The organism is Arcicella lustrica, assembly GCF_034930985.1.
Taxonomy (GTDB): Bacteria; Bacteroidota; Bacteroidia; order Cytophagales; family Spirosomataceae; genus Arcicella; species Arcicella lustrica.
The window spans coordinates 1-57,671 of record NZ_JAYGIM010000023.1 but is presented as its reverse complement, the minus strand read 5'-3'; the positions used below and the strand labels follow the sequence as shown (position 1 = coordinate 57,671).

At 34.1% G+C, this 57,671-nt stretch carries 50 protein-coding genes (1 of these 50 running past the window's edge); 20 read left to right on the top strand and 30 right to left on the bottom strand.

Annotated elements, in window-relative coordinates; all coding sequences use genetic code 11:
- Positions 1-239, bottom strand: partial view of a DUF4494 domain-containing protein gene (locus VB798_RS23450; RefSeq protein WP_323689674.1) — the 5' end (the start) only. The gene continues 277 nt to the left of window position 1, outside the view; the window shows 239 of its 516 coding nt (coding positions 1-239); its start codon is at positions 237-239; its stop codon lies off the left edge, out of view.
- A 343-nt stretch (positions 240-582) separates the two neighbouring features.
- On the opposite strand from VB798_RS23450, the gene VB798_RS23445 reads away from it, so the two are divergent.
- The 4 genes from VB798_RS23445 to VB798_RS23430 all read left to right on the top strand — a co-directional run bounded on the left by VB798_RS23445 (position 583) and on the right by VB798_RS23430 (position 7,820).
- Positions 583-1,815, top strand: a complete 1,233-nt coding sequence (locus VB798_RS23445; protein WP_323689673.1) for a hypothetical protein — start codon at positions 583-585, stop codon at positions 1,813-1,815.
- A 60-nt stretch (positions 1,816-1,875) separates the two neighbouring features.
- The gene (locus VB798_RS23440) at positions 1,876-3,501 is read left to right on the top strand and encodes a hypothetical protein (protein ID WP_323689672.1); all 1,626 of its coding nucleotides are present in this window, start codon (positions 1,876-1,878) and stop codon (positions 3,499-3,501) included.
- Between the two features lie 299 nt (positions 3,502-3,800).
- The gene (gene fumC / locus VB798_RS23435; protein WP_323689671.1) at positions 3,801-5,204 is read left to right on the top strand and encodes a class II fumarate hydratase; all 1,404 of its coding nucleotides are present in this window, start codon (positions 3,801-3,803) and stop codon (positions 5,202-5,204) included.
- Between the two features lie 744 nt (positions 5,205-5,948).
- Positions 5,949-7,820, top strand: coding sequence for a hypothetical protein (locus VB798_RS23430; RefSeq protein ID WP_323689670.1), 1,872 nt, complete (start codon positions 5,949-5,951; stop codon positions 7,818-7,820).
- A gap of 428 nt (positions 7,821-8,248) precedes the next feature.
- On the opposite strand, the gene VB798_RS23425 is transcribed toward VB798_RS23430, so the two are convergent.
- The 5 genes from VB798_RS23425 to VB798_RS23405 all read right to left on the bottom strand — a co-directional run bounded on the left by VB798_RS23425 (position 8,249) and on the right by VB798_RS23405 (position 15,262).
- Complete coding sequence (locus VB798_RS23425) at positions 8,249-9,010, bottom strand: LytR/AlgR family response regulator transcription factor (RefSeq protein ID WP_323689669.1); 762 nt, start codon at positions 9,008-9,010, stop codon at positions 8,249-8,251.
- 74 nt (positions 9,011-9,084) lie between these two features.
- Positions 9,085-11,238 (bottom strand): histidine kinase, encoded by a 2,154-nt coding sequence (locus VB798_RS23420; protein WP_323689668.1) that lies wholly within the window; start codon positions 11,236-11,238, stop codon positions 9,085-9,087.
- 286 nt (positions 11,239-11,524) lie between these two features.
- Positions 11,525-11,791 (bottom strand): VF530 family protein, encoded by a 267-nt coding sequence (locus tag VB798_RS23415; RefSeq protein ID WP_323689667.1) that lies wholly within the window; start codon positions 11,789-11,791, stop codon positions 11,525-11,527.
- Positions 11,792-11,904: 113 nt separating this feature from the next.
- On the bottom strand, positions 11,905-12,828 hold the full coding sequence (locus VB798_RS23410) for a DUF4249 domain-containing protein (RefSeq protein WP_323689666.1): 924 nt from the start codon (positions 12,826-12,828) through the stop codon (positions 11,905-11,907).
- A gap of 25 nt (positions 12,829-12,853) precedes the next feature.
- Entirely contained in the window at positions 12,854-15,262 is a 2,409-nt protein-coding gene (locus VB798_RS23405) for a TonB-dependent receptor (RefSeq protein ID WP_323689665.1), read from the bottom strand.
- Positions 15,263-15,819: 557 nt separating this feature from the next.
- Between VB798_RS23405 and VB798_RS23400 the strand changes: the two genes are divergently transcribed.
- From VB798_RS23400 to VB798_RS23385, 4 genes are all read left to right on the top strand, one after another.
- Positions 15,820-16,026, top strand: a complete 207-nt coding sequence (locus VB798_RS23400; protein ID WP_323296909.1) for a helix-turn-helix transcriptional regulator — start codon at positions 15,820-15,822, stop codon at positions 16,024-16,026.
- 83 nt (positions 16,027-16,109) lie between these two features.
- Positions 16,110-18,011: a glucosamine-6-phosphate deaminase gene (gene nagB / locus VB798_RS23395; RefSeq protein WP_323689664.1), complete on the top strand. Its 1,902-nt coding sequence runs from the start codon at positions 16,110-16,112 to the stop codon at positions 18,009-18,011.
- A 108-nt stretch (positions 18,012-18,119) separates the two neighbouring features.
- On the top strand, positions 18,120-18,959 hold the full coding sequence (locus VB798_RS23390; RefSeq protein WP_323689663.1) for a maleylpyruvate isomerase N-terminal domain-containing protein: 840 nt from the start codon (positions 18,120-18,122) through the stop codon (positions 18,957-18,959).
- A 1-nt stretch (position 18,960) separates the two neighbouring features.
- Positions 18,961-19,491: a DUF4269 domain-containing protein gene (locus VB798_RS23385; RefSeq protein WP_323689662.1), complete on the top strand. Its 531-nt coding sequence runs from the start codon at positions 18,961-18,963 to the stop codon at positions 19,489-19,491.
- A gap of 52 nt (positions 19,492-19,543) precedes the next feature.
- On the opposite strand, the gene VB798_RS23380 is transcribed toward VB798_RS23385, so the two are convergent.
- The 6 genes from VB798_RS23380 to amaB form a co-directional block, all read right to left on the bottom strand.
- Positions 19,544-20,878, bottom strand: a complete 1,335-nt coding sequence (locus VB798_RS23380) for a S8 family peptidase (RefSeq protein ID WP_323689661.1) — start codon at positions 20,876-20,878, stop codon at positions 19,544-19,546.
- A 98-nt stretch (positions 20,879-20,976) separates the two neighbouring features.
- A complete protein-coding gene (locus tag VB798_RS23375; RefSeq protein WP_323689660.1) occupies positions 20,977-21,690 on the bottom strand; it encodes a hypothetical protein in 714 nt (237 codons plus the stop codon).
- 79 nt (positions 21,691-21,769) lie between these two features.
- Positions 21,770-22,360 (bottom strand): RNA polymerase sigma factor, encoded by a 591-nt coding sequence (locus tag VB798_RS23370; RefSeq protein ID WP_323689659.1) that lies wholly within the window; start codon positions 22,358-22,360, stop codon positions 21,770-21,772.
- Positions 22,361-22,592: 232 nt separating this feature from the next.
- Positions 22,593-23,648: a saccharopine dehydrogenase family protein gene (locus VB798_RS23365; RefSeq protein WP_323689658.1), complete on the bottom strand. Its 1,056-nt coding sequence runs from the start codon at positions 23,646-23,648 to the stop codon at positions 22,593-22,595.
- A 173-nt stretch (positions 23,649-23,821) separates the two neighbouring features.
- Entirely contained in the window at positions 23,822-24,742 is a 921-nt protein-coding gene (locus VB798_RS23360) for a DUF1338 domain-containing protein (RefSeq protein ID WP_323689657.1), read from the bottom strand.
- 146 nt (positions 24,743-24,888) lie between these two features.
- Complete coding sequence (amaB, locus tag VB798_RS23355; RefSeq protein ID WP_323689656.1) at positions 24,889-26,415, bottom strand: L-piperidine-6-carboxylate dehydrogenase; 1,527 nt, start codon at positions 26,413-26,415, stop codon at positions 24,889-24,891.
- A gap of 470 nt (positions 26,416-26,885) precedes the next feature.
- Here amaB and VB798_RS23350 point away from each other — a divergent pair, with 470 nt between their 5' ends.
- Positions 26,886-27,119 carry a hypothetical protein gene (locus VB798_RS23350; protein ID WP_323689655.1) on the top strand — a complete coding sequence of 78 codons (234 nt, stop codon included), beginning with the start codon at positions 26,886-26,888 and terminating at the stop codon, positions 27,117-27,119.
- A 112-nt stretch (positions 27,120-27,231) separates the two neighbouring features.
- Here VB798_RS23350 and miaA read toward each other — a convergent pair whose 3' ends face one another.
- From miaA to moaC, 3 genes are all read right to left on the bottom strand, one after another.
- The gene (gene miaA / locus VB798_RS23345) at positions 27,232-28,179 is read right to left on the bottom strand and encodes a tRNA (adenosine(37)-N6)-dimethylallyltransferase MiaA (protein WP_323689654.1); all 948 of its coding nucleotides are present in this window, start codon (positions 28,177-28,179) and stop codon (positions 27,232-27,234) included.
- A gap of 145 nt (positions 28,180-28,324) precedes the next feature.
- Positions 28,325-28,969 (bottom strand): NTP transferase domain-containing protein, encoded by a 645-nt coding sequence (locus tag VB798_RS23340; protein ID WP_323689653.1) that lies wholly within the window; start codon positions 28,967-28,969, stop codon positions 28,325-28,327.
- A 65-nt stretch (positions 28,970-29,034) separates the two neighbouring features.
- Complete coding sequence (moaC, locus tag VB798_RS23335) at positions 29,035-29,505, bottom strand: cyclic pyranopterin monophosphate synthase MoaC (protein ID WP_323689652.1); 471 nt, start codon at positions 29,503-29,505, stop codon at positions 29,035-29,037.
- 150 nt (positions 29,506-29,655) lie between these two features.
- On the opposite strand from moaC, the gene VB798_RS23330 reads away from it, so the two are divergent.
- Positions 29,656-30,846, top strand: a complete 1,191-nt coding sequence (locus tag VB798_RS23330) for a molybdopterin molybdotransferase MoeA (protein WP_323689651.1) — start codon at positions 29,656-29,658, stop codon at positions 30,844-30,846.
- Positions 30,847-30,914: 68 nt separating this feature from the next.
- Here VB798_RS23330 and VB798_RS23325 read toward each other — a convergent pair whose 3' ends face one another.
- The 6 genes from VB798_RS23325 to VB798_RS23300 all read right to left on the bottom strand — a co-directional run bounded on the left by VB798_RS23325 (position 30,915) and on the right by VB798_RS23300 (position 35,941).
- The gene (locus tag VB798_RS23325) at positions 30,915-31,943 is read right to left on the bottom strand and encodes a YheT family hydrolase (RefSeq protein WP_323689650.1); all 1,029 of its coding nucleotides are present in this window, start codon (positions 31,941-31,943) and stop codon (positions 30,915-30,917) included.
- Between the two features lie 11 nt (positions 31,944-31,954).
- On the bottom strand, positions 31,955-33,124 hold the full coding sequence (locus VB798_RS23320) for a glutathionylspermidine synthase family protein (protein WP_323689649.1): 1,170 nt from the start codon (positions 33,122-33,124) through the stop codon (positions 31,955-31,957).
- A gap of 111 nt (positions 33,125-33,235) precedes the next feature.
- Positions 33,236-33,928, bottom strand: coding sequence for a hypothetical protein (locus VB798_RS23315; protein ID WP_323689648.1), 693 nt, complete (start codon positions 33,926-33,928; stop codon positions 33,236-33,238).
- Between the two features lie 215 nt (positions 33,929-34,143).
- Positions 34,144-35,187, bottom strand: coding sequence for a M56 family metallopeptidase (locus VB798_RS23310; RefSeq protein WP_323689647.1), 1,044 nt, complete (start codon positions 35,185-35,187; stop codon positions 34,144-34,146).
- 75 nt (positions 35,188-35,262) lie between these two features.
- A complete protein-coding gene (locus tag VB798_RS23305) occupies positions 35,263-35,547 on the bottom strand; it encodes a hypothetical protein (protein ID WP_323689646.1) in 285 nt (94 codons plus the stop codon).
- A 31-nt stretch (positions 35,548-35,578) separates the two neighbouring features.
- Positions 35,579-35,941: a BlaI/MecI/CopY family transcriptional regulator gene (locus VB798_RS23300; protein ID WP_323689645.1), complete on the bottom strand. Its 363-nt coding sequence runs from the start codon at positions 35,939-35,941 to the stop codon at positions 35,579-35,581.
- 137 nt (positions 35,942-36,078) lie between these two features.
- Here VB798_RS23300 and VB798_RS23295 point away from each other — a divergent pair, with 137 nt between their 5' ends.
- The 3 genes from VB798_RS23295 to VB798_RS23285 all read left to right on the top strand — a co-directional run bounded on the left by VB798_RS23295 (position 36,079) and on the right by VB798_RS23285 (position 40,450).
- On the top strand, positions 36,079-37,632 hold the full coding sequence (locus VB798_RS23295; protein ID WP_323689644.1) for an NFACT RNA binding domain-containing protein: 1,554 nt from the start codon (positions 36,079-36,081) through the stop codon (positions 37,630-37,632).
- A gap of 341 nt (positions 37,633-37,973) precedes the next feature.
- Positions 37,974-39,647, top strand: a complete 1,674-nt coding sequence (locus tag VB798_RS23290; protein ID WP_323689643.1) for a sodium/sugar symporter — start codon at positions 37,974-37,976, stop codon at positions 39,645-39,647.
- An 89-nt stretch (positions 39,648-39,736) separates the two neighbouring features.
- The gene (locus tag VB798_RS23285; protein WP_323689642.1) at positions 39,737-40,450 is read left to right on the top strand and encodes a thiamine diphosphokinase; all 714 of its coding nucleotides are present in this window, start codon (positions 39,737-39,739) and stop codon (positions 40,448-40,450) included.
- Here the strand turns inward: VB798_RS23285 and VB798_RS23280 are convergent.
- From VB798_RS23280 to rsfS, 4 genes are all read right to left on the bottom strand, one after another.
- The gene (locus tag VB798_RS23280) at positions 40,447-41,022 is read right to left on the bottom strand and encodes a GH32 C-terminal domain-containing protein (protein WP_323689641.1); all 576 of its coding nucleotides are present in this window, start codon (positions 41,020-41,022) and stop codon (positions 40,447-40,449) included. The genes VB798_RS23285 and VB798_RS23280 overlap by 4 nt on opposite strands.
- On the bottom strand, positions 41,019-41,810 hold the full coding sequence (locus VB798_RS23275) for a UDP-2,3-diacylglucosamine diphosphatase (RefSeq protein ID WP_323689640.1): 792 nt from the start codon (positions 41,808-41,810) through the stop codon (positions 41,019-41,021). Before VB798_RS23275 ends, VB798_RS23280 begins: the two co-directional genes overlap by 4 nt.
- A 134-nt stretch (positions 41,811-41,944) precedes the next feature.
- On the bottom strand, positions 41,945-44,008 hold the full coding sequence (gene ftsH, locus VB798_RS23270) for an ATP-dependent zinc metalloprotease FtsH (RefSeq protein ID WP_323689639.1): 2,064 nt from the start codon (positions 44,006-44,008) through the stop codon (positions 41,945-41,947).
- Between the two features lie 180 nt (positions 44,009-44,188).
- Entirely contained in the window at positions 44,189-44,575 is a 387-nt protein-coding gene (gene rsfS / locus VB798_RS23265; protein WP_323689638.1) for a ribosome silencing factor, read from the bottom strand.
- Positions 44,576-44,689: 114 nt separating this feature from the next.
- On the opposite strand from rsfS, the gene VB798_RS23260 reads away from it, so the two are divergent.
- Positions 44,690-45,457 (top strand): biotin--[acetyl-CoA-carboxylase] ligase, encoded by a 768-nt coding sequence (locus tag VB798_RS23260; protein WP_323689637.1) that lies wholly within the window; start codon positions 44,690-44,692, stop codon positions 45,455-45,457.
- 347 nt (positions 45,458-45,804) lie between these two features.
- On the opposite strand, the gene VB798_RS23255 is transcribed toward VB798_RS23260, so the two are convergent.
- Entirely contained in the window at positions 45,805-46,947 is a 1,143-nt protein-coding gene (locus VB798_RS23255) for a DEAD/DEAH box helicase (RefSeq protein ID WP_323689636.1), read from the bottom strand.
- Between the two features lie 117 nt (positions 46,948-47,064).
- Here VB798_RS23255 and VB798_RS23250 point away from each other — a divergent pair, with 117 nt between their 5' ends.
- Positions 47,065-48,339, top strand: a complete 1,275-nt coding sequence (locus tag VB798_RS23250; RefSeq protein WP_323689635.1) for a replication-associated recombination protein A — start codon at positions 47,065-47,067, stop codon at positions 48,337-48,339.
- A 99-nt stretch (positions 48,340-48,438) separates the two neighbouring features.
- Here VB798_RS23250 and VB798_RS23245 read toward each other — a convergent pair whose 3' ends face one another.
- On the bottom strand, positions 48,439-49,671 hold the full coding sequence (locus tag VB798_RS23245) for an S-adenosylmethionine:tRNA ribosyltransferase-isomerase (protein WP_323689634.1): 1,233 nt from the start codon (positions 49,669-49,671) through the stop codon (positions 48,439-48,441).
- Positions 49,672-49,674: 3 nt separating this feature from the next.
- A complete protein-coding gene (locus tag VB798_RS23240) occupies positions 49,675-50,187 on the bottom strand; it encodes a DUF1648 domain-containing protein (RefSeq protein WP_323689633.1) in 513 nt (170 codons plus the stop codon).
- A gap of 259 nt (positions 50,188-50,446) precedes the next feature.
- Here VB798_RS23240 and VB798_RS23235 point away from each other — a divergent pair, with 259 nt between their 5' ends.
- Positions 50,447-50,995 (top strand): cob(I)yrinic acid a,c-diamide adenosyltransferase, encoded by a 549-nt coding sequence (locus tag VB798_RS23235; RefSeq protein ID WP_323689632.1) that lies wholly within the window; start codon positions 50,447-50,449, stop codon positions 50,993-50,995.
- Positions 50,996-51,191: 196 nt separating this feature from the next.
- A complete protein-coding gene (locus tag VB798_RS23230) occupies positions 51,192-52,256 on the top strand; it encodes a branched-chain amino acid aminotransferase (protein ID WP_323689631.1) in 1,065 nt (354 codons plus the stop codon).
- A gap of 65 nt (positions 52,257-52,321) precedes the next feature.
- On the opposite strand, the gene VB798_RS23225 is transcribed toward VB798_RS23230, so the two are convergent.
- Positions 52,322-52,894, bottom strand: coding sequence for a hypothetical protein (locus VB798_RS23225; protein ID WP_323689630.1), 573 nt, complete (start codon positions 52,892-52,894; stop codon positions 52,322-52,324).
- Between the two features lie 209 nt (positions 52,895-53,103).
- On the opposite strand from VB798_RS23225, the gene VB798_RS23220 reads away from it, so the two are divergent.
- Together VB798_RS23220 and VB798_RS23215 are read left to right on the top strand one after the other, a co-directional pair.
- Positions 53,104-53,775, top strand: coding sequence for a response regulator transcription factor (locus VB798_RS23220; RefSeq protein WP_323689629.1), 672 nt, complete (start codon positions 53,104-53,106; stop codon positions 53,773-53,775).
- A gap of 113 nt (positions 53,776-53,888) precedes the next feature.
- The gene (locus VB798_RS23215) at positions 53,889-54,329 is read left to right on the top strand and encodes a LytR/AlgR family response regulator transcription factor (RefSeq protein ID WP_323689628.1); all 441 of its coding nucleotides are present in this window, start codon (positions 53,889-53,891) and stop codon (positions 54,327-54,329) included.
- 160 nt (positions 54,330-54,489) lie between these two features.
- Here VB798_RS23215 and VB798_RS23210 read toward each other — a convergent pair whose 3' ends face one another.
- Positions 54,490-55,875 carry a BamA/TamA family outer membrane protein gene (locus tag VB798_RS23210; RefSeq protein ID WP_323689627.1) on the bottom strand — a complete coding sequence of 462 codons (1,386 nt, stop codon included), beginning with the start codon at positions 55,873-55,875 and terminating at the stop codon, positions 54,490-54,492.
- A 214-nt stretch (positions 55,876-56,089) separates the two neighbouring features.
- Here VB798_RS23210 and VB798_RS23205 point away from each other — a divergent pair, with 214 nt between their 5' ends.
- The gene (locus tag VB798_RS23205; RefSeq protein ID WP_323689626.1) at positions 56,090-57,427 is read left to right on the top strand and encodes an MFS transporter; all 1,338 of its coding nucleotides are present in this window, start codon (positions 56,090-56,092) and stop codon (positions 57,425-57,427) included.
- The last annotated feature ends 244 nt before the right edge of the window (positions 57,428-57,671 follow it).

The following is a 57,671-nucleotide window of genomic DNA, read 5'->3' as shown; positions in this document are numbered from 1 at the left end:
ACCTTGGCTTTATACCAAATCTCCGAGCCATTTTCTTCAAAGAAAACTTCACTGAGTTTCATTTTAGCTAAATTAATCAACTGAAAATCAGGTGTATTACTTGCTACTACTTCAAACATTCTTGCTTCTGCTTCTGTATAAGAAACTGCATCAACTAAGTATGCTTCATTAATTGTTTTTAAAGAACCCGCTTCGTCTTCACGTTGGTAACGTATTTTACCTAAATACCAAGTTGCCATGTTTTGTTGTTTTAATATGAACAACCTCACCCCTAACCCCTCTCCTGTTGAGAGGGGAACTTTAATTTTGAAAAGCCCCCTCTCAACAGGAGAGGGGGTTGGGGGTGAGGTTTACTTCGCCAAATTTTATTTAAGACCTTTTCCTTGTATTTTTTACAATTACACAAAACTATCAAGACTTATGGAGGAATACAATTTGTGAGGGATAAGTTCTTGCAACCCTTGAATAGTTTTTAGCATCTATGCTTTCAAACTAAAATCTCTATAGGCTGATTATCTTGATTTTATTCCTTAATTTTAATTACAGAATTCAATAAATCCTCTTCTAAAATTATTTAACAAAATGGAATCAACAAGCACATTAAGTCATCCATTACACACTCATCAAAGTAAAACAAGTTTCGCCAGTCTTCTTTTAGGCATTCCAATGTATGTTTATGTTGTTGCTATTTGTTCATGTTTAGTTATCAGTGGTATTCTGTGGGATATTGCTTGGCACATGACGATTGGCAGAGATGGGCTTTTCTCTGCGCCACACAATTTAATTTATATTGGTGCGGCTTTCGCAGGAATTATTTCAGGATTTCAAGTATTAAAAACTTCTTTTTGGGGAAATGCTACAGAAAAAGGCAAAATGGTAAATTTCTGGGGGATTTTCTATAGCTCATTGGGCGGAATGTTTTGTATTTGGGGAGGTTTTGCCGCAGGAACTTCCGCTCCTTTTGATGATTGGTGGCATAATACTTATGGCTTAGATGTTCAAATTTTTTCGCCTCCGCATACAGTTTTACTTTTGGGATTAATTTCTATTCAGATTGGAGCGATGATTATGGTTTTAGCCATTTTGAATAGAAAAGAAAAAATAGCAAGTTTAACGAAGGAACAAAACGAAGCAAGAAATATCCGTTTACGTTGGATTTTTATCTTTACCGCAGGCATGGTATTAGCAACTGCTTATACTTTTATGTTTGAATTTTTGGGAAGATGGAATATGCACGGTGCATTATTTTACCAAATAGGTTCTGCATTGTTTCCTTTATTAATTATTCCTTTTTCAAGGGCATCTGGCAGTAAATGGGGCGCTACTTATTCCGCTTTAATTTACATGATTTATTACATTGCTATCAATGCAACGCTTAGAATGTTCCCCGCAGAACCTTTATTGGGTCCAATTGCCAATCCTGTTACTTTTTATCAGACGACGGCTTTCCCTTTATTATTAGTTTTCCCAGCAATGGTGATTGATATTTTGACTACAAAATTCGGTGCAAAAAATGATTGGTTTTTAGCAATACTAATGGGCTTTGGTTTCTTAGCTACTTTCTTGATTATTCAATATCCAGCAGGAAATTTCTTGCTTGAATCACCTTATGCACGTAACTGGTTCTTCCAGTCAGACGCATGGTCGTATAGTAGCAGTGCTGATTGGGAATATCGTTACAAATTTGCTCCTTGGGATGTTACTGAAGGCATAGAAGCTTGGGCAAAAGGCGGAGGAATTGCATTGTTACTTGGTATTTTATCGGCAAGAGTTGGTTTGCTTTGGGGGAAATGGATGCAGAAGGTTCAGCGATAGAGATGAGCTTTAGATTACGAGCTTTTAAATTCTTTACAAGCCTTAAAAGAAAATTATACTATGAAAAATATATTGTTAAACAGTTTTTTATTACTCCTAAGCCTTTGTTTTACTTATCCAATTCAAGCTCATATTGGTAGTTCGGGTGTTGTTTTTGAAGGAAATGCTGGTAAATATGCTTTGCAAGTATATGTTCAACCGCCTGATGTTATTCCGGGAACAGCGAAAGTAACGGTAATTGCAGATGCTAACGATATTCAGAAAGTAAATATTAAACCTATTTATTATTGGTTTGGTGATGAAGGTTCTCCTCGTTCAGATGAAGCTTTTCCTGTAGCAAACCAAGCTGGACGTTACGAAGGACAAATCTGGTTGATGAATTCTGGTGCTGCCAGTGTACAAGTAGAAATCATCGGTAGTCGTGGAAAAGGAAGTTTGATAGTTCCTTTAGTTGCCATTGCTACTGCCAAACGTGCGATGTCACCATCTTTAGGTTGGGTTTTAGCAGGTTTAGGTTTATTGTTAGTTGGCTTGCTAACAACCATTATTGGTGCAAGTACAAGCGATAGTTTACAAACTGTTGGTGAACCAATTAGTGGAACTACCATGAAAAAGAGAATCAGAGGTTCTGTGATTGGAGCAAGCTTTTGTGGTGTTTTACTTTTTGTAGGTAATAATTGGTGGAATGGTCTGACGGATGATTATCAAAGAAATCTCTATAAACCTTATACTGCCAACACAAAAGTGATAGAAGAAAATGGTGTATCAGTTTTAAAATTACAAATTGATAGTAATTCTGTACAAAGACGTTGGCTAAGTTATGCCATTCCTGATCATGGAAAATTAATGCACTTGTTTTTAATTCGTCAAGGTACGATGGATGTTTTTGCTCATTTACATCCTTCCAGAAAAGATACTTTAAATTTTGAAGCACAATTACCTGATTTACCTGCGGGCAAGTATTTATTATATGCCGATGTCATGCGTTATCAAGGCGCACAATATACCATTGCTGATACTGTAGAAATCAACAAGCAAATTAGTAATGGTATTAATTCAAGTACTTTAAAAGACCCTTACGATGCCTACGCCATCACGAATCCGTTAAATACCAAAGAGGCAAGTATCAAAAGCGATTTGATTACAATTTGTGGAACGCCCGGTGTTAAAACCAAATTACAAGATGGCTCAAGTATTGTTTGGGAAGAAGACCCCAATAAACCTTTAATGATGGGAAAAGTCTATGATTTAAAGTTTAGTATTCTCAGTCCAGATGGAACAAAAGCTAAACTTGAACCTTATTTAGGAATGATGGGACATGCTGCTATTGTAAAAGATGATGGCTCAGTTTATATACATTTACATCCAACTGGAACAGTTTCAAGTACTTCTGTTTCTGTCATGCAAAAAAGACTGGACGAAACATCAAAGAAACCTAATATTTTACCTGCTACTGCTTTCAAAGATAGTGTAGATAAAATCATGTCAAAATTAAGTATGATGACAGAAGCAGAAAGAGACAATTTCTTGATGCCAAATATGTTACATACAAACGACAAAGCAGAACATCACAATACGGTAAATTTCCCTTACGTCTTCCCACAAGCAGGAAAATATAGAATTTGGTTACAAGTAAAAAGAAACGGCAAAATCCTGACTGGAACATTTGATGCGAAAGTGATGTAGGACTTGGGGATTTCGGATTTCGGTCATCGGGTTTTGTTTATAAATTATAAAGTACAACTCATGGCATGAATGAAGTCATGCCATGAGTAAAGACCGAATTCAAAAATTCGAAATCCGACTACCGAAAGCTGAAAGCCGACAACTAAAAACTGACCTTCATCATTTTACCACAAAAAAATCAAAAAAACGTCCTACGTTTCCTTTTCGTTTCTACCTTTGCATTCAAGTTTAATCGGAGGATAATCTTGTTCAATAGAAGCAAGCTTATTCGCTAATTCTCATATTTTCAAAAGGTAGAAATGGAATACAGAATAGAAAAAGACACGATGGGCAAGGTACAAGTGCCTGCGAATGTTTACTGGGGAGCGCAAACGCAACGTTCAATCTTGAACTTTCCTATTGCTCAAGACATCAACAAGATGCCAAAAGAAATTATCCGTGCGTTTGCCTATTTGAAAAAAGCGGCAGCCATTACTAATTTCGAGGCTGGTGTTTTGGCAGAAGATAAGAAAAATCTTATCGGACAAGTATGTGATGAAATCTTAGAAGGAAAATTAGACGACCAATTTCCATTGGTAGTTTGGCAAACTGGTTCGGGAACGCAATCAAACATGAACTGTAATGAAGTGGTTGCTTACAGAGCTCACGTAATTAACGGTGGAAACTTGTTAGATGAAACAAAATACGTTCACCCGAACGATGATGTAAACAAATCGCAGTCGTCTAACGATACTTTCCCAACAGCGATGCACATTGCGGCATACAAAATCTTGGTAGAAGTAACGATTCCAGGAATCACCAAATTACGTAATACTCTAGACGCAAAAGCGAAAGAATTTAAGAATGTTGTAAAAATTGGTCGTACACACTTTATGGATGCTACGCCTTTAACTTTAGGACAAGAATTCTCTGGTTATGTTTCTCAACTTGATCACGGTTTACGTGCTATCAACAATACTTTAGCTCACCTTTCTGAATTAGCTTTAGGTGGTACAGCAGTAGGAACAGGTATCAACACGCCAAAAGGATATTCTGAAAATGTAGCAAAACACATTGCTGATTTAACAGGCTTACCTTTTGTAACAGCAGAAAATAAATTTGAAGCGTTAGCGGCACACGATGCTATCGTAGAAGCACACGGAGCTTTGAAAACAGTAGCAGTTAGCTTAATGAAAATCGGTAACGACGTGCGTATGCTTTCTTCTGGTCCACGTTCGGGTATTGGTGAAATTTATATTCCTGATAACGAACCTGGTTCATCTATCATGCCTGGGAAAGTTAACCCAACACAATGCGAAGCGATGACGATGGTTTCAGCACAAGTAATGGGTAATGATGTAGCAATCGGTATTGGTGGTTCGATGGGACATTTTGAATTAAACGTGTTTAAACCTGTAATGATTTTCAACTTCTTACACTCTGCCCGTTTGATTGGCGATGTTTGTGTGGCGTTTAATGATAAATGTGCTGAAGGTATTCAACCTTTACACGAAAATATCAAGAAACACGTAAACAATTCATTGATGTTGGTAACGGCATTGAATACTAAGATTGGGTATTATAAATCGGCTGAGATTGCTCAGACTGCACATAAAAATGGCTCAACGTTAAAAGAAACAGCTATTGCTTTAGGTTACTTAACAGCAGAAGAATTTGACGCTTGGGTAATTCCTGAAGATATGGTTGGTGATATTAATGTGTAGTAGCTGTTAGCTATGAGCTTTGAGCCTTGAAATTTTAATTGCTTATTGCCATTGTTCCTATTGCCATTGCTCGTGTCTCCACGAGCAATATTTTCGATAATTTCAAATCATAAAAATCCCCTTTATAGCGATGTGAAGGGGATTTTTGTTTTATGAAATTACAATTAAGAAACGACTAACTACATTGAAGAAATGGCTACTTACAATTGAGAAATGACCATTTACATTTAAGAAATAGAGACTTACAATCAAGAAACGAAGATTTACATTGAAGAAATGGATACTTACAATCGAGAAATGACCATTTACATTTAAGAAACGAATAATTACACTCCCGAAACACTTGCTTACATTTCAGAAACAGGTCACTACAATGAAGAAATGACCATCTACACTCAAGAAATGGCGACTTACAATCGAGAAATGACTATTTACATTTAAGAAATAGCCAATTACAATTAAGAAATGACCATTTACATTTAAGAAACAGCCAATTACAATTAAGAAATACAGCTTTACAGCTCAAAAATAATAGGTAGCGGTAACCTTTTGCGGTTACCGTTTTTTGTATCTGTACTCTGCTAAACGGTAACTGCAAGAGTTACCGCTACACCTTATCATAAGACAAAATACCGTATAATAAGTTTTTGGGAAATTGTTAGCTATTGGTTTGGGGATTTTGTGGGAAAATTGTAGGTTGTATTTTAATACTTATTTAAACAAATCATGTCTTTTGATTAAATTATGAGAATAGAAAGTGATATTCCTATTTTAGGTAGAGTCAATGTTAATTTTTTAGACGTAAGTTCACGTATCTATAAAATTTATCAAAATAATCAAGAAGTAGAGAGACAAAAATCATCCGCTCATTTAGGATTGATTTCTCATGCTTTTAAGAATTCCAATCATTCACGTTATGATTATCTAATTCTTCAATGCGTGATATCTGAGATTATAGAAAATACCTTTAAGGGTACTACTAATGCTCAAGGAACTATCACAATAAATCAAAAAAAACATTCAGGAAATGATATAATCAAATCTTGGATTTTATTGTCAAATTTTGGTCATTGTAAAAATACAATTGGTGACGAAAAATCATTGTTGCTTTATAGTATTCAGAATAAAGCTTTTAAAAAAAAAATACTTAAAAGTATCAAAGATAATAAGTTAAATAATTGGGCATTAAAAGTTTTTGAAGAATTTGACTATGTTAATTTTCACCATATTATTTCAATATACAGGATTTACAAATCCTTAAAAAGAAAATTAAATGAACAGAATGAATTGATAATGATTTATAAATTATTGTTGCTTAATGAAGAGGATAATAAAGATATTGTTTCAAATCTTATGCAAATAACTCAATTAAAAACTTTGTATAAGACTTTAAGAGATATATCAATAATTGCTTTAGATTCTAGAAATAGTTCTTTGCCAATTGAAATAGATATTTTACCTACAATTTTATCAATTGATGTTTATGAAAATAGATATCAAAATTCAAGGATTTCAGCTCTTCTTCAACCATTTCATTCAATGTTGTATGATAATTTGTATCTCAATATAAAGAGTCAAACTTACCAAAGGTCTTATGAAATTGAAGCTTTAAAGTATATTTCAAGTATTAATAATGTTGAGACTGTAATTGATAAGGCACTGAATTTTGGTTTATTTAATCCAAGTGATTGTAATTTAGTTCATTTTTTAAGATTTTCTTTACACATTGACAATATGACTTTGGATGATACATCTAATCTCCTTAGACAAATTCTAACCGTAAAGAAAGGAGTAGAAAATGTAGATGCCTCTATGGATATTAATCCCTTTACTAAAATGAGAGTAATTGATTTTTATATAAAAAGGGATATTTTTAAAACTTCCGATTTACCTGTTTTTATGACAAATATTGGTAATGTTCTTTTAAAACAAATTACAGGAAGTGCCTCAACTGAATTTAACAGATCATCTAAAATAGTTGAATTCATTAGTGAGAACCTTGAGATGTTGGATATTTCTTCTGAAATGAAGGATAATTTTAAAAAGCCAATTTTTCAACATATTAAATCCAATATAGAAAATGTGCTTTTAGAAAAGAATATACCTTCTTACAAAAATATTTTATGGGCTGTATTGAAGTTTCATATTAAATCTAAATATCACTTAGATATTGACCATCATTTAACTGATAAATATGATTACTTTGGAGTTAGGACTCCAGAGATTGACTATTTAACTTTCAATATAAATAATGCTATTATGAATGAAGCTGATAAAGACCGTAAACATGAATTAATGCAATTAGAAAAATCGGTTAAGAGAACATTTAATGGTTCAATAATAGTATGTCTAGCAAGAATAAAAATTTATGATTATTCATTAGCTCCATCTAACAGAATTATAACTGATATTGATGGGGTTGTTTTAAAATTTAATTCCAATGAAGTCATTCTTGAATTACACGAGTCTAAAAACACTGCTAAACCTACTTTGGATGCTAGAAAAGATATAAAAAATAAATTACAAAAAACATTAAGTGAAAACTCAAAAGGGTATCAGATTATTGATGTCGACAGTTTTGGTGCTAAAATTTATATCAAGCACAAAAGTAAATAACTCAAGCTTTTCTAAGTTTAGAAACTTGGAAGCACCAATAAAAAACAGTCTCAGACATTTTTATTGTTATTACTAAGCCTTAGACTTCGTAAAGGTGTAAACAATTTAATAGTTCCGTTAGGAACGAAATCTTGGTAAAAAAGAATATTTCGCCCTGTGCGTAAGCAACACACCAACTTGATAGTTTCATCCTCATTTCATATTTGGAGAGTTGCTTACGCTCGTTTCGTTGGAGAAAACTCCAACGAAGGCGGAGATTTGAAGCCCTTGTTGGAGTTATCTCCAACAAGATGTGCGTAAGCAACACACCAGCTTGATAGTTTTATTCTCCCTTCACATTTGGCGAGTTGCTTACGCTCGTTTCGTTGGAGATAACTCCAACGAAGGCGGAATCCGAAACACGACGACCGAAATCCGAAAGCCTCTTCCTAAATCTCCATCAATCGCTTTAAATTATCGTGGAAAGAAACGCCTGTTTCTAATTTACTTCGTTTTTGGTCTTGCATTATTACCAAGTATTTGCCGTTGAAATGTCTTTCTAATTCTTTAATTCTGGTAGCATTTACAATACACGAACGGCTGATTCTGATAAAGCTATCAGGTAGTTTTTCGCTAAGGTTGGCAATGGTATAATTGGTAATATGTTGTTTGCCATCGACAGTATTTAAAAATACATACTTATCATCTGCCTGAAAAAAGGCGATTTCGTGGAAAGCAATGATTAAAATTTTATCGCCATTCTTTACAGAAATAGAATGAATTTCTTTTTTAGGTTTTAGCAATTCCGAAATAGATTGAATACTCTCGGAAGAAAGTTTTAAAGATTGGTTTTCCGTAAATTTCAGCAGTTTTTGTACCGTTCTATCCAACCTTGACTTTTCGATAGGCTTCAATAAATAATCAATAGAATTTTCTTCAAAAGCCTTCATTGCAAATTGGTCGAAGGCTGTCACAAAAATCACAATCGGCATATAAGTAAGCTTTGCCAACATCTCAAACCCAGAAAGAATAGGCATTTCGATGTCTAAGAAAATTAAATCAGGCTTTAAATCCTCGATGATTTCCAAACCCTCTTGTCCGTTTAAAGCCTCGCCAATGATGTCGAAAGTATCGTCATAATCATTCAAAAGTCTTCGCATTCGACTAATTGAAATCGGTTCGTCGTCTATAAGTATGGTTTTGTATTGCATGATTTTTGGATTTCGGATGTCGGATTTCGATTTTTATTAATTTATATCTCAAACAAAAAGCTCATAGCTGAAAGCTACATAGGCAAATAAATCATCACCACCTTCTCCGGTTGATTTTTAATGTCAATAGTTGCCTTGTCACCATAAACAATTTTTAGTTTTTCCTTGATACTCCGCAAGCCAAAACCTCCTCCGAAAGATTCCCCAAAGTCTGGTCCGTTGTCATGGATTTTTATCAAAATCTTATTCTCATGCGTTGTGATTTTAACCGAAATAATCCCAGCACTAGCAATTTTAGAAATACCATGTTTGATAGCATTTTCTACCAAAGGCTGTAATAAGAATCGAGGGATTTTTTCTTCCAAAATACTTTCTTCACAATCAATAGCATAAGTCAAACGATGTCCAAAACGTACTTCTTCAATCGTTAAATAAGCTTTAATAATTTCTAATTCATCTGCCAAAGTATGAAAATTTTCTTCGGTTCGTCCTGTTGTGTAGCGAAACAATTTTGATAATTGAATCGTCATTTCCTCCGCTTTATCAGGTTTATCGTGAATTAAACCTGTAATACTATTCAGCGAATTATACAAAAAATGGGGATTGATTCGGGCTTCTAAAGCATCTAATTGTGCTTTTGATTTTAGTTTTTCTAAATTCAATAATTGGTACTCTTGTTCAGAAATTTTACGAGTAATACTGCGTGTTCTTAGCCAATAAAAAAGATACGCCCAACTAATCAGCACAGGAAGAATAAAGTAAAAATAAATAGCAGCCGTATTATCAAGTTCCCAAATACTTTTATCAACATTTTGCCAGCTTAAAGTTGTATGAAAAAGGTTACCAAAAAGTAAAGAACAGCCCATTAAAGGGAAAAACTTCACAAAATCTACGGGAATTCTATTTTCAATAAAGTTTATAAAAACGTAAATAGAAGCTACAGCAGCTAGGGAACTCATCAGATTCAAGTAAAATACATCTTGATGAACTCCAGAAAAATCTAAAGGTAAATGACTGATTTGAAGTGAAAAGAAAATCACAGAAGTAAAAGCATAACCTATCAGCAAACAAAAAATGATGTTAAAATAAATGTTGTATGATGGTTTCCACTGAGACTCATGCTCGGTTTTAGCAAAAGGTTTAGCGTTTTTTATAGGTTTTTCATGAAAAGGCTCAGGGCTTTTTTTTTCAGTGGTTTGCTGTGGATTATCTTTCGGAGCATTCGGACGATAAGTATCATTAGCAAAGTCTGAATGAAAGATATTTATTTTCCCCGCCAAGGTTTTAATGGTTACGTTCGCTCCGCCCCCATTCAATTTCCCTCTGATACTTTGTTTGGTTTGATAGCCCGAAAAATTTTGAAGCGGAGGCAAATATATTCTATTGGCAGAAGCCTCCAAATCTATGGGATGTTCGAGCGGGAGCGAAATATTGATGTTTCCACCAGCCGTATCAAACCAAGCGTATTGATTAATCGCATTTACTTCAGCACGAATATTCCCACCTTTGGTACTTGCTCCAATATTACCATTTATGTTTTTCAAAGCAATATTTCCGCCTGCGGTGTTGCATTCGAAAGCGCCAGAAACATTGAAAGCTTCAATATTTCCTCCCCAACTTGAACAGTGAATTTTTCCCTCATGATTCTGGATGTACATATTTCCACCTTTGGTATCTATCTTAATATCAGATTTATTTCCTGCTAAAAAGATATTTCCACCCATAGTAGTTGCTTCAACATTTCCTTCACATCTTAATAAATTAATCTTACCGCCCATCGTTTTTCCATAAATATTACCATGAGTTTGTTCGGCAGAAATATTTCCTCCCCAAGTAGAAAAAGTATGATTCCCATCGAGGTTTTTTAAGGCTATTTTTCCGCCATAGGTTTTTGAATAAGAATTGATAGACGCTGGCAAATAAATTCTGAAAGAGGTTTTCTGGAAATTAAACCAATTATAAATATTAAGATAATTGGGTTTTGAATAAATATGCAATGTATCGTTAACCACATTCATTGATAAATCATGAGCTTCAAAATCAAATTCCAGTAATGGGTCTTTGATGATAAAAAAAGTAAACAAACTACGAACGGTAGCAAATACTTCTACTTTGATGATATTTTCATCATGACCAACTATCTCTATATCGCCAGAGAAAGTTTTTAGTTGAAGGTTTTTGAGGTTTTCAACGTCGTATTTTTTGGTAATTACTGGTTTATAGTTCATTGCTCAGAAAGCATCAGCCTATGCGAATGATGCAAGTTTAAATTTAATGAATTGTTTTGATTAGATTGAGATTGAAACCTTTAGCTTTTGGTCATCAGCTATCGACTTTTATATTTATTATTTGATTCAAAACAACTTATAAAAACTATTTTCTAGAAATGCTTTCCGATAGATTGAAGTTTTAGGAGGATGAAAATTATTTTATTAAGGATAAAAAAATCCCGAAAATGAATAATTCACTTTCGGGATTTTTGATAATTATTTTATGACGTAAAAATCAAATTGCTTAAATCTCATTGTTTTTAGCAATTTTAAGCTTCTCTGCTTTAGCAATATCTCTTAAACTTTTCATGTAAAGCAATTCTACTTTTGTTCTTGCCCAAGTAGTTTTTCTTAAAAAAGACAAGCTTGATTTTACGTTAGGGTCATAATTAAAACAACGAATATTGATTAATTCTCCTAATTTTTCCCAACCATAATAAGCCACTAAATGGTTCACTATATTTTCTAAGGTTACTCCATGTAATGGATTATTTTTTTGCTTGGTTTCCATATTTTTATTTTTTGGTCTGCTATCGGCTATTAGTCGTCGGGTTTCAGTAATTGTAAAAAACCGAAAGCGTATAGCCGAAAGCCTAAGACTGAAAGCCATATTAAGCTACAAATCTAATCATTAAATTCCTTTACCGCTTTGTTTTTATCAATTGTAACTTCCAAAGAAGTAACGGCAGAAGTCCCAAACCAACCTGCTGCTTGCTTTTTTGAATTTGGGTTTGTATTGTTTACATTACATGGGATTCTAGCAGCAGGTGTCGCAAATAAGCCTGAATTGTTTAATTCAGTACGTAACTGAGTCCAAAAATCAAAATGTGCTTCCGTAATCGAACTTAGTTCAACTTTCAATTTATCATTTTCTGCATATAATTCTGGAGAAATAGCCCTACGAAGTGGTAAAATAAACATCAGTCCATCGCCAACACTACTTTTATTCAAAAGTGCATCATAAGCAATAACAATATTTTCAGCCCCGCTGAACAACTTCCCATTTTTATATACTTTTACACGATAGCAGTCTCCTACTCCCACAAAATCTTTGGCATAAAAATTAGCGTCGTAGCCTTCTTTGGGTTTGTCATCACCTGTTTGATTTAAGTTAGGACTATCTTCGTACTTATAAACGATAGAATCAATTTTAGGAACTCTTTTCAATTCAGAAACTGCTTTGAAACTTTCACCTTCAGCTTCAATGGTCAAAGTATAAGTTTTGCCAATTACACCCATTATTTCTGTAGAGCTTGAAGGTGTCCAAACGTATTTACCTTCATTCTTCAAGTCTTTGAATTCATAAATCTTACCCGTATTGTCTGTTACTTTTACAACCGCATTTGTAATGGCTCTTGGTGTTGCGCTACTCAATAAAGCTTGGGATTCACTCAGTTTAATAACTTGTTCACCCGCTACATCCGTTATTGTTCCTTCTACTACTAAATACTTTTCAGTTTCAGGAACATTTAAGTCAATGACATCCTCACAACTCATCAGTGAAATGCCAAGAAAAAAAGAAAATATAGTTTTAATAATTGATTTCATGATAGATACTGTTAAAGTTTCGATATTAGAATTTAAAATTGTACGTTATTGATGGAATAAATGAGCCAATAATTGATAAACGTACCGCTTCATTTTGAACAACACTTGTTGGCGACTGTGCCGCTTCGCCTGCAGTTTGTTCTTTAGGTCTTGTATAAATTGAAAATGGATTTCTACGATTGTACAAGTTATATACCGAGAAAACCCATTCAGATTCACCTTTCCCAAATAATGCTTTTTTATTCTTTTTGGTCGCCGAAATATCCAAACGATGGTAAGAAGGTACTCTTACATTTCCTCTAACACCATTATCAGTAATGCTATAAGTTAGGTCTTCATAAGTACCTTGCCCTTTTCCTAAAGAGTAAGGCACGCCAGAAATAAAGGCGAAATTTCCGCCAAAACTCCATTTCTTGTTAATTTCATATTGAGCAACTACGTTTAAAGTGTGCATACGGTCATAACGATTTGGATACCATTTACTGTTGTTCAATCCTTCCACTAAGCGTTCGGTACGGGCCAAAGTATAACTTACCCAACCTGTCAATTTGCCTTTATTTTTCTTCCCGTACAATTCTAAACCATAAGCACGACCTTTACCAAACATTAAATCTTTCTCAAATTCTGGATTTAAAAACAAATCGGCACGGTCAGAATAATCAATTTGGTTTTTCAAATCCTTGTAATATACTTCTACCGAAGTTTCGTATTCATTATCACCTAAATTTTTGAAATATCCCAAAGCAACTTGGTCGATTAACTGAGGTTTGATATTGTTCGTGCTAGAAGTCCAAACATCCAAAGGCGTTGATGCAGCAGTATTAGAAAGCAAGTGAATATACTGAGCCATGCGGTTATAGCTCGCTTTGATAGAACTCGTTTCGCTTGTTTCCAGCTTCATGCTAAATCTTGGCTCGAAGTTTTGATAACTTTGTAATACTTTATTCGGGTCGTTTGGTTTGGTGTTGAGGTCATAACCAGAAGGGAATTCATCTGAAATACCAACTTTTACTCTTTCATAATATACATCTTCTTTACTTGTATAATCATATCTTGAAAAGCGGATACCATATTGTAAAGACAATTTAGATGAAACCTTCATTTCATTTCCGACATAAGCAGAATACTCTACCGCATTTTTAGGAGCAGAGCCAAAAGTACGCTTATCTCCGTTTGAACTTGCCGTAGCCGAACCTGGCGTAAAATCATAATTCAATACTTGTCCACCAAAAGTCAGCGTATTTTCTGGATTGATATAATAAGTAAAATCAGGCTTGAAACTTAGATTTTCGATATTAGAAGTCCATCTGAAAGCATTATTTGGGCGTTTGTTAGCCAAGTCAGAATCTAACAAGTAATCGTAATTACTATAAAAAGCCGTAGAATTTAAGAATAATTTCGAGCTAAATACATGATTCCAACGAGCAGAAAGCGTACTGTTTCCCCAATTAAAGCCAAAGTCATTTCCAAAAACATCTCTACCAAAATAACCTGAAAGGAAAACAGTATTATTTTGGTTGATATTATAATTTACTTTGGCAGTTAAATCATAAAAACTAAATTTTGAATCGGCATTATCTCCCGTTAAAAATGGTTTTGCTAAAACATCAATGTAAGAACGACGAGCCGCCACAATAAATGAAGCTTTGTCTTTTACAATTGGTGCTTCAATGGAAAGACGGCTAAAGATTACGCCAATTCCACCATTTACTTCTAGTTTTTTAGCATTTCCTTCTTTCATTTTTACATCCAGAATTGACGCTCCACGTCCACCATATTGAGCAGGGATTCCACCTTTGATGAGCTTCACATCCTTCACAGCATCAGGGTTAAAAATAGAGAAAAAACCAAAAAGGTGAGATGAATTATACACTGGGGCATCATCCAAAAGAATCAAGTTTTGGTCAACTCCACCTCCACGAACGTTGAAACCACTTGCACCTTCACCAACAGTAGAAACACCCGGTAATAGCTGAATAGCACGTACCAAATCAACCTCGCCCAACAAAGCAGGGATTTTCTTGATAGTTTTCATGTCTATTTTATTGACAGACATTTCTATCGCTTGTACGTTGTCGTCTTCACGTTTAGCGTTCACAATTACTTCTGCTAATTCTTGTCCATCTTCTTGGACTTCTACATTCAAAGTAACATTTTGGTCGATTAATTTAATGTCTTTAATCGCTTTGCGATAGCCAACTGAGCTAATGATTAATGAATAATTGCCTTTAGGAAGTGTTAAAGAATAAAAACCGTAGGTATTTGTGGTAGTACCTGTCATTAATTCCTTCACAAAAATGGATGCACCAATCAAGCCTTCTCCATTTTTATTGTCTTTTATGTAGCCACTGACAGTTAATTTATCAGACTGGGCAAACATTTCAAACGGCAAAATTAATAGTATCAGTAAGGATTTTCGAATAAGGTTTATCATAGATTGAAATTGGAATTGTGAAATTTAAATTTGGAAATATGTTAGTACTTTAGAAACTCAAGAAATCGATTTTGGTTTTTAGTTTTTTTATAATTGAACGCATTTTAGTTTATTCATTTTTTAGATTATTATGAAATAACAAAAACACAATCATCTGATTTACTTCATTTTGCAAAATTAATATTCAATTTTCTTCAAAAATCATTCGCTTTTCATTAAAGAAAATCAGCAAAAAAACTTTTTAATTTTATCTTAAAAATGGGTATAAATTCATAAAAATATCGCTTTTCAAAAAAGATTTTATGAAAACATAACCAAGGCAATTCATTTGAATAATGCAAAACTACTTCTCTTTATGATGAAAGAAACAGAAGTATGTGATGAATGGCAATTTCTTTAATCTGACAGCCAAAAGTAATTCTACCCCTATACATAATGATAAATTAACAAAAGCAATTAATTAATTTAACATATCGGAAACATATTGCCGAATAATAATTTTAATTTCAAATAATAATTGTATATTTGCAAAAATATCAGTAAAATAATTCTGAAATATGAATCTCGAACAATTAGGCAGTGTTATCCGTGAAAGACGTAATACTCTTTCCCTTAGCCAAGAAAACCTCAGTGAAAAAAGTGATGTTGCTATCAAAACCATTCACTCTATCGAATTAGGTAAGGCTAACCCTTCAATAAAAACACTTAATAAAATCCTAGATAATCTAGGATTAGAGGTAATTGTAGTTAGCAAGAAGGAATAAGAATATCATTATTATTTGTGTTTTAAACACGAAACAAGCCATAAAATATCATACAATCTTTCTAATTTTCAAATTGATTTAACATGGAACAAGCCATTAGTTACGAACGTATTCCGACTATTATTTATGCTGATTCAGATGCTGCGTCTCGGGCAATTGCTCATGAAATCGCTGGCATTATTCGTCAAAAAAGTATTGAAGGTAAACCCGCAGTTTTAGGTTTAGCAACGGGTTCTTCTCCTAAAAAAGTATATGCGGAGCTTATCAGAATGCACCGTGAAGAAGGTTTAAGTTTCCAAAACGTAGTTACTTATAACCTTGACGAGTACTATCCGATGCAACCAGATTCTGTGCAGAGTTATGTACGTTTCATGCGTGAACAACTTTTTGACCATGTTGATATTCCTTCAGGTAACTGGCATTTACCAGACGGGACTTTGCCTCTTGAAAAATTAGGAGAATTTTGTAAAGATTACGAAGCACAAATTGAACGTTATGGCGGTTTAGACTTCCAATTATTGGGAATTGGTAGAAACGGTCACATCGGTTTTAACGAACCCGGTTCATTGATTAACTCAAGAACTCGTTTGATGACGCTTGATTTAACGACCCAAATTGATGCCGCTGGTGATTTTGGTGGTTTAGCCAAAGTATCAAAGAAAGCCATCACAATGGGCGTCCAAAAAATCATGGAAGCCAAACGTGTAGTTCTATTGGCTTGGGGTGAACACAAAGCTACCAACGTTGCCCGTGCTGTTGAAGGTTCTGTAAGCTCAGATGTTCCAGCTTCTTATTTACAATTACACGAAAACGCCTCTTTCGTTATTGATACTTCGGCAGCTTCGCAATTGACAAGAATGAGAACGCCTTGGATGGTGGATGCTGTGAATTGGGATAGACCAATGATCAAAAAAGCCGTTATACATTTAGCATTGACGGTGAACAAGCCTGTTTTAAAATTGACCAATTCAGATTATAACGAAAATGGTCTTTCTGATTTATTGGCTTTATACGGACAAGCTTACGATATTAATATTGAAGTTTTCAATTATTTACAACATAGTATTACTGGCTGGCCGGGTGGAAAACCAAATGCGGATGATTCTAACCGACCAGAACGTGCATATCCAGCTAGAAAGAAAGTAATTATTTTCAGTCCACATCCAGACGACGATATTATTTCAATGGGTGGTACTTTCCAACGTTTACACGACCAAGGTCATGATGTACACGTTGCCTACCAAACTTCTGGAAATATTGCCGTTGCCGATGATGAAGCCTTGCGTTTTGCAGAATTTGTAGTTGACTTCAATGAAAGATTTGAAGCAAATAATGCAAAAGCAAACCGTATTTATCGTGAAGCAGCTAAATTCTTAAAAGCAAAAAAAGATTCAGAAATTGATACGCCAGAAGTACGATATATTAAAGGCTTGATTCGTAGAGGTGAAGCCAAAAATACTTGTCGTTACGTAGGTATCAAAAAAGAAAACATTCACTTCTTGGATATGCCTTTTTATGAAACAGGTACTGTTCAGAAAAACCCAATTGGTGAAGCAGACGTAGAAATTGTGTTGAATTTAATCGAAGAAATTCAACCACATCAAATCTATGCCGCTGGCGATTTGGCAGACCCACACGGAACGCACAAAGTATGTTTGGACGCTATCATTCAAGCAGCACAAAAATTAAAACATCGTGAGTACATGAACAATTGTTGGATTTGGTTGTATAAAGGTGCTTGGCAAGAATGGGATATCGACCAAATCGAAATGGCTGTACCGATGTCGCCCGACCAAGTATTGAAGAAACGTTATGGTATTTTCAAACACCAATCACAAAAAGATGGCGTTCCTTTCCAAGGTTCTGACGACCGTGAGTTCTGGCAACGTGCTGAAGATAGAAACAGTAACACAGCCAAACTTTATAATAAACTTGGTTTAGCAGAATACGAAGCAATGGAAGCTTTCGTAAGATGGAAGATTTAATATTACAATTCATCAGTAAAAGGTTGGCAAATTCATTTTGTCAACCTTTTTATTTTTATATCGAAGCCTCAATAAATTTGATTAAATTGAAAATCTAAAAACTAAACCATGACAGAAACAAAGCCAATTTTCACGGTTGACCTTTTACCAAAACTTGATGAAAAGTTAATCGAAGTTCTCCAATCACTTTCTCCACAAGATTGGGAAAAGCAAAGTATCGCCCCGCTTTGGCGAGTAAAAGATATTGCAGTGCATTTATTAGATGGAAATATCAGGGCATTATCAATGCTGAGAGACCAATATTTTGGCGTAATTCCTGAAAGCATTAATTCATATCAAGATTTACTGGATTATCTCAATAAACTAAATCATGATTGGGTCGCTGCGATGAAAAGAGTAAGCCCAAAAATCATTATTGAATTACTTGCTTCAACTGGAAAAGAATATTGCGAATACCTAAAAACACTTGAACCTTTCGAAGCAGCAACATTTTCAGTTGCTTGGGCAGGCGAAGAACAATCGTCAAATTGGTTTCATATCGCAAGAGAATACACAGAAAAATGGCATCATCAACAACAAATTAGGTTTGCAGTTGGGCAAACGGCTGAGCTTTATAGCCAAGAATTTTACTTTCCATATTTAGAAACATCCATGCGAGCTTTACCTCATCATTATAGAAATGTAGAAGCATCCAAAGGAGAGGTAATAAAATTTAGTGTCAGCGGTGATGGCGGTGGAGACTGGTTTATTGAATTTGATGGTAAACAATGGCATTTAGTTCCAAACCCTTCTCAAAAACCTGTTACCGAAGTGACGATAGAAGGAGAAATTGCTTGGCGAATTTTTACAAAAGGAATCAATAAACAAAGAGCTACCAAACAGATAAGTATTAAAGGAAACCAATTATTTGGCGAAAAAATACTTGATATGCTAGCAGTAATGGCATAAAATGACACATTTTGACACGATAGATTACCTGAAAGATGGTAATGAGAAACAGCAAAAAGCATTTCAAATATTGAGTGATTATGCAATTTTTGAAACATTAGCAACATTCAATCCTATTTTAGTAGGAACAATTCCGATTGAAATAGATATTGAAACAAGCGATTTGGATATTATTTGCGAATGGTCAGAGAAACAACATTTCATAGATTTTTTGACAACACATTTCAGTCATTTCACAGATTTTAAGTGTTGGTCTCGTGAAATTCATGGTCAGGATTCAGTCATCGCAAATTTCAAGATTGAAGATTTTGAAATTGAGATTTTCGGGCAAAACCTACATCCAAAAGAGCAGTTCGCTTACAAACATTTAATCATTGAACATCAAATCTTAGAGCATTATGGTGAAAAGTCCAAAGAAAAAGTAATTGCTTTGAAAAAAGAAGGAATTAAAACCGAACCCGCTTTTGCTCAATTATTAGGGCTAAAAGGCGACCCCTACTTAGAATTGCTGAAAGTAAATTATAAAAAATAGTCTGATATATCTTCCGAAAAAGATAATCAGACTATGTAATATCTATCAAATTTTATGGATTTTGATAGACAGAAATACCACTGGCGGGTGGCGTTGCAGTTAAGGTGTTAGTGAAAGTTGTCTTATTAAAGCTAGCAGGTTTAGTTAAAAAATATTTTATTACTTCAGAAGTTACATAAGGCGCTGCAAAAGATGAACCACTTTGTGCCAAGCTGTTAGGAACATTATGTTTACAATTTTCATCAGCTTTTACAGTAAAATTGATGTTCTTTCCTGATTTCGATTGATTCTGACAAATTGTACCACTTTTACTGGTTACAGAAATTACATTGGTTCCTAAAGTATCATTACTTGCATAACAAGCTGGCCAGTATTTCTCATCATCAATATCCAGATTATCATTTCCTGCTGAACAAATTAAAACCATACCAGCATTTTGTAAATCTTTCAATACAGCTGAAAAAACAGCATCTGATTGTTTCAAATAAGTACCCCAGCTCGCATTGACGATATTGATGTTATTTTTATGTGCATAAATCAACGCACAAACATTGTGATATAAATCTCCTGCATAATTTTCATCAAAAGTCTTTAAGCCAACTAATTGAATTTGATCATTTTTAGGAGCATTTTGAATGATGATTCTTGATACCTTAGTACCATGAATTTCTGAGTTATTATCTTGAATTTGATTGGTATTGTTCAAGAAATTATAATCCAAACCTGTTGTGAAATAACCGTTATTAAAACCCTCTGCATTAAAACCAGTATCAATAATTCCCACTAAAATCTTTCCATTCGCACTATTTGGTACGGTCGTTTGATTTGCTCCTTTAGCATTCACTAAAAACGATACAGAATCAAGCGGAACACTTCCAGTACTTGGAATTGGCACAATATCATGTGGTGGTGGTCCGCTTCCAATTCCTCCTCCATCTGGATTAGGAATCGTATTAATCAAGTGTAAATCTTTTCCAGTAAGTAGAATAAAGTTTTTATCACATTTACAATTATTAACAGTATCGATTTCAACTTTAATTAAATCAGTAACATCGAAAAGTTGCCCAACTCTATCTGTAATCCCAGGCGTTTCTTCTGACGAAGCAACAGCACTTGAATCAGCTACAAGACTTTTATTACCGAATAGAATTTCCCATTTCCAGTAAGCCTCTAATTCTTTTTGGAACTCAGCAATTACTTCTTGTCGTCTAGCTTCGGTAGTGTCCGATTTACCAAAATACACTACTTGCTTATCCTTCAAAACATAACCAGTACCTTCTACATAAGAGTAGGGAAACACATCTGGCTTCGCTTGAATCAGGGAATCAATTTTAGTTTTAATTGGTGCAACGATTTCTTTCCTAGCACTACTAGGTTTAAAACCCATAAAGTAAAAAAAAAGGCCAACCAATAGAAAAATGGAGAGTAGAAGTAATAATAGAGATCTTCTCATAGTGATTGAATGTTAAGTTAAAATTGAGGCATTTATAATTGTTTAAGCATTTCAATAGCAGTCGATTTTCCTTCTAAATCATTATTAATCACTTCATTGAGTAATTTCTCTACAGCTTTTTTATTCAAAGGTTTTATTTTCATTAATGCTAAAGCTTCATAGAATTTCCCCGGATTGGCAAACAAATTTTCTTGTTTTCCTAATTCATGAAAACGAATTACAGCTTTTGGATAATCTCCTAATTTGAACGCCGTAATTCCCGATACTTTTAAAACTTCTGCACCATCTGGTTTTCTTTCTAACATTTTATCAAAAATAGATTGAGCATCCTTGTATGATTTTTGATTGAAAAATCTCAAACCCATTTGTAAACTATCTGTGCTGCCATCCATTTTTACAGGCAAATTCTCAAAATGCTCTTGGATATATACATCGGCGATTTCATCAGCATTTACGCCATTCTTTTGAACAAAAATCCAAGTAACAAAAGCAATAAGTACAGACGCAGCAATACCAGTAATCCATCCGTTCAAACGAATTTTATTGTTTTTTACTAGCTTTTTTCTCAATTCTTCAAATTCCTGCTTTCTCTTTTCTTTAGCATTTTCACGAGCAGCAATTTTAGTGTTCAAGTAAAATGCTACTTCGTTTGCCAAAGTTTCGTCAGTTGCCAATTGTGTTTCAAACAATTGACGTTCCTCATTGCTTAAAGTATGATTAAAATATGATTCAATTCTTTCTAACATTTTCTTAATTTTTTAATTGATTAATAGAAACAGAACGTATTCTTTCGATTTGGAGACAAGTATCAAAAATTTACATTTTTTAAAATTGTTTGTACAATGCTTTTAATTTTTCTAAACATCTCAAACGGCTCGTTTTCACGACACCAGCAGACTGATAACCCATTTCAAAGGCTATTTTTTCATCTGCTAAACCTTCACTCCAAGCCATCATCATTTGTTGACACTTCTCTCCTATTTGTTTAATCTTGGTTCTTAGAATATTTACTTCGTTTTCAGACACCAATTTTTGTAAAATACTCTTGGTTTCATCTGGCACAGCGACTAATAAATCATCAATTGATTCTGTTTTATAGACGCTCATCTTGTTAGTCGAAGCTTTTCGTAAGAAGTCAACACATTTATTAGAAAAAATTTGAAAAAGATATGTTTTTAAGGAAGATTTACCTTCAAAGCGTTTATTTAAGATATTTTCGATAACAACAAGAATGGTATCAGAGTATAAACTAGCTGCATCATCCTCAGAAAGTTGATGTTTAAACGTAGCATCTTTAATCAAATAAGCGAATTGTTCGTACAGCTTATTTTCAGTCGCTCTTTTCAGCACTGAATCTCCTAAAATTCCTGACAAAATCTCATCATCCGATACTATTCCACGAGTAAAAAAAATCATTTCGATAAATGTTATTTAAGCAATTTTAAGTAGTTTTTGTTTGGAGGAGGTGTTAAGAAGTATTATCAATAAACTAATATTTTTATACTTCTTTTCTGAAGATGTATTTTCATACAAAAGGGCAAAAACCAATATTTGAATCTGTCTTTCCACAAAAATAGAAAAAGTTTTCAATTGGCTAAATAAAAACATTTAATAGCCAATTGAAAACCAAGAATTTAAAAATAGTATTTTATCTAAAAAACTTTCCTGTAGTTGTCGTTAAAAAATCATTAAAGTCAATATCTTCTTGTTTGATAAATCCTTTTTGCGGTAGTTTTTTGTCTGCTACCATTTCAATAACACTCACAATTGAAGCCGCCGTTGTCCATGAAATTGCTCGCCAATGTTTTCCATCAATCAAAATTGGTGAGTAAGCTTTGTAAAATTCTTCTCTTTCAATAACGCCATTTTTCCAACCTTCCACTACAGCATATACGTAAACAACGTCTTCTTGCACTGGCGGTTTCGCTTCTGTAAGAATTTCTTCTAGTAATTCTCTGCGATTTTTCAAGATTAATTCATAGAGTAAAAACTTCATTAATTTTCCATGGCCAGGATAGCGAATTGTTTTATAATTCAATGTATCTACTTTCCCTTCGAAGGTTTCGCACATTGTTCCTAAGCCTCCAGAAGTACTAAAAGCTTCGAATTCATTTCCTTCAATATTGATGGTTTCTAAACCATCCAAAGCCGATACTAATTTCAATCTTCCATTATGAATTACTTCACAATCGTTGATATACTCATTAATCACACCCGCTGGCGACCACGTAAAAGAGTATCCCAGAAGCCCATTGGGGTATTTTGGCAGTGCGCCTACTCTTAATTCAATATCTCGAAGCTTGGTAAAACGTTTCGCTAAATCTGCTCCAACAATTCCTATCAAACCGGGAGCCAAGCCACATTGTGGAGCTAAAACTGCTGAACTTTCTTCTTCTGCCATTTTTCGGATAGCACTTGTCGTTGGTACATCTTCGGTTAAATCGAAATAATGTTTCCCATTTTTATGAGCCGTTTGAGCAATCTTTAAATTCAAATTATAGGGCATACAAGAAACGATAGCATCAAATGTTGGAATCAAATTTTCCAGAAAAGTTAAGTCTGTAACATCACCTTTGATTACTTCAAAAGGTACTTCTGATGAAGGAAAATTCTTATCTAAACCCTTTACTTCAAAACGTTTGGACAATAGAATTCCAACCAATGAGCCGACTTTGCCCATCCCAATTACTAATATATTTTTCATGATTTTATTCGATTAGCTATCAGCTTTTAGGCAAGGCTAAAAGCTGATAGTTTTTGAGAAATGAAATTTACTTGTTGTGAAGTGTCGAGTTTTGATTGCATAACAAGCTTACTAAACTCGTTCGAAAATGCTGAAATCCGATTACTGAAATCCGAAATCCAAAACACAAACTCCTAATTTCTTTTAGTCATTTCAAAAAGATTTGTTGCTTGTTCGCCTAAAAAACCATCAAACCAAACTTTTTTTCCATCCGTTTCAAGGTATCCTCTTTCTGCTAATTCATAATAAGCATAAGACCAATTAAGTGTTCCCAAGCTTCCGTCAGCTTCAATCACTGGGCAATCTTCATCAATCGCTTGCGTTGAACTTTGGCGGAGTTTACTTCCTTTCTCACCTTCAATCGCAGGTTTTATTGGTACACCAATACTTTCCAAAGCAGCCATTGTGCCTTCAATTCCATCCCATTCTGGTACATTTTGATAATTAATATAAGCCGTAAAATGGTTAACAGAATTACCATGCAAGAGCGTCCAAGCAGCAAATTGAGATTCTTGATTGACCACCAAAATCGTTTCCTTTTTAACAGGCGACCAAGGACGAGCAAAGTATTTCACTAATGCTTCCACCAAACGATCGGCTTCTGCCGTAATCAATTCTTTATTATGTTTTAGAGAAGCTAATAATTGACGGGCTTCGCCAGCTAACAAATCTGGAGCATCTTTCACAGCTTCATTAATCAAAACTTGTGTTGCTTCTGAAAGTTCAGTTACTTCTAATTGTGTTACAAAAAATTTCGGAAAATTAATATTGGTAGGATGTTGATAATGAAATGAATTTAAGTGTTTTGAAGGAAAAGAGTATGGTGATATTTTTTCATAACCCAAGGCTTCAAGTATTTCTGAAATAGCTGGAATACCCGCTGGCTGCTTACCCGTTAATGTGTTGAAAGTACGGAAAGCACAATGGTCATTCACCACATTTCCACCTTTTGATAACACCAAATCTGCATATTGTTGCGCATATTTTACTCTTTGGCAATAGCCCTCCCAGAGCTTTTCCATGAGAGATTTAGTGATTGTTTCTTGCGTTTTCATAATTATAAATGTTTTTTAGTTGTGATTAAGTGAGTTGTGAATGAGTGATTGAGTGATTGAGTGATTTTTTGTAACTCTATTATTTAATTTATCATTGAACTCACAATTCTCAATTCACTAACTCACAACTCACTCAATAATCTATTCTATAAATTAAATTTTATTCCTTGTGCCAAAGGCAATTCTTTTCCGTAATTGATGGTATTTGTTTGTCTTCTCATGTAAGCTTTCCAAGCATCAGAGCCAGATTCTCTTCCGCCACCTGTTTCTTTTTCTCCACCAAAAGCTCCGCCGATTTCTGCACCAGAAGTACCAATATTTACACTAGCAATGCCACAATCTGAGCCATTGACTGATAAAAACATTTCTGCTTCTCGCATATTCAAAGTAAAGATTGAAGACGACAAGCCTTGTGGTACATCATTCTGAATATCAATTGCTTCTTCAATGGTTGAATAAGACATAAGGTACAAAATTGGAGCGAAAGTTTCATGCTTTACAATCCTGAAATCGGGCTTTACTTCAGCAATACATGGCTTTACATAACAACCAGATTCATACCCTTCTCCAGAAAGTACTTCTGCATCAACTAACATTTTTCCACCTTCTTGATATACCGCCTCAACAGCTTTAGTATATGCTTCAACGGCTTTCGTATCAATTAATGGGCCGACATGATTATTTTCATCTAAAGGATTACCAATGCGTAATTGTTGATATGCTTTTATTAAACGTTCTTTTACTGATTCGTAAATCGACTCATGAATTATTAATCTTCTGGTAGAAGTACAACGCTGACCAGCAGTGCCAACTGCACCAAAAACAACAGCAGGAATAGCAATATTTAAATCTGCATTTTCTGTGATGATAATGGCATTATTTCCGCCTAATTCTAATAAGCTTTTCCCCATTCTAGCAGCGACGGTCGCTCCAACAATTTTTCCCATTCGGGTTGAACCTGTGGCTGAAATCAAAGGTACTCTGGTATCTGAAGTAAGCCACTCTCCTACTTGATAATCGCCAGTAATAATATTTGATACCCCTTCAGGAATATCATTTTCCTTTAGTACCGAAGTAATAATATGCTGACAAGCGATAGCAGTCAATGGTGTTTTTTCTGAAGGTTTCCAGATACAAACATCGCCACAAACCCAAGCGAGCATAGCATTCCAAGACCAAACGGCTACAGGAAAATTAAAAGCTGAAATAATCCCAACGATTCCTAAAGGATGATATTGTTCATACATTCTGTGCGCTGGACGTTCGGAGTGCATCGTTAATCCATACAATTGGCGAGATAAACCTACGGCAAAATCACAGATGTCAATTATTTCTTGTACTTCTCCTAAACCTTCTTGTAAACTTTTTCCCATTTCATAAGAAACTAATTTACCAAGTTCAGACTTATACTCCCGAAAAGCCATACCCATTTGTCTAACAATTTCTCCACGCCTTGGTGCAGGAATGTTTCTCCAAGTTTTAAAAGCATCATTTGCCTTTTCAACAACTTGTTGGTAATCTTGAAAAGTAGTTTTTGTCACCTCTGCAATCAATTGATTATCTACAGGCGAAAACGAAGCGAGTAATTCTTCTCCAGATGACCAAGCATTTAAGCCTGTACTCGTTCCGAAATTGACAGATTTAATGTTTAATTTTTCTAAAATAGTTTGCATGACGAAAAAGCTCAACTTTTTGTGTTGATTTATTTAATTTTTCTAAGAATGGGCTTCTTAGCACAGAATATTAACAAATATTGATTTTTCCGAAATCTATGCTCAATTATTCTAATTTGCAAGCATTTAAACTCTTAACAATATACGTAAACAAGCAACAGAAATATTACTATTTTAAGGCTAAAAAATTTTAGGCTATGCTAAAATTAGGGATTGTAGTATTTTTATGAGAAATAAAATACTGAAATTTTTTCAAAAAAAATATTTCGCTTGCAACGTTTTATACTTTTCTGACATCTTATAGACAAACCTAAATCCATTCATCCTTTTTCTTAACCACTTGTACAGATTTTAACAAAATTTATGGTATTGTGTATTGCATAGTACCTAACAAAACACTTAACTTTGTATTGTAATAAAAGAACCACTCCTACGACATATACATAGAACATTTAAAACGAATCATAAAGATGAAATCTTTTACAATTGCTCTTACATTATTTACGGGTATCACTTTGTCTAATAACGCATTAGCCATTGGATTTCCACATAATTTGTTGTCGGGAAAGAAGGTTGAAAGAAAAGAAATGAAATCAAAAAATATTGTTCCTGATATTCAGAAAAAAACAATATTGAATAAGGAAAGTCGTTTATTAAGTATCGGAAGCAGAATTTTACTTCAAGCTTTTAAGCGTGAAGAATAACAATAATCTTACTCGACCTTTGGTCGAATTTGCCTTGATTGGCATTTTTAGAACACATTATCTATTTAGTTTTGGTTTAAGGATGATTTGTAGCGAAGCCTTTTAGGTTTCGCTACATTTGTTTTAACTCGTTTGTAATAAAATCTGTGATTTCTGTTACATTTTTGGCATCAAACCAATGAAATTCATCTTGATTTTTAAACCAAGTCATTTGGCGTTTGGCATATCTTCTTGAATTTCTTTTCAATAATCTCACCATTTCTTCACGATCATAATTTCCATCAAGATGCTCGTAAATTTCTCGATAACCAACAGTTTTCAAAGCATAATGTTCACGGTACTCCATTACTGCTTTTGCTTCGGCTTCCAAACCTCCTTCCAACATCAAATCCATACGAGTATCAATTCTTGCATAAAGTTCTTCTCGTGGGCGTTCCAAAGCAATTTTTAGCATTTTAAAAGGTCGTTCGACCTTCTGATTTTTTCTGAAACTTGAAAAAGGTTTACCAGTTGATATACAAACTTCCAAAGCACGCAATACTCTTTGTGTATTTTGGTCATCTACTTGTTCAAAGTAAACAGGGTCTAGTACTCTTAATTCCTCTTTTAATTGGCTCAAACCTTCTTTTTCAAAGCGTTCAGCCAATTGTTGACGCAAAACTAAATCGGCTTCTGGCATTTCGTCGATGCCATCAGTTATCATTTTGATAAACATTCCCGAACCACCTGTTAGAATTGCAGTATCTTTTCTAGTAAAAATTTCTTCTAAAACCTTTAAGCAATCACGCTCAAAATCACCAACCGAATAATAATCATGAATAGAATGTGAATTGACAAAATGATGCGGTACTCCATCCATTTCCTCCTCAGTAGGCTTGGCTGTTCCGATGGCAAGTTCACGATAAAATTGGCGAGAATCTGCTGAAACAACTTCTGTATCAAGCAATTTGGCAAGTTTTACACACAAATCTGTTTTCCCAACAGCCGTTGGACCGACGATGATGATGAGAGTTTTACTTGAATTTCGGATTTCGGATTTCGGGTTTCGGATTTCGGACATAATATTTTTATTTAGCTACGAGCCGTGAGCTTTCAGTCTTGAGTTTTAAAGTATGGTTTATAAATGAAGAATGAATTTATATTTTAAGGTTGAAAAATATTTTGTTTTGCTGATTGCCGAAATCTGACATCCGAAATCCAAAATCTCATCGCTGAAAGCTGTCAAACTCTTCCGTAGTATTAACATTCTTCAACATTTTAGCATCTGGAATTTGAAGTAATTCTATGTCTAAACTTTGTAAAAGTCGCATTGTGGATTTTTTTTCTTGCTGAATAAATACTTGTAAAGGCTCGTAAAATCTAGCTTCAAAAATTGTAAGTAAAGGTTCAGGAAATTGTTCTTCTGGATTTTCAAAAGCAGTGGCGTACTTTTCTGGATTTCTATTTTTAAGCAAAAACTCAATCGTTTCTTGACTCACCAAAGGCATATCGCAAGCAATTATCAGCCAAGCAGAATCAGGAAATTGTTGAAAAGCGGAAAAGATTCCCACAATCGGACTTTTCACTGCAAGCTCAACATCTTGAATATAAGGTAATTTCGTTTGCTGATTGGCATTGATTGATACAAATACTTCATCACAAAAAGGTTTCATTAGCTCATAAAGATACTGTTCCTGACTCTTCCCATGATAATTCAATAAACGCTTCTCCGTTCCCATCCGAGTACTCATTCCTCCAGAAAGAATTAATCCTTTGGGTTTTGGGATGTCGGATGTCGGATGTCGGTCGTCAGATTTCGGGTATGAGCTTTTAGCTAACAGATAATCATTATGGCTTAAATTTTTATTCATTTCTAATTCTACTTAAATACTTCATTACTAAAAAACTGAAAATCCGATGACCGAAAGCTGAAAGCTCACAGCTTATAATCACTTTTCCCTCCAGTTTTTGAAATCAGTTTTGTTTCTTTAATGATGATGTCATGCGAAAAAGCTTTACACATATCATAAATCGTCAAAGCAGCAATACTTGCACCAGTCAAAGCCTCCATTTCTACGCCAGTTTTTGCCGTAAGCGAGCAAGTACAAGTAATAATCACTTCATTTCCAGAAATTTCAGTTGAAAACTTACAAGAATCCAAACCCAATGGATGGCAAAGAGGAATCAAATCAGAAGTCTTTTTTGCACCCATCGTTCCGGCAATAATTGCCGTTTGAATCACAGAACCTTTCTTGGTTTTAAGGTCACCATCCTGAAAATTCGCCATGATTTCGTCCGTCAATACCACAATACTTTGGGCAATGGCAGTACGTTTGGTAATCGCTTTTTCAGAAACATCCACCATCGAAGGCTGATTATCGGAATCTAAATGTGTAAAGGTTTTCATATCACTATCGTCAAAATCCGTTTTAACAAAATCTAAAGAATCAACGATTCCCAAAGGAATCCTGTTTATTTTTGCACAAAGGTAAATATCTAATCTTGATTCCCTACGTTTAGCCGAAATTGAGTTTTGGCTAACAATCCAACTATTCTTATGATTTCAGTAGAAGAAGCTCTAAAAATTGTATTAGCCAACCAACATGAAACAACAGTTTCGGAAGTTCCACTATTGTCGTCTGTCGGTAGAATTTTAGCAGAAAACATTTATGCCGACCGAGATTTTCCTCCTTTCAACAGAGTAGCGATGGACGGCCTAGCTTTTTGTTTTGATGAAGTAGACTTACAAAAAATTGCTATTGAAAATATTCAGTTTGCTGGCGAAGCTCAAAAGACTTTGCAAGATATCAGCAAAGGCATAGAAGTAATGACAGGAGCAATTTTACCTTTGGGTTGTGATACCGTACTCCGTTATGAAGATTTCAACATTCAGCAAGATGGTAAAGTAAAATTTGCTTGCATTAGCATTCCAAACGAAGAAATTAAAAAAGGGCAAAATGTACATCTACAAGGCTCAGACCGAAAAGCTGAAGAAGTTTTATTGCAAAAAGGCATCAAAATTAGTCCTGCTGAAATTGCCGTAATGGCAACGGTCGGCAAAAGTATTGTTAAGGTACAAAATACGCCCAAAATAGCACTTATTTCTACGGGTGATGAATTGGTTGATATTGAAGAAACACCATTAGCGTATCAGATTCGTACTTCAAACGCTTATATGTTGGCGGCAGCTTTACAGCAAATTGGTGTTGCAGCTACTACTTTTCATTTGATTGATGAAGAAAAAGTACTCTACCAAAAGCTCAAAGAAATCATTGAATCATACGATATTTTACTATTGAGCGGTGGAGTTTCAGCAGGGAAAAAAGATTTTGTACCTGCTATTTTAACAGATTTAGGATTAGAAAAACTCTTTCATAAAGTAGCCCAAAAACCAGGAAAACCGATGTGGTTTGGCAAAACAAAAGCAGGAAAAATCATCTTTGCTTTACCCGGAAATCCTGTTTCTACTTTTTTATGTTTCTGCAAATATGTTTTACCTACGTTAAATTCAGAGATTAAACATGAAGAAGTAATTTTAGACAAGGAAATTATTTTCAAGCCTGATTTAACCTACTTCGTACCCGTAAAAACCTATTTTGAAGCTGGAAAAATGATGGCTAAACCTTTCTTAGGAAGTGGCTCAGCAGATTTTGCCAATCTGACAGATTGTGATGGTTTTGTAGAATTACCTGCTGAAAAACAAGTTTTTAAAGCAGGTGAAATATTTGGATTTGTAAGGTTTAGATAGCGATTAGCTTTGAGCCTTGAGCTATGAGTTTTTCTAATATTAAAAGCTCATGGCTCAGAGCTAAAAAGCTAAACAGTAATTTTATCCTGCACAAACTCCAACATTCTTTTATCTCCGTAATATAAACCTTCGGGATTTGAAGCATAAAAACCACAATGTCCACCATAATTTGGATATTCCGAAAAAATATAATCTGAGTTTTTAGCGACATCTAACATCGCACAGCTTTCAGATAAAACAGGATCATTTTTGGCATTTAAAATAAAAGCTGGAATCCTGATTTTAGGAACATAAGGCGCTGCGGCACATTGTTCATAATACTCTTCAGCATCTTTCATTCCATGTAATGGAGCGATATAATTGTTCGTAAAATCGTCTAAGTACTTATATTTATCAAATTCTCTAAAAATTTGGTTATCAATCAATTCCCAACGATTTTTCAAAAATTTCAACAATTTACTTTTAAATCTTTCAGCATAAAAGCCAGTTTTTCCCATTGCATTTACACTTCCTTGTAAATCTGTTGGACAAGAAATTGCTATTACTTTTTTTACTTTATCGGGAATCTCCTCTCCTTTTTCACCTGCATATTTCAAGGAAATATTTGCGCCTTTACTGTAACCCACCAACACAATTTCTTCGTAATTATCTTTCGTTAAAGCATGATTTACGACGGCTTCTAATTCATCGCTTCCACCATGAATTGTCATTCGCTCTAAGCGGTTTTTTTCTCCACTCAACCCTCTATGATTCCATGCCAGAACGTCCCAGCCAATTGAATTAAAAGCTTTTGCTCCTCCTAATAAGTATGGTCTTGTAGTGTTTCCTAAAAATCCATGTGAAAGTATCGCTAAAGACTTGCTAGGCTGAACCACTTCATCAACTTTTGTTTCCTCTTTCTTTTTTGATTTTGCTTTCTTATTAATAGCACCTGCCTTCGACCAATCTAAATCTAAAAAGTCTCCATCCCACAGTTCTAATCGTTCACGTTCGTATTGAATTCCAGTTACTTTTCTAAGCGTACTTGGATATATTGTTGAAAAATGTGCATCTTTCCAGATATGTGAAGTTCTGTAAGACGTTTGAATAATGGGCATATTTCTAATATTTATACAACAATATGCCCACAAAATTGGGCTGTATTGTCGATGATTTTTCCACCTTTTCTAAAACCTAGACCACATGCTTCGCCAGCAAAAAAAACACCTGCTTGATAAAAATTGCCCGCACGGTCGCTCAAAAATTCGGTATATTCTTGATAAACGGCTTCTTGTTCAAAATATTCTCCTTCTTTTGCATCAATTGTAGCACCATCTTTCGAAAGTATTTTCACGTTAGCTCCTTCTCTTCCAAAAAGTACTTTTTGTACACAAGTTTTATTCGCCAAAGGTTTTCTAGCTGTTTCTAACAACAAAGGATGATTCGGAAATAATTTCCATAAAATACTCAAAAGCCCTTTCGACTGAAACAATAACGTATAGGCGGGATTTAATACAATTACTTTATTATCGTAAACCAGTTTGGTAAGAATATCAGCCAATTCAGGTTCATCCCAACCAATGTATTCCCAAGGCACTAGCTTAAACCAAAAATCGAAACGAGTAAATCTCCCGTCGCTTTCATTTTGCTTGAAAATTCCTTCCACTGGTGAAAACTCTACATTTTCAATATTTTCATAAGCTACTTCAAAACCTGCTTCCAAAGCCGCTTCTCCCAATACTTTCATATTGGTATCATCTTCTGGAAAACCTTCCATCGTTGAAATCAATAAAGTAGGTGAAAGCACTGGGTTTTGACGTTTTACCTCTTTCAATTGTTCAACTAAAGCTTCATACAAAGTATTAAATTGTGAACTTTCATCTAAACCATTTGCTTTTAAAGAAGCCCATTGAACAACAGCCGTTTCTGGAATACAAGTAGCCGTATCGGCATTGAATTCTATCAATTTTATTGGTTTTCCATCTAAACCTCCACTCAAATCAAAGCGTCCGTACAAATGCCAATGATTATCATTTTCCCAAGAATACTTTACTAATTTGATTAGATTTGCAGGAATACCTAATTCAGCAAAAAGCTCATTTTCAACAACATATTGCGCTGCTTCAATGTACATTTCGTATAATTGATTTACGGCTTCATAGTATTGTTCGGCTTCTTTTTCAGAAACTATAATCATCTCGTCGGTAACGTACGGCAAAGTATTTTCGCCAAGCATCCAATCCCAACCAACATTTTGTAGCGTTTGTGTAGGTGATATATTTAATTTTTTGAGATTCATTGTAAATAGCTATGAGCTGTCAGCAGTGAGCTATCAGCTTTTTTTAATATGGTAAAAATGTATTTTTCTCTGAAAACAAAATCTAAATACTGATAGCTGACAGTTCAAAGCCTATCCATGATAACCACCATGACTTGAACTATGAAAGAAACCACTTCTTCCTGAAATTGGGCGAGAAGTAATTGTTCGTGAACTTCCGATGTTTTCGTGAATCGTACTAGATTTTTGAAAAGCACTTGCTGTAGCATAATAACGACCTATTCCTCCTCCATAATATCCAACATGGTGTCTTCTTCTTGAACTGTCTTGCTTTGTACTGCTATAGGAAGAATTTGACGAACTAAAATTATTCGACATATCTGGGCGATAATTTGAGTAAGTCGGGCTTAAAGTTTTTGCTAATAAATAACCCATTCCGCCATACAACAAAGCATTCGACAAATTATTACTTTGACCAATTTGCGTTTGATTTGTGGCAATTTCATTATCAATCAAGGCTTTTACTGCTCTTGGAGAAAGGGTATCTTTTTTTCCATCCAAATAAGTAACAATTGCTTTAGAACTATCCGCTGGTACTTCTACTTCATCTGTAATTTTGAATACCCCTTTAGAAGTCTCTGTGATATACGTTTTTACTCCTTTGGTATAAACTTCCACTTCCTCATAGTCGCCCTCATCATCTTGATTAGAACTTCCACAACTTTGAAGCATCACAGTATTTCCCAAAACAGCCAAAGCCAAAGTACTACTAACAGTAATGTCTTTGACTTTTCGAATAAATGAACTTTTGCGTAAAGGTGTCATTGTTTTTGAATAACGATTTAAAAATCGTGAAATTTTGGTTTGTCCATCAAAGATATTCTGGATTTTTGCAATAAGAAAATACTTAGGAAGAATGGTATTTTATTTTGGGGAACGGTAAAAGATGAGGTGGATTGAAGAAGATTTTTCTTGACAAAACCCAAATACTTTATTTGAAGCAAAAAAGCCTGATAGATAAAACTATCAAGCTTCCGTGTTTATTTTTTAATCTTCTTTGGCATTGGTGGTGCTGGTGGCAATGATGTCATTGGTGGTGGCGGTGGCGGCGGTGGACCAAGCGCTGCTACAAAATGTTCGCCAGTGGTTTTATCAGCAAAAAGAACAATCGTAGCATCCAAGTCTTTAGGATTTTTATTAATCATTTTACTGAGATTAAAACTAAAATGCGTTGGTAAGTCTGATACTTTTACTTTCTTTTTATCTCTTGCATTCTTACTTTTTTCATTTTCTTCCAAACTAATTTCAATTCTACTCAATTTTTTGGATTCGTTGTATTCAATTTTTTTTACTTTCACCAAAAAGCCATAGCTTTTAAATTCTTCAGCAACAATTCCATTGACCAAATCTGGAGTAATTTTTCTGGGACTCAAAGTCATTGAAATCTGGTCTTTTTTCTCATTAGTTCTAATCGTGTAAAGTTCTTTGTTGTCAGTAACTTTAACTTCTGGATAGGTATTCAAAGCACTATTTTGTGCCCTTTCAATACTTTTGCTAGGCTTTTCTTGAAATTTCTTGACAACAGTTTCAAAAGAAAATGCCATCGTAATTAGCCCCAAAATGGGCAGAACGGATAAATAAGCGAACTTTTTCATAGGCACTGATTTTTGTTTAGTAAATAAAAAATGAATTCTGTTGGAAAGGGGCTTTCTACTAAAAGAATGAATCATCATTGGCGAAACTTGAAAGCCTGCTAGTTTCAATAATAAGTGTGCATAAGTCTGGGGATGATACTTTTCTATCATTCGGATATCTACTTCATATTCATGCACTTCCGCTAATGAACGTTGGTATAACCAAACAATAGGATTAAACCAAAAAGTTATTTTAACAAGCTCAACAAAGAGTAAATCATAAGAATGAAAGAGACGAACATGCCAACGTTCATGTGCTAAAATTTGTTCGATTTCATCAGCATTTAGGTGTGAATCATCAATGAAAATCAGGTTAAAAAACGAAGCATTGGCAAATTTTCCAGTATTTGAGATATAAGGTTGAGAAGAGCCTTTCTTGAGATTTATCAACTTAAAAATTAAAACAATTATTCTTCCTGACATTAGCACAAAGCCCAACCAGTAAAATGAAAAGAGTAATTCAAATCAATTAAAACCTATTCCGTTTTTATTTATTGCTACTTCTGAGCCAATTTTTCCGAATTCATCTATTTGTTTCAAAGAGTAAATTCGTGCATAGTTGGCTAGGTCTTTAGCGTTAAAAGCCAATTCTTGAACTTCCCAAGTAAATGCTGGAACGAGCAAACTGAAAACTAAGCTCAACAATAGATAGATTCGATTGAGTCGAATGAAAGTAAAATTTCTAAATACAAAAAAGTAAAGTGCATACAAAAGCACCATCGAGATGCTCGATTCTAATAAATAATTCATAGTTGATAGGATTAAAAATTAGTATATTTTATCAGTTTTTTCCATCAATAATGTTTTTCAAAGCCTCTAATTCAGCAGAAGAAATTTTCTCTTCTTTAACCAAAAAAGACAATAAGCTACTCGCTGAATTATCGAAATAATTACTTAATACTTTTTTGAAGGTCTTCTTGGCATAATCTTCCTTAGAAACTATCGGAAAGTACTCGTAAGTTTTGCCATAGGCTTTGTAGCCAACAAAACCTTTCTTCTCTAAAATTCTCACTACCGACGAAATGGTATTGTATGGAGGTTTGGGTTCTTCATCCATTTTTTCGATAATATCTTTTACAAAAGCACTTTTCAACTCCCAAAGTGCCTGCATGATTTTCTCTTCTGTTTTCGTTAATTCTTCCATGAATCAAACTTATAACTTATTTTTCAGTTTTACAACTAAATATTAAGTTATTTAACGTATTGTTCAGTTAATATCTTAAAATACATTATTCAACTACCTTTGTACTCCAATAAAAAGCTTCGGCTTTCCAAGATTTTATGCAAACCAATTATTATTTTCTTCGTCAATTATCTAAAAAGCTTTCAACTGAACTGACTGGTTTGGTGTTGGCAGAATGTTTTTCTCAAGAAAAAGACGAAATCCTATTAGGCTTTTGTAGCGAAGGCAAACAATGGCGTGACCAAAAGGAATTTTATATCAAAGGCGTTCTTCATCCGGATTTTGCTTGTCTAGTTTTTCCAAAAGATTTCAAAAGAGCTGGCAGAAATTCTGTTAATCTCTTCAAAGAAATCATAGATTTAAAAGTACTGAGCATTCGTCAGTTTGAAAACGAGCGTGCTTTTGCTTTGTATTTTGAAAATAACTTTGTTTTACTTTTTAAAATGTATGGCAATCGTTCAAACATTATTCTTTTTCAAGAAAACGAAGTAATTGATTTGTTCCAGAATAAATTGGTGATTGATAATAATGTAGAAATTGATAAACTCGACCGACCAATAGACCAAAGTTTTGAAGCTTTTCAGGAAAAAGGTTGGAAAATACTCTTCCCTACTTTCGGCAAAGAAATCACAAAATTCTTAACAAAAAACAATAATGAAACTGTTGCTTGGGAACAAATTCAGTCGATTCTAAAACAACTAGAAACGCCTACTTTTTACATAAAAACAATAGATTTTCAGCCTGTTTTATCTTTAATTGATGAAGATGGCGAGATTTTAAATACTTTTTCTGACCCACTCGAAGCCAGTAATGCCTTTTATTATGCCCACAACAAAATCAATGTGATTGATAAAGAAAAAGGGCTAATCATTAAAGCACTTCAAAAAAGAAAGACACGCACGCAAACTTATATTGATAAATGTTATCAGCAACTTTCTGGATTAGATACTGGCGTAAAACACGATGAAATTGCGAACATTATCATGGCAAATCTTCATGCAATTCCTGAAAGAACAGAAGTAATTGAATTATATGATTTCTATCGTGACCAGCCAATTAAAATTCGTTTAAAGCCAGATTTGAGTCCGCAGAAAAGTGCTGAGAATTATTATCGAAAATCCAAAAATGAAAAGATTGAAATCGAAAAGTTAATGGAAAATGTAGAAGCCAAAGAAATGGATTTGGCTGAAATAGAACAACAAATTAAAGACATTGAAAGCTTTGAAACTTTAAAAGAGTTTAGAAAATACGTAAAAGCAAATCAGCTAGAACCTTCACAAAAGGCGGTAGAAACAGCACAAACACTGTTTAAATGTTATCAATTTGAAGGGTATGAAATTTTGGTTGGACGCAATGCTAAAAACAATGATTTACTGACACAGCGTTTTGCCCGAAAAGAAGATTTATGGTTACACGCTCGTGATGTTGCAGGTTCGCATGTCGTGATTCGTAAACAAGCGGGTAGGAATTTCCCAATCAATGTCATTGAAAAAGCCGCAGGTCTAGCTGCTTTTTACTCTAAAAGAAAAAACGACACACTTTGTCCAGTAATCGTTACTCCTAAAAAATATGTAAGAAAAACTAGGGATTTAGGTGAAGGACAAGTAATCATCGACAAAGAAGAAGTTATTATGATTGAGCCAAAACTTTAGCATAAAGTATTTTTTTATTTACAAAAAATATTAATTTTGAGGGAAATAAACTTATTTAATCATTTCATCAGCTTTTTAGAAAGCACTTTCTTATATTTTCAGAAAATAACAATTAGATTATTTTTATACAGAATTGTAAAAAAGTATAATAAAATGTGTCAATTTGACATGATTAAAACAATCGACAACTCATTGATTTACAATTAATTAAATACTTATTAATGGATTTTGCATAGCTTTTGCAATATTTTTAATAGTATTTAATTTATTTAATTTTGAATTAATGCAGTATCTTTCGGAGATGAAAAATAATATATAACCAAAAAAATAAAATAAACCCAATGCAAAAAGGACTGCAATCCATTGACTATCTAGTATTCTTCTTCTATTTTATCGTTGTAGCAGGCTACGGCTACTGGATTTACCAACAGAAAAAATCAAAACAAGCATCATCTACAGATTTCTTCCTTGCCGAAGGTTCACTTACTTGGTGGGCAATTGGGGCATCGATGATTGCTTCAAACATTTCAGCAGAACAATTTATTGGTATGGCTGGTAATGGTTTCAAAATGGGCTTAGCGATTTCGGCTTACGAATGGATGGCAGCCGCAACTCTTGTAATTGTCGCAGTATTTTTCATGCCTATTTACTTGAAAAATAAGATTTTCACCATGCCTCAATTTTTGAAGCAACGTTATAATTCAACCGTAAGTACTATTATGGCTGTATTCTGGTTGATTCTATACGTGGTTGTTAACCTCACTTCTATCTTATACTTAGGAGCCTTAGCAATTACAACAATTTCTGGAATCGACTTTACACTTTGTATGTGGGGTTTAGCATTTTTTGCCGTAATTATCACATTAGGTGGTATGAAAGTAATTGGTTTTACAGACGTTATTCAGGTATTCTTCTTAATCTTAGGCGGTCTTTGTACTACATATTTAGCATTGACATTGGTATCAGAACAATTTGGTGAAGTAGGAGCTGTAGAAGGTATGAAGCAAATGTTTACTCGTGCAGACGACCATTTCCACATGATTTTAAAGAAAGATAATCCTAATTATACTTCTCTTCCAGGTTTAGCGGTATTAATTGGTGGTATGTGGATTGTAAACTTAAACTACTGGGGTTGTAACCAATACATCACTCAACGTGCATTAGGAGCTTCTCTTCCTGTAGCTCGTGAAGGGTTATTATTCGCAGGTTTCTTGAAATTATTAATGCCTCTTATCGTAGTTATTCCGGGTATTGCGGCTTATGTTTTATACCAAAATGGTTTATTCCAAAAAGAAATGTTAGGGGCAGATGGTACTGTAAATCCTGACCACGCTTATCCAGTTTTATTAAACTTACTTCCTGTTGGTTTAAAAGGTTTATCTTTTGCTGCTTTAACTGCTGCTATTGTAGCTTCTTTAGCTGGTAAGGCAAACTCAATCTCAACAATCTTTACGCTTGATATTTACCAAAAATTCTTCAAAAAAGATGCTACTGAACAAGAATTAGTAACAACTGGTAGAATTGTAATTGTAGCTTCGATGATTCTTGCCATTTTCATTTCTCCATTCTTAGGAATTGATAAAAAAGGTGGGTTCGACTTTATTCAAGAAATGACTGGTTATGTATCTCCGGGTATTTTTGCCGTATTCTTGTTAGGTTTCTTCTGGAAACGTGCCAACTCTGCTGGTGCTATGGTAGCAACAATCGGTTCAGTAGTTATCTCTTTAGTATTAAAAGAATTTCCAGATTGGACAGGCTTATACCAAACACCAATCTATACATCTTTCTTAGATGCAGAAGGCAAACATATTATTCCTTTCCTTGACCGTATGGCGATTACTTTTGTAATATGCGTACTAGTAATGTTAATTTTAGGTTTACTAGACCCATCTACTAAAGAAAACCCTAAAGCTTTGGCTGTAGATGCTTCAATGTTCAAAACTACAAAAAGCTTTACAGTTGGCGCAATTGCTATCTTTATAATATTAGTAGTCCTTTATACTACTTTCTGGTAAAATAATTGATATTGTATTTAGCAAAAAAGGCATTAAGTAATCTTAGTGCCTTTTTTGTTACATTTGTGCTTCAAACAAATTCTTATTTTATGTCATCTCATCACGTTATCAGAGAACAACAAGAACCTGCACTTATTATTGCCAACGGTGAAGCCTGTAGTTTTGAACTTATGGGACAGTTACTTGAATGGTCGCCATTAGTTATTGTACTTGATTCTGCCATAAATCGTGTGTTGGAGTTAGGTATCAAAATAGATGTATTGTTGGGCGATTTTGATGTACTTAGGAATACTTCAGACTTTACTCTTTTGGATGAACAAAGTATCAAAAGGGCTATTAATCTCGATAAAATCAGAGAAGAACAATATCCGATTGAAATCGTACATACGCCCGACCAAAACAAAACAGATTTAGAAAAAGCTTTTGATTATTTGATTGAAAAAGGGTTTCCAGCAGTGAATGTTATTTGGGCAACAGGACGAAGAGCAGACCATACCATAACGAATGTTACCAACATCGTTAGATTTAGAGAACAATTGAAAATTGTTGTGATTGATGATTACTCCAAAATTTTTATTCTTCCAAACACTTATGAAAAATGGTATCCATCCAAAACACCCATTTCATTGATTCCAATTGGTGATGTAACTGGAATAAGTACCGAAAACCTAAAGTATGAATTATCAGATGATAGCCTAAAAATAGGCTACAGAACTGGAAGCAGCAATGAAGTAAAAGAAGATGGTTTAGTCAAAATCACTTATAAAACAGGTGATTTATTAATGATGGAATGTAATGATTAATCATTTTTATTGAGTGCTGGTTGTTCTAAATCCCAAATTTTCAAAGACTCAACTTTTACTTTTCTATGTTTAGTAAAAATTGAAAACATCACTGCTTCACTGCTTGGTGCAATTGAATCAGTTAACATTACTTCATTATTATTAGCAAAAAAACGCACATAATCTTTACTAACAATAATCTGCATTTTTACTCTTTTATTCACCAATTTTAAAGGCGCAATTAAATCTTTCACAGACGGTTTTGAAGATTTTATTCTATCAATGTAAAGATGTTTTTGATGTACATTGTAGCCTAAAAGTAGCTCCTCTAATACTTTTTTAGGCTGATTCTTATCTTTCAATTGTGTTACTTTAAAACCAAAATTTCTTGCTGATTTACAAAGTAACTCTGCTTCTATTAGGTAATTATTCTTTGAGAAAAGCTCCGAGCCATTCAAAGGAACTTCTTTCGAAATAACAAAATCTTTCTTTTCAAAATATCGATAGGTTTGCTTCGGAATCAGCGAATCAAAAGCAATGTTTTGTCCTAAAACTGAGCAATTAATCAATAAGAGTATCGCTAATATTTTCATCCTTGAAATTGTTTTACACTAAAATTCACACCATCAAAAATGGCATAATGATTACTTTCTGCATTATCATAACACCACTGTCCTAAATTGATATAACGACTATTCTCGCCAGCTTTTAAATCTAGCAACAAATGACGATGACCAAAAACATAAAAATCATGGTGCTTTTGTTGCTCAATCTCTTTAGCATAAGCCCAAAGCCATTCGCCTTCCCCTCTGAACTGTAATTCACGTTTCAAATGTTCTTCCCCTTTTTTAGAGTCCGACCATGCCATCGCTAGTTTCATTCCAACTTGAGGGTGAATCCAACCAAATGCCCATTGGCAAAACTTACTTTCAAAAACTAATTTTAATTTTTTATAGCCATAATCGCCTGGACCATAGCCATCACCATGAACCAAGTAAAATGAAGTGCTATTATTAGCTTGTTTGACTATGTATTCAGTGGGCTCTCTTAATACTTGAATGCCCATTTCTTGTTGGAAATAATCAAAAATCCAAATATCGTGATTCCCTCTAAAAATCACAATTTCTATACCTGTATCCGATAATTCTGCCAATTTCCCTTGAAATCTGACAAAGCCTTTAGGAATTACATTATCATATTCAAACCAGAAATCAAACAAATCACCCATTAAAAATATGGTTTGTGCATCTTTTTGAATATTATTCAACCAAGCGATAATCTTTTTTTCACGAATTAAACTCGTTTGATGGTCTGGATATCCTAAATGAAAATCAGAAGCAAAGTATATTTTTTTGTCAGCTTGTAAATTAATCGTAGTCATTGAAGCAAATTTAGAAAACAAATATACAATAAATCTAAGTCGTTTAGGTTGAAGTAGATTCCTCAATTGTCTTACAAACAAAAATCCTACCCAGTAACTGAGTAGGATTTTTATTGTTTTTAGAAAATCAAGCTTTATTTCTCAGCATTTTCTGCCGTTGCTTCTTCACTCTCTTTTTCAGGAGTAGTTTCAGTTCCTTTAGCTTCTAATTCAGCAGCTTTTCTATCTTCATTTCTTGTAAACTCTTGATAAGTAGTTAACTGTTCGAAAGGACGAGCACCCACCAAACGCTCTAAATCATTTTGGAAAAGTACTTCTTTCACTAATAATTCCTGAGCTAAAATTTCTAATTTATCTTTCTTTTCTGTCAATAAAGCCTTTGTTCTTTCATAAGCAAGTTGAATTATTTTACGAGCTTCCTCATCAATTTCACGAGCTGTTTGTTCAGAATAAGGTTTATTAAAGTTATATTCAGAGCCTTTAGAATCATAGAACGATACATTTCCAAGCTTATCATTCATACCATAAATGGTTACCATGCTGTAAGCCAATTTAGTGATACGTTCTAAGTCGTTTTGCGCTCCAGTTGAAATTTTACCGAAAATAATATCTTCAGCGGCACGTCCACCCAAAGTAACACACATTTCATCAATCAATTGCTCTGTTCTATACAAGAATTGTTCTTTTGGTAAATATTGCGCATAACCTAAAGCTGCAACACCACGAGGAACGATAGTTACTTTCACCAATGGATTTGCGTGTTCTAAGAACCAACCCGCAATAGCATGACCAGCTTCGTGATAAGCAACAATTTTCTTTTCTTCTGGAGAGATCAATTTGTTCTTTTTCTCTAAACCGCCAATTACTCTATCCATTGCTTCTTGGAAATCCTTCATATCAACCGCAGTTTTACTACGACGAGCTGCAATTAAAGCAGCTTCGTTACAAACATTGGCAATTTCAGCACCTGCAAAACCTGGCGTTTGAGCCGACAATTCTTTAGGATCAATATCAGCCGCTAATTTCAAAGGTTTTAAATGTACTTTGAAAATCGCTTCTCTTCCAATAATATCTGGTTTATCTATTGAAATCTGACGGTCGAAACGTCCCGGACGTAACAAAGCTGAATCTAATACATCTGGACGGTTTGTTGCCGCCATGATGATAATTCCAGAATCTGTTGCAAAACCATCCATTTCAACTAATAATGAATTTAAAGTATTTTCACGTTCGTCATTAGAGCCCGGCATCGCACCACGACCACGAGAACGACCTACCGCATCAATCTCATCAATAAAAATGATACATGGTGCTTTTTCTTTCGCTTGTTTGAACAAATCTCTTACACGAGCCGCACCAACACCTACAAACATTTCCACAAAATCTGACCCTGAAAGTGAGAAGAAAGGTACTCCTGCTTCACCAGCAACAGCTTTTGCTAACAAAGTTTTACCAGTACCCGGAGGGCCTACTAATAATGCACCTTTAGGAATTTTACCTCCCAAATCAGTGAATTTCTTAGGGAATTTCAAGAATTCTACAATTTCTTGAATCTCTTCTTTCGCTTCATCCAAACCAGCAACATCATTGAAAGTAATTTTCACTTTCGCTTCACCGTCAAACAAAGTAGCTCTTGAACGACCGATATTGAAAATCTGACCGCCAGGTCCACCTGTTCCGCCCATTCTGAAGAACATAAAGTAAATGGCAACAAACATCAAAATGAAAAAGCCAGGACCTGCTAAGAATTCAAATATTCCATAATGCTCTTCAGTAGTAGCGTGTACTCTTTTTTCACGAGGAATATCTTTCTGTAATTCGTTAAGTTCTGTTTCAAAAGAATTTATTGAAGTAATTTCTTTTTCAAATTGAGGCCCAGCAGTTTGATTAACAACTGCATTTGGTTGGTCACTTAATTCGTTTTTATATTTAGGTAAAGCCTCAGGTTTGAGTGTTATTTCAACAATATCTTTTCCTTTGATGATGGATAATTTAGCAATTTCTTGGTTCAGCACCATTTGTTCGTACTGAGTTTGCTGAATCGGTTTTAGAACTTTCGTTTTACTCAAAAAGTAAATACTGATTAAAGCAACAACTAACCCTACAACCAACCATCCTTGAAAACCATTTCCAGAAGCATTAGGGCGACGCTTCGGAAAGCCCTGAGGTTTATTATTCTCACTATTATTTTCTGCCATTTTTTCTATAATTAACTTTTAAACAGTGTACAGTTTACGCTAATAAGTAAATTAACTTACCAAGATAAATTGTAAACTTGGATTATCTGTAATGAAAACACAAGGTTGGATAACTTTGTTTCTAACTTATGTTATACATGAAAAGTGGTATGATAAATTTATGGAAGGAATATGATTACTTTAAACGGCATCATCGTCGATATAAGTAAATTCAGCATCACCCCAAAGCTCTTCGAGTTTGTAAAATTCTCTTCGATCCTTTTTGAATACGTGTACAACTACATCATAATAATCTACCAATATCCATTCTCGGTTGGCTTTGCCTTCCATACTTCTAGGATTTGTACGAGTGGCTTCCCATACTTCTTTATCTACAGATTCAGAGATAGCATCAATTTGTGTATCAGAATTACCAGAACAAACGACAAAAAAATCAGTGAAAGCATTTTTCACTTTTCTTAAATCCATCACTACAATATTGGTTGCCTTTCTTTCCTGCATCCCTTTCACCACCAATTGGCTAAGTTCTTGTGAACTAATTTCTTTTTTTAATTTAACTTCTGTCATGCTTTGCTGTTTGTAAATTCACAAGTGTTTGTCACAATGTTTAGAGAGAAATCTCATAACTTCATCACTTAATAACACAAAAAATAATTTGAACTTTAAAATTACAAAATAACCTTGTACAAAATTCAACCCAATACATTATTTACTGGCAAAACAATTAAATACCTGCCAGTCTGTCATTCTACTAACGACATAGCGGCTGAAATAATTCAGTCGGGTACAAACGTTTTTGAAGGAATGGTCATAATTACTGACAATCAAACGGCTGGTCGTGGACAAAGAGGAAACGTTTGGGAAGCCTCTATTGGCGAAAATTTAACGTTTTCTTTAATTCTGAAACCAAATTTTTTAAAAGCTAGCGAACAGTTTCAACTCAATGTTGCGGTATCGCTTGGTGTTTTAGATTGTTTGTCGGAATATATAGACGAAGACCTAAAAGTAAAATGGTCAAACGATATTTATTTCCAAAATCAAAAAATGGGAGGAATCTTAATTGAAAATACCTTACAAGGCTATCAAATTGGTTATTCAGTAATTGGTATCGGGCTTAATATTAATCAAGCTAGTTTTCCAGTACCAAATGCTACATCGCTCAGGAACGTAACGACAAATCCACTAAAATATGATTTAGCAGCCTTACTTTCTAGTCTTTTGGAATGTATTGAGAAAAATTATTTGACCATTAAAAACGGAGATTATGAAACACTAAAAAACAGGTATTTGTCTAATCTGTTTAGAATAGAAGAATTCCATTATTTCAGGAAAAACGGGCAATTATTTGTAGGAAAAATAATTGGGATTGATGAAACTGGACAATTAGGAATTGAATCCGATGGTTTAATCGAATACTTTGGCTTTAAAGAAGTTGAATTTGTAATTTAACAAAAGCAGTTAATGCTTTTTTAAGACGTGATGTGCAAATGAATCGAAGCTTTTCAAAAAAATGTATCCTAAAAAAATTACCAGAGAACTGATAAACAAAATGCGAAGCATTGATTTGAGATTCATGGCATATTAAGGGTTTTACGTGTGGTTAGTTTGTAAATATCTATCAAATATAATTAAAATCTTGAAATAACCATATACATTAATAAATTATTTTAATTTATAATGCGTTTGCTAAAGGTTCTTCAAAAAGCTGAAAATCAATTATCTTATGGAATAAGTAAAATAGCAATTATCACAAGTTTTACCCAACCCATAAGATGATTGATTCTATGAATTATTACTTAAAACTTCGCTAGTTCAATTTCTTCAGTACTTATAATTTCTACTTTTCTTTTCATCTTTTTTTGAATGATATGAAAATGGTGTTGGTCTTCTGGACAAATTAATGAAATAGCATCCCCTGAATTTGTAGCACGTCCAGTTCTACCGATTCTGTGAACATAATCTTTGGGCGAGCGTGGCAATTCATAATTAATCACGACTGGTAAAAACTGTATATCAATGCCACGAGAAGCCAAATCAGTAGCTACCAAAACATTGGTTTTTCCAGCTTTAAAACTTCTTAAAGCTTCCGTTCTTGCTCCTTGTGTTTTTTTGCTGTGAATGGCAGCGACATTAATGCCATTTTTTTTCAATTTATCCACCAAATTATCGGCAGTTCTTACGGCAGATACAAAAATCAATACTTGTTGCATCGCCTGCGTTTTGATTAAATATCGTAAAAATGGGCCTTTTCTTTCTGGACTTACTGCATAAGCTATCTGATTAATTTGGTCGAGATTCTGAACTTCTGGTTCAATTTCAATTTTAACAGGTTCACTCAACAACGCTTCTTTGATTGTTTCTAAATCAGTATCCAAAGTTGCCGAAAACAAAATATTCTGACGCTTCTTTGGCAGTAATTTAAAAATACTGTTGGCTTCATCTTTAAAACCCAAATCCAACATTTTGTCGGCTTCGTCCAAAACTAAAGTTTCAATTCTGGCTAAATTGATAGATTGGGTCGATACTAAATCCAACAAACGACCGGGGGTAGCAACTAAAATTTCGGTATTTTTGAGCGTCACCATTTGCTGATTGAGCGGAACACCGCCAAAAACAGCTATCGTTTTTACAGGATTTTTTAAGTGAATCGCAAAAGATTCTATTACTTCTTTAATCTGAATCGCTAATTCACGAGTTGGCACCAAAATCAATACTTTCAGATGTAAATTTCTTGTTGGACTTTTACGCTGAAACATTTCTAAAATCGGCAACACAAAACTCGCCGTTTTTCCAGAACCCGTTTGAGCAATTCCTTGAATGTCTTTTCCAGCCAAAATTGCAGGAATAGCTTGTTGCTGAATCGGGAAAGGTTCTGAATAATTTTGTGCCGTAATGCCTCTTAAAAGAGATTCTGATAAACCAAGTGATGCGAAAGTCATGTAATTATTTTTGAATGAAAATATCTTACAAAGATAAGATTTCTTTTCCACAAAGCTTTGCATTGCAGAAGCGTCCTGAAATGAATGTATATTTGCTTTTGAATAAACGATACAATTATGCAACCATTAGCCGAACGAATGCGTCCACAAACGCTTGATGAGTACGTCGGGCAACAACATTTAGTAGGAGAAAAAGCCGTTTTGCGTCGTGCAGTAGAATCTGGCAGAATTCCTTCTTTTATTTTGTGGGGGCCTCCGGGCGTTGGGAAAACTACTTTGGCAAGTATTGTGGCTCAGACTTTGAAACGTCCGTTTCATGTACTTTCTGCCATAAGTGCGGGAGTAAAAGACATTCGTGAGACAATTGAAATGGCGAAAAAACAAAAGTTTTTTGATACGCCCTCTCCTATTTTATTCATTGATGAAATTCATCGTTTTTCAAAATCTCAGCAAGATTCACTCCTCGGTGCCGTTGAAAAAGGAATTATTACTTTGATTGGAGCTACAACCGAAAACCCTTCATTTGAAGTAATTTCTGCGTTACTTTCTCGCTGTCAGGTTTATGTTTTGAAACCTTTGGTAAAAGAAGAATTAATTTACTTAATCAATCAGGCTTTAGAAAAAGATATTTTCCTGAAAAATCGTGGTATCGTTGTAAAAGAGTACGAAGCTATTTTACAGTTTTCGGGTGGCGACGGACGGAAATTATATAATATTTTGGAGTTGGTCAGCAATTTTATTCCTGTGGGCGAAGGTTTGGAAATCACCAACGAAATGGTGGTAGAAAAACTTCAACAAAATATTGCTCTTTACGACAAAGACGGCGAACAGCATTACGATATTATCTCTGCTTTTATCAAATCCATTCGTGGTTCCGACCCCAACGCTGCCGTTTATTGGCTCGCCCGAATGTTGGAAGGCGGCGAAGACATTGAATTTATTGGAAGAAGATTAATGATATTGGCTTCGGAAGATATTGGTTTGGCAAACCCAAATGCACTATTGATGGCAAATACTTGTTTCCAAACAATTCGTGCCGTAGGAATGCCCGAAGCTCGCATTGTACTTTCGCAAACGGTGATTTATTTGGCTACTTCTGCCAAAAGTAATTCTGCATATTTGGCAATTGACCAAGCTTTGGCAATGGTACGTGAAACGGGAAATTTACCCGTTCCCTTACATCTCAGAAATGCACCAACCAAACTGATGAAGCAATTAGATTATGGAAAAAACTACAAGTACGCCCACAATTACGAAGGTAATTTTGTAAAACAGCAATTTTTACCCGAAGAAGTAAAAAATACTAAGTTTTTTGAGCCACAACAGAATCCTGCGGAAGAAAAAATCAAACAAAAGCTTCGGCAAGATTGGGGTGAAGAGTATGACTATTAAGTATGAGTGCTGAATTGTGAATGCTGAATTATGAGTTAAAATATCTGAATATCAATTTATTGAGTAATCGATAAATCTTAACTAATTATGCACAATTACTCAAGGCAATAACAAAGAAGAATCACCGTAACTCAAGAAACGATAATCGTTTGCCATCGCTTCGGCATACACTTTTCGCCAATCTTCGCCAATGAGTGCGGCGATGAGTAAAATTAAAGTACTTTCTGGCTGGTGATAATTGGTAATAATGCCTTTGCAGATTTTAAATTGATAACCCGGAAAAATAAAAATTTCAGTTTCGCCCGTAATTTCGGTTTCGCCAGTCGCTTCCATCTTTGCTAAAATCGTTCTTAAAGCAAGTTCAGTACTTGGTAAAGATTCACCAGGACTTTGATAAGGGTCTAATTTTTCAATGAAAAAAGTACTTGAAAAATCCTTCGTCAGTTTTACGCCATACCAATACAAACTCTCCAAAGCTCGCATCGAAGTTGTGCCAACTGGAATGGTATTTCCGATATTTTCGAGTAAAATTTCAATATTCTTTTTCGTGAACACAATTTGCTCGTTGTGCATTCTGTGTTCTATAATATTTTCTACTTTAATGGGCTGAAACGTGCCAGCTCCCACATGAAGTGTAATAAATTCTTCTTTAATTCCTTGATTTGAAATATTTTGCAGTACTTCATCTGTAAAATGTAAACCTGCCGTTGGGGCGGCTACTGCTCCTTTTTTCTCGCTGTAAACAGTTTGGTAGGTTTCGTAATCAGCTACTTCGGCTTCACGATTCAAGTAAGGAGGCAAAGGAATTTCACCTAAAGCTTGAATAATATCCACAAATTTGGGTGTGAAATTTCCAGCATTTTCAGAAATTACTCGCCAAGAAAGTTGTACTTGGTTGCTATCAAAATCAAAGATGCTGGCTTTTACTTCTACATTTTCGCCTGAAATTGTTAGAACTTTCGACAAAACATCATCTTTTTTCCAACGCTTTCTATTGCCAATCATACATTCCCAAACGCAAGTATCGTTTACTTCCATCGCCAAATTAATGACAGAAGTGGGTGCGACAGGATGCAGCAGAAAAATCTGAATGACTGCTCCAGTAGATTTTTGGAAATGAATTCGGGCAGGAATTACCTTGGTATTATTAAAAACCAACAATGTATTTTTAGGCAAATACTCGTTGATTTTATGAAAAATCGTATGGGTAATTTTTCCTTGCTGATATACTTGTAGTTTAGATTCGTCACGCTTTTCTAAAGGGAATTTTGCAATTCGCTCGTCGGGCAAATCATAAGTATAATCAGCAAGTTTTAAATCTTGAATATTCATCAATTACTCTTCTTCTTCAATTTTTGGACTAGTAAAAAGCAATTTGATTGGCAAATAAAATATCCAAGCCATCATCAGAACAATTCCAATTACTAACAAATAAGTATAATCAGTTTGGAAAGTACGTTCGTCGTTCAAAATCAACAAAGCCCTAAGAATAAGTAAAAGAAAAGTATTGACGATAGCAGGCAAAAAGTTTAACCAATTGACAATTGCAGCATTTAATTGATTACCACCTTTCAACCATTTTTTATTCGGAATCCATTGAAAAGCCAATAAAGGAATACGTTTTACATTGTTTGCTAACAAAACAGAAAGAATGTTAAAAGCAAACATTACTCCAGCAAAAAGATAGAAAACCTGATTTTTAGGTAAAAATCCATCTCCTCTACCATTCGGTCCAAAATGCACAGCGGTGGTATCTGGCAAACCACGATAAGTAAATAATAATACAAGTACGAAGGCTAAAATTGATAAATAACGCCAAGTTCTGGAAATGAAAAATTCTATACTCATTGATATTGTTGTTTCAGGGTGCAAAATTACGCTACAAAAGGCAGGATTTCTAATGAAACAAGTGATTAATCAAGAATAAAATAGCTACAAGCCCAAAGTGACGAGTCTTGAGCCTTTTTCAGACAGATATAACAAAAGAAAAATAGTTGTCATAACAATTATTTTTTTCATGTTTAATGAGTAAAACTTCTGAAAAAAATTTAGCTTTGTAAAATGAACGATTTCAGGGCATTAATTGCCCTGAATATGAATAAAATGTATGAAAATTTACACTAAAACTGGCGATAAAGGTACAACTTCATTAGTTGGAGGAACAAGAGTATCAAAAACAGCACTTAGAATTGAGGCTTATGGCACAGTTGATGAATTAAATTCATACATTGGCTTAGTACGTGACCAAGCAGTGAACGAAAAACGTAAAGATATTTTAAAGGAAATTCAAGATAGATTATTTACAATTGGTTCTATTTTAGCTTCTGAGCCAGAACAAAGTAAAAAACGTTTACCTGATTTGCTAGAAAGCGACGTTGAGCTATTGGAAAATGAAATGGATAATATGGATAAGGAATTAGAACCTATGAGATATTTCATTTTACCGGGCGGTCATCAATCAATTTCATTTGGGCATTTGGCTAGAACTATTTGTCGCAGAACAGAAAGAATTGTACTTCGACTTGCAGAGGAATCAACAGTAAATGAATTAATAATCAGATACTTGAATCGACTTTCCGACTATCTTTTTGTATTATGTAGAATAATGGCAAAAGAGCTTGAAGTTGAAGAAATAGCTTGGAAACCGAGAGTTTGACTTTCTTTGAGACCAGAAGACTTTAGGACTTTAAGAGACAAGAAGCAAGATTTTAGACAAAAGACTTGGGACTTAAGGAAACAAGACGAAAGAGACAAGATTAAAAACTTTATTGAGAAAAAATGAAAGCTGATGACTGAAAGCTCGTAGCTCACAGCTAACAATATTAAAGAATAACAGATAATATTTTAAAATTATGACAGATACTTTGCAGATTGATATCCATCAGATTGAAAAATCTAGGATTGATTCGGTTGATTTTGACAACCTTGTTTTTGGACGTTCTTTTGCCGACCACATGTTAATGGTTGATTTTAAAGACGGAGAATGGCAAACGCCACAAATTTTGCCTTATGGCCCAATTTCATATTCTCCAGCAATGATGTCTCTACATTACGGACAAGCAATTTTTGAGGGAATGAAAGCCTACAAAAATGCTGCGGGTGAAATTTTAGTTTTCCGTCCGGAAGAAAACTGGAAGCGTCTCAACAAATCTGCTGTCCGTATGTGTATTCCAGAAATTCCTGAAGATATTTTCATGGAAGGGCTTTCACAACTTTTACGTTTAGATGCTGAGTGGATTCCAGCCAAAGAAGGTTGTTCGATGTACATTCGTCCTTTTATGTTCTCGACAGATGAATATGTTGGAGTAAGTCCATCTAAAACTTATAAGTTTATGATTTTCAACTGCCCTGTAGGTTCTTATTATTCAAAACCTCTACGTGTACGTGTTGAAACACAATATATTCGTGCAGCGCATGGTGGTGTTGGTTTTTCTAAAAATGCTGGTAATTATGGTGGTTCTTTGTATCCAACTAAATTAGCGATGGATGCTGGCTACGACCAAATTATTTGGACTGATGCTGCTACACATACTTTTGTGGAAGAAGCAGGTACAATGAACCTTTTGTTCGTAATTGACGGAGCATTAGTAACAGCACCGACTGGCGACACAATTCTTGATGGAATTACTCGTAAATCAGTTTTACAAGTAGCGAAAGAATGGGGAATGAAAATTGAAGAAAGACAGCTTTCTGTTCAAGAATTAGTAGAAGGTATTAAAGCTGGTAAAGTAACCGAAGCTTTTGGTGCAGGTACAGCCGCTGTGATTGCTCCAATTGCTACAATCGGCTTTGAAGGCGTTGATTACCAACTTCCTGAACGTGCAGATGATGCTTTCTCGAAAAGAGTATTTGAAGAAATTAACGATATCCGTTTAGGTAAAAAAGCTGATACACGTGGATGGGTTATGAAAATATAGTTTTCTGATACTAATGATACAAAAAGAGCCTTCAGATAATCTGAAGGCTCTTTTTGTATCAATACTTATTGTAAAATCTTATCAGCTTTATTAGCGAAAACAATCTTTAGTCCAGGGTCTTTTTCTGTACTTACATTCTGAATCAATACATTATTATTACCATCAGCTAACTGCCAAATGGTTGATTTATCTTTGCTTACTCCTTTGCCATACTTCGTTTCAAAATAGCCTTTGAACTCATTCATTAAACTATCCACAGCAGTTTGTCGTTCAATATAAACATCAATCGTAATAGCTTCTACTTTATTCTCTGGACTTTTTACATAGAGAATATCAGCAAAGTTCAAATCTGTGTCATCAAAATACTCTGTGAAACTTTTCCCATTTTCTGCTGGTGTTTCCGAAGGCAATGTCGTTTCATTAATCGTATCAATATTATCACCAATTTTCACACCTCTTGCCATTCCAGCATCGGTTTTAAGAATCGCCTGAAAAATTGTACTATAATTTTCTAAAGCAGACGAACCCTCTGTTACATTAACCGAAGCGTTGCTTTCTGTTTGAGTACTTTCTTTTTTTTCCTGACAAGCAATTAACAAAACAAAAAAGAGAAGAAAGTAAAAGTTATTTTTTTTCACGGAATGAATTTTTATTAAGGTTTCTTATCACAAAAATACGAAAACTTTCCGACTAGCTACCACATTCAGATTGATGATATAAGTTTCATCACCCAATCATGTGATATTACCTAAACTTATTTTTTTGTAATATTACATTAATTTTAATATTGAAATATGCTACTCCCTACCCAATTAATCTTGCATTTCAGGTAAATATCTTCAATATCATGACTCTAAATTTCATCAAACCAATGACTCAAACTTCTATCAAAATCGTAGTTTACGAGGATAATCCTGATTTACGAGAAAGCCTTTCGGTACTCCTTGCAGGTTCAATTGGTTTTGAACTAATAGGCGCTTTTGTTAACTGCGAACAAGTAGCCAAGCAAATAGTTGAATTAAAACCTGATGTTGTTTTGATGGATATTGATATGCCTGTGGCCAATGGTTTAAAAGGTCTCAAAATCATCAAACAATTAGCTCCACAAGTGAATGTGGTAATGTTTACCGTTTTTGAAGACAATGAAAATATCTTCGAAGCTATTTGTTCTGGAGCGGTTGGTTATCTTTTGAAAAGAACTCCACCAGTCAAACTTCTTGAAGCCATTCAAGATGCCAATAATGGTGGCGCACCTATGACCTCTAGCATTGCTCGCAAAGTGTTACAAATGTTGCCAATTCAACAGAAAGTAACAGAAAATAATGATTATAAATTAACAGAACGAGAAAGTGAGATTTTAAACCTTTTAGTAAAGGGGAATAGCTATAAAATGATTGCAGATAAATGTAGCATCAGTATTGATACCGTACGTTCTCACATCAAAAAGATATATGATAAATTACATGTTCACTCACAAACAGAAGCTGTAGCGAAAGCAATTCATGAAAGAATTGTGTAATATATCATCCTATCATGTGATTGACAGCAATTAATTTTCACTCTACTTTTGTAATAAGAACCCAACCATGCAATAGAACAAATTTATGGATCAACCTAAACTAAATAACTATCATGGCAAGTCCGTCATTAACAAGCAATTCATATCTAATTAATAACCTAAGTCATGATTTCAGTTTTAGACGAGACCCTATTTTCAACAAGGAGTCGAATATCATTTTAACGATTTCATGTAAAAAAAATATTATAGTAGCTTGGAAAGACATTAGTCATCTTGAAGCAATTGGAAATTATACAATGTTTCACTTCACAGATGGAAAAAAATTGTTGGTTTCACGAACAATGAAGATTTTTTTACCTAAATTAGACGGCGAAATGTTTGTAAGGATTCATAAATCTTTTACAGTCAACCTTAATTATATTGCTCAGTTTGATGTCAAGGAAGAAATGTTCGTTCAATTAAGAGATGGATGTAAAATTTCAATCTCAAGAAGAAAGAAAAAAGACTTTATTGAAAAAGCTAGAAGATATTTTGGTAACTTTCGGATAAATTAAAAAAGAAATTAGTGGTTAGGTATTTATGAAACGGGGGTGATTTATGTTACCCCACGTTTTTCAAATCCTACCTTCAAAAATATTTAAGATAATAGGTGTAGAACTATTAATTTGCACAGGGAGATGTTTTTAACGTCTCCTTTGTCTTTTTATAGCTACCCTAAAATTCTCTTCCCATACTGAATACAAAATTTTTCTTATTGCTACTATTAATTGCATAATTAAAACGAAGCACTAAATTGTAATAAGTAACTACATCAAGCCCAACACCATAACCATATATCAATTTATTGGCAAGATTACTTTTATTCTCTGCTGCAAAGCGATTTTCAACATAAGCATAATCATTAAAAATGTTGGGATACAGACCTAATGGAATTTTATTGAATTGTTTAATTCCAAGAAATTTCAAGTAAAAACTCTTGTTTAGCAACTCATATCTTAGGTTATTTCTAACATACAAATATTTACTCCCATCTACAACGTAAAGCTCGTAACCTCTTACTAAATCTCCTCCATAACCCAAACCACGAGTATTCAAAAATGGTTGACGATTGGGAAAAGATAATTTTCCTTCAAGGTTAATTCCCAAAAACCATTTCTTAGATAATGGTTTGTAATATGAGTAATCTCCAGTAATTTCTAATTGATTAATATCGTCATTAGGTAAAATTCCTAGTTTATTAATCAATAATTCATATCGTTTACCTCTTAATGGATAAGTAACGTTATCTCTGAAATCATAGTTAAAGTAATAACTTATTTGCCCATAAATTTGCTGATTAGTTTTACTTGCCAAATAATTTGGATTAAGTTTTCTAATAGTATCATCAATTGAAATATGGTTAAACCTCAGTTCAATTGTATGATTATCGTAAAAAGCAAAACGCTTTTTTAAGAAAATTGCTCCCGAAAAACGCTCTCTCATGATTTCATCTTTACTGCGAAAGTAAAAAAGTGTATCATTGAGGCTTCTAAAAGCTACATTTTTATTAGTGATATACGAAATACTCATTCCTAAGCCCGTCTTCTGAGCTTTGTTGATGTAGGGAATTCTATAACTAAAATCTACTCTTTTAGTAAAACCATTTTCAAGATGTAAAGATAATCTTTCAGCTCTTCCTCGAAAATTGCTATGAATCAAATCAATTCCATAAATTGTTCGCCTAAAATCATATCCACGACTCCACCATTCCGAAAAATTTCTATCTGCTAATTGAAAAACTGGATAACCCAAAATGAACCATTGTTCTTGAAGATTAATCATCATTTTCAATTGTCCTTCATTACTTATTTCTGTTTGAATTTCAGCAGAAACAAACAAATTAGTATTGATAATTTTCCTTCGATTTAACTCTAAACGCATTGAAAGTTGATTCTTCAATAAAGTATCGCCTATTTTAAAATCAAGCTCCCGAAGGATGATATTTTCTTTTGTTTTATGATTTCCATGAAGAATAATTTCATTCACTACCACAAATGAATCTACCTGAATAGGTTTTAGATGAGGATTTATCAGGGAAAAAAGGAAAGTAAAAAGTAGCATAAATCAAAGTTAATCAATTATTCTAAAGAATTTAGGTTCTTCTTTACACTCTCAACATTCATAAAATAGTTCTTAATTTAAAATAACCGTTCATATTGATTCTCAAGAAAATTTACTCTTCAATTAGTGCTAAGTAGCTCAGAAAAATATAAATTATTCTAATTTAATTAGTATTATTGTAAGTAAAATTAACCGTTTTTATTAAGCAATATTTATGAATATTATCAAACCAAGATTATCATTTTCTCAAATCATTAATATGAATGTAGGTTTTTTTGGCATTCAATATAGTTTTGGTTTGCAGCAAAGTGCTATCAATCCCATTTACGATTTCTTAGGCGCTAGTCCAGATGAAATTCCTCTTTTAAATTTAGCAGGTCCAATGACTGGACTTTTAATCCAACCAATTATTGGTGCTATGAGCGATAAAACATGGCATCCACGTTGGGGAAGGCGCAAACCTTATTTTCTAGTTGGAGCGTTACTTTGTAGCATTGCACTATTCATTTACCCTTTTAGTAGTTCTCTATGGATGGCTGCTGGCTTACTATGGATACTTGATGCAGGAAATAATACTGCAATGGAGCCTTATAGAGCATTTATTGCAGATAAGCTACCAGCAGAGCAACAAGCAACGGGTTTTCTTTCTCAAAGCTTTTTTACAGGTTTAGGGATTACCTTAGCGAATATTTCATTATTTATTTTTCAAAAATTTATTCCAGGCGAGCATGGAAGTATTCCATATTGGGTATTTGGCTCATTCTTTTTAGGTTCTGTTTGTTCAATTGGTTCAGTACTCTGGTCGATGTCTAAAACTCCAGAAATTCCACCAAGTCCTGAAGAATTAATGATTATGCAACAACATAAAGGAGGAATTTTTGCACCGTTCATTGAAATATCTGAAGCTATTAAAGACATGCCCAAAGTAATGTGGCAATTATCTTTAGTATATCTTTTTCAATGGTATGCCTTATTTTGTTATTGGCAAAATGCCTCTAAGAGTATTGCTCAATCTGTTTGGCATACGTCTCCAATGGGCGACAAGCAATTATATGAAGAAGCAGTTGGTTGGACAGGTTTAGTTAACGGATGGTATAATATTGCTACTTTTCTATCTGCATTTGCTTTAGTTGGACTTGCCAAAAAGTATTCTCCCAAATTAGTACATGTCATTTGTTTGCTTATTGCTGGTATTGGTCTAATGCTTTTTCCACACATTGAAAATAAATACCTACTATTTGCACCAATGACAGGCTTTGGAGTAGCTTGGGCAAGTATGATGGGCATTCCATATTTAATGGTAATTTCAGAAATACCTAAAGAACGTTATGGTGTATATATGGGGATAATTAATATGATGATTGTGATTCCAATGATTATTCAAAACCTTACTTTTGGATATGTATTAGAACACTTTTTAGATAATGATTCTGGTAAAGCTATTACTTTTGCAGGTATATTTTTATTAATTGCATGTGGTGCAACAATGCTCATGAAATCAGGAAAGATAGAAGAAGGAATGGAAATACCTACAAGTGGCGGTGGACATTAATGCAATATATAGATTAAAATTCAAAAAAACTCGGCATTATGCTGGGCTTTTTTAATGTGTTATAATTAACTAATACCCTTAAAATAATGGTGTGTTTATATTAAAAAACTTTAGTAACCGAAGATTATTAATAGAATATCCATCAATATAGCTAAATTGTTTTTGCGCAAATCCATTGAAGGGGATGATGATATAGCTGAAATATATCATGATTAAGTGTAGTTTTCTTTTCATTGTAGAGATT

Coding starts and splice junctions, on each gene's coding strand:
- VB798_RS23320 (WP_323689649.1), bottom strand. CDS start 33,124: ATGAATCTCAAAAAATTAAATATATCACCTACACAAACGCTACAAAAT.
- VB798_RS23430 (WP_323689670.1), top strand. CDS start 5,949: ATGAGAATAGAAAGTGATATTCCTATTTTAGGTAGAGTCAATGTTAAT.
- VB798_RS23210 (WP_323689627.1), bottom strand. CDS start 55,875: ATGCTACTTTTTACTTTCCTTTTTTCCCTGATAAATCCTCATCTAAAA.
- moaC (WP_323689652.1), bottom strand. CDS start 29,505: ATGAAAACCTTTACACATTTAGATTCCGATAATCAGCCTTCGATGGTG.
- VB798_RS23385 (WP_323689662.1), top strand. CDS start 18,961: ATGACACATTTTGACACGATAGATTACCTGAAAGATGGTAATGAGAAA.
- VB798_RS23285 (WP_323689642.1), top strand. CDS start 39,737: ATGTCATCTCATCACGTTATCAGAGAACAACAAGAACCTGCACTTATT.
- VB798_RS23205 (WP_323689626.1), top strand. CDS start 56,090: ATGAATATTATCAAACCAAGATTATCATTTTCTCAAATCATTAATATG.
- VB798_RS23405 (WP_323689665.1), bottom strand. CDS start 15,262: ATGATAAACCTTATTCGAAAATCCTTACTGATACTATTAATTTTGCCG.
- VB798_RS23215 (WP_323689628.1), top strand. CDS start 53,889: ATGGCAAGTCCGTCATTAACAAGCAATTCATATCTAATTAATAACCTA.
- VB798_RS23340 (WP_323689653.1), bottom strand. CDS start 28,969: ATGAATAAAAATTTAAGCCATAATGATTATCTGTTAGCTAAAAGCTCA.
- VB798_RS23330 (WP_323689651.1), top strand. CDS start 29,656: ATGATTTCAGTAGAAGAAGCTCTAAAAATTGTATTAGCCAACCAACAT.
- VB798_RS23375 (WP_323689660.1), bottom strand. CDS start 21,690: ATGTTAGAAAGAATTGAATCATATTTTAATCATACTTTAAGCAATGAG.
- VB798_RS23250 (WP_323689635.1), top strand. CDS start 47,065: ATGCAACCATTAGCCGAACGAATGCGTCCACAAACGCTTGATGAGTAC.
- ftsH (WP_323689639.1), bottom strand. CDS start 44,008: ATGGCAGAAAATAATAGTGAGAATAATAAACCTCAGGGCTTTCCGAAG.
- VB798_RS23280 (WP_323689641.1), bottom strand. CDS start 41,022: ATGAAAATATTAGCGATACTCTTATTGATTAATTGCTCAGTTTTAGGA.
- VB798_RS23415 (WP_323689667.1), bottom strand. CDS start 11,791: ATGGAAACCAAGCAAAAAAATAATCCATTACATGGAGTAACCTTAGAA.
- VB798_RS23365 (WP_323689658.1), bottom strand. CDS start 23,648: ATGAAAAATATATTAGTAATTGGGATGGGCAAAGTCGGCTCATTGGTT.
- rsfS (WP_323689638.1), bottom strand. CDS start 44,575: ATGACAGAAGTTAAATTAAAAAAAGAAATTAGTTCACAAGAACTTAGC.
- VB798_RS23290 (WP_323689643.1), top strand. CDS start 37,974: ATGCAAAAAGGACTGCAATCCATTGACTATCTAGTATTCTTCTTCTAT.
- miaA (WP_323689654.1), bottom strand. CDS start 28,179: ATGTCCGAAATCCGAAACCCGAAATCCGAAATCCGAAATTCAAGTAAA.
- VB798_RS23440 (WP_323689672.1), top strand. CDS start 1,876: ATGAAAAATATATTGTTAAACAGTTTTTTATTACTCCTAAGCCTTTGT.
- VB798_RS23420 (WP_323689668.1), bottom strand. CDS start 11,238: ATGAACTATAAACCAGTAATTACCAAAAAATACGACGTTGAAAACCTC.
- VB798_RS23295 (WP_323689644.1), top strand. CDS start 36,079: ATGCAAACCAATTATTATTTTCTTCGTCAATTATCTAAAAAGCTTTCA.
- VB798_RS23410 (WP_323689666.1), bottom strand. CDS start 12,828: ATGAAATCAATTATTAAAACTATATTTTCTTTTTTTCTTGGCATTTCA.
- VB798_RS23240 (WP_323689633.1), bottom strand. CDS start 50,187: ATGAGTATAGAATTTTTCATTTCCAGAACTTGGCGTTATTTATCAATT.
- fumC (WP_323689671.1), top strand. CDS start 3,801: ATGGAATACAGAATAGAAAAAGACACGATGGGCAAGGTACAAGTGCCT.
- VB798_RS23220 (WP_323689629.1), top strand. CDS start 53,104: ATGACTCTAAATTTCATCAAACCAATGACTCAAACTTCTATCAAAATC.
- amaB (WP_323689656.1), bottom strand. CDS start 26,415: ATGCAAACTATTTTAGAAAAATTAAACATTAAATCTGTCAATTTCGGA.
- VB798_RS23400 (WP_323296909.1), top strand. CDS start 15,820: ATGAATCTCGAACAATTAGGCAGTGTTATCCGTGAAAGACGTAATACT.
- VB798_RS23315 (WP_323689648.1), bottom strand. CDS start 33,928: ATGACACCTTTACGCAAAAGTTCATTTATTCGAAAAGTCAAAGACATT.
- VB798_RS23235 (WP_323689632.1), top strand. CDS start 50,447: ATGAAAATTTACACTAAAACTGGCGATAAAGGTACAACTTCATTAGTT.
- VB798_RS23425 (WP_323689669.1), bottom strand. CDS start 9,010: ATGCAATACAAAACCATACTTATAGACGACGAACCGATTTCAATTAGT.
- VB798_RS23325 (WP_323689650.1), bottom strand. CDS start 31,943: ATGCCCATTATTCAAACGTCTTACAGAACTTCACATATCTGGAAAGAT.
- nagB (WP_323689664.1), top strand. CDS start 16,110: ATGGAACAAGCCATTAGTTACGAACGTATTCCGACTATTATTTATGCT.
- VB798_RS23445 (WP_323689673.1), top strand. CDS start 583: ATGGAATCAACAAGCACATTAAGTCATCCATTACACACTCATCAAAGT.
- VB798_RS23380 (WP_323689661.1), bottom strand. CDS start 20,878: ATGGGTTTTAAACCTAGTAGTGCTAGGAAAGAAATCGTTGCACCAATT.
- VB798_RS23360 (WP_323689657.1), bottom strand. CDS start 24,742: ATGAAAACGCAAGAAACAATCACTAAATCTCTCATGGAAAAGCTCTGG.
- VB798_RS23275 (WP_323689640.1), bottom strand. CDS start 41,810: ATGACTACGATTAATTTACAAGCTGACAAAAAAATATACTTTGCTTCT.
- VB798_RS23300 (WP_323689645.1), bottom strand. CDS start 35,941: ATGGAAGAATTAACGAAAACAGAAGAGAAAATCATGCAGGCACTTTGG.
- VB798_RS23245 (WP_323689634.1), bottom strand. CDS start 49,671: ATGAATATTCAAGATTTAAAACTTGCTGATTATACTTATGATTTGCCC.
- VB798_RS23305 (WP_323689646.1), bottom strand. CDS start 35,547: ATGAATTATTTATTAGAATCGAGCATCTCGATGGTGCTTTTGTATGCA.
- VB798_RS23255 (WP_323689636.1), bottom strand. CDS start 46,947: ATGACTTTCGCATCACTTGGTTTATCAGAATCTCTTTTAAGAGGCATT.
- VB798_RS23370 (WP_323689659.1), bottom strand. CDS start 22,360: ATGATTTTTTTTACTCGTGGAATAGTATCGGATGATGAGATTTTGTCA.
- VB798_RS23390 (WP_323689663.1), top strand. CDS start 18,120: ATGACAGAAACAAAGCCAATTTTCACGGTTGACCTTTTACCAAAACTT.
- VB798_RS23230 (WP_323689631.1), top strand. CDS start 51,192: ATGACAGATACTTTGCAGATTGATATCCATCAGATTGAAAAATCTAGG.
- VB798_RS23350 (WP_323689655.1), top strand. CDS start 26,886: ATGAAATCTTTTACAATTGCTCTTACATTATTTACGGGTATCACTTTG.